Annotated in this window: 53 protein-coding genes; 20 read left to right on the top strand and 33 right to left on the bottom strand. The window is 61.6% G+C overall.

From position 1 onward, the window contains the following. Nucleotides 1-152: 152 nt before the first annotated feature. From KHO18_RS19720 to gspG, 7 genes are all read right to left on the bottom strand, one after another. Complete coding sequence (locus KHO18_RS19720; RefSeq protein WP_211943735.1) at nt 153-743, bottom strand: type II secretion system protein M; 591 nt, start codon at nt 741-743, stop codon at nt 153-155. Continuing rightward, entirely contained in the window at nt 740-2,233 is a 1,494-nt protein-coding gene (gene gspL, locus KHO18_RS19715; RefSeq protein WP_211943734.1) for a type II secretion system protein GspL, read from the bottom strand. The genes KHO18_RS19720 and gspL overlap by 4 nt, the downstream gene beginning before the upstream one ends. 189 nt (nt 2,234-2,422) lie before the next feature. Then, a complete protein-coding gene (gene gspK, locus KHO18_RS19710; RefSeq protein ID WP_211943733.1) occupies nt 2,423-3,436 on the bottom strand; it encodes a type II secretion system minor pseudopilin GspK in 1,014 nt (337 codons plus the stop codon). Further along, nucleotides 3,433-4,197 carry a PulJ/GspJ family protein gene (locus tag KHO18_RS19705; RefSeq protein ID WP_144201977.1) on the bottom strand — a complete coding sequence of 255 codons (765 nt, stop codon included), beginning with the start codon at nt 4,195-4,197 and terminating at the stop codon, nt 3,433-3,435. The genes gspK and KHO18_RS19705 overlap by 4 nt, the downstream gene beginning before the upstream one ends. After that, entirely contained in the window at nt 4,175-4,594 is a 420-nt protein-coding gene (gene gspI / locus KHO18_RS19700; protein ID WP_211943732.1) for a type II secretion system minor pseudopilin GspI, read from the bottom strand. Before gspI ends, KHO18_RS19705 begins: the two co-directional genes overlap by 23 nt. Continuing rightward, nucleotides 4,591-5,109, bottom strand: coding sequence for a prepilin-type N-terminal cleavage/methylation domain-containing protein (locus KHO18_RS19695; RefSeq protein ID WP_149137164.1), 519 nt, complete (start codon nt 5,107-5,109; stop codon nt 4,591-4,593). Before KHO18_RS19695 ends, gspI begins: the two co-directional genes overlap by 4 nt. A gap of 29 nt (nt 5,110-5,138) precedes the next feature. Beyond that, a complete protein-coding gene (gene gspG / locus KHO18_RS19690; protein ID WP_144201973.1) occupies nt 5,139-5,618 on the bottom strand; it encodes a type II secretion system major pseudopilin GspG in 480 nt (159 codons plus the stop codon). A gap of 176 nt (nt 5,619-5,794) precedes the next feature. Here gspG and KHO18_RS19685 point away from each other — a divergent pair, with 176 nt between their 5' ends. The 5 genes from KHO18_RS19685 to KHO18_RS19665 all read left to right on the top strand — a co-directional run bounded on the left by KHO18_RS19685 (nt 5,795) and on the right by KHO18_RS19665 (nt 9,883). Next, a complete protein-coding gene (locus tag KHO18_RS19685) occupies nt 5,795-6,247 on the top strand; it encodes an RrF2 family transcriptional regulator (RefSeq protein ID WP_144201971.1) in 453 nt (150 codons plus the stop codon). 100 nt (nt 6,248-6,347) lie between these two features. Next, nucleotides 6,348-7,568 carry a globin domain-containing protein gene (locus tag KHO18_RS19680; RefSeq protein ID WP_144201969.1) on the top strand — a complete coding sequence of 407 codons (1,221 nt, stop codon included), beginning with the start codon at nt 6,348-6,350 and terminating at the stop codon, nt 7,566-7,568. A gap of 102 nt (nt 7,569-7,670) precedes the next feature. Further along, the gene (locus tag KHO18_RS19675) at nt 7,671-8,375 is read left to right on the top strand and encodes a general secretion pathway protein (protein WP_244844920.1); all 705 of its coding nucleotides are present in this window, start codon (nt 7,671-7,673) and stop codon (nt 8,373-8,375) included. Between the two features lie 163 nt (nt 8,376-8,538). Next, nucleotides 8,539-9,162 carry an EF-hand domain-containing protein gene (locus tag KHO18_RS19670; RefSeq protein ID WP_144201967.1) on the top strand — a complete coding sequence of 208 codons (624 nt, stop codon included), beginning with the start codon at nt 8,539-8,541 and terminating at the stop codon, nt 9,160-9,162. Between the two features lie 229 nt (nt 9,163-9,391). Further along, nucleotides 9,392-9,883, top strand: a complete 492-nt coding sequence (locus KHO18_RS19665) for an Lrp/AsnC family transcriptional regulator (protein ID WP_144201965.1) — start codon at nt 9,392-9,394, stop codon at nt 9,881-9,883. Nucleotides 9,884-9,975: 92 nt separating this feature from the next. Here KHO18_RS19665 and KHO18_RS19660 read toward each other — a convergent pair whose 3' ends face one another. Further along, entirely contained in the window at nt 9,976-10,683 is a 708-nt protein-coding gene (locus KHO18_RS19660) for a GNAT family N-acetyltransferase (RefSeq protein ID WP_144201963.1), read from the bottom strand. 334 nt (nt 10,684-11,017) lie between these two features. On the opposite strand from KHO18_RS19660, the gene kefF reads away from it, so the two are divergent. Both kefF and kefC read left to right on the top strand, forming a co-directional pair. Next, nucleotides 11,018-11,614, top strand: a complete 597-nt coding sequence (gene kefF, locus KHO18_RS19655; protein WP_211943731.1) for a glutathione-regulated potassium-efflux system oxidoreductase KefF — start codon at nt 11,018-11,020, stop codon at nt 11,612-11,614. After that, nucleotides 11,611-13,425 (top strand): glutathione-regulated potassium-efflux system protein KefC, encoded by a 1,815-nt coding sequence (kefC, locus tag KHO18_RS19650; RefSeq protein WP_144201959.1) that lies wholly within the window; start codon nt 11,611-11,613, stop codon nt 13,423-13,425. The genes kefF and kefC overlap by 4 nt, the downstream gene beginning before the upstream one ends. Nucleotide 13,426: 1 nt before the next feature. Here the strand turns inward: kefC and KHO18_RS19645 are convergent, their stop codons facing one another. The 8 genes from KHO18_RS19645 to KHO18_RS19610 all read right to left on the bottom strand — a co-directional run bounded on the left by KHO18_RS19645 (nt 13,427) and on the right by KHO18_RS19610 (nt 20,376). After that, nucleotides 13,427-14,080: a TetR/AcrR family transcriptional regulator gene (locus tag KHO18_RS19645; RefSeq protein ID WP_244844918.1), complete on the bottom strand. Its 654-nt coding sequence runs from the start codon at nt 14,078-14,080 to the stop codon at nt 13,427-13,429. 7 nt (nt 14,081-14,087) lie between these two features. After that, nucleotides 14,088-14,885: a DUF1835 domain-containing protein gene (locus tag KHO18_RS19640; protein WP_144201957.1), complete on the bottom strand. Its 798-nt coding sequence runs from the start codon at nt 14,883-14,885 to the stop codon at nt 14,088-14,090. A gap of 150 nt (nt 14,886-15,035) precedes the next feature. Continuing rightward, a complete protein-coding gene (gene paaE, locus KHO18_RS19635; protein ID WP_144201955.1) occupies nt 15,036-16,127 on the bottom strand; it encodes a 1,2-phenylacetyl-CoA epoxidase subunit PaaE in 1,092 nt (363 codons plus the stop codon). A gap of 27 nt (nt 16,128-16,154) precedes the next feature. Further along, on the bottom strand, nt 16,155-16,760 hold the full coding sequence (paaD, locus tag KHO18_RS19630; RefSeq protein ID WP_144201953.1) for a 1,2-phenylacetyl-CoA epoxidase subunit PaaD: 606 nt from the start codon (nt 16,758-16,760) through the stop codon (nt 16,155-16,157). A gap of 14 nt (nt 16,761-16,774) precedes the next feature. After that, nucleotides 16,775-17,623 (bottom strand): 1,2-phenylacetyl-CoA epoxidase subunit PaaC, encoded by an 849-nt coding sequence (gene paaC, locus KHO18_RS19625; RefSeq protein WP_377732355.1) that lies wholly within the window; start codon nt 17,621-17,623, stop codon nt 16,775-16,777. Nucleotides 17,624-17,636: 13 nt separating this feature from the next. Continuing rightward, complete coding sequence (gene paaB, locus KHO18_RS19620; RefSeq protein WP_144202142.1) at nt 17,637-17,930, bottom strand: 1,2-phenylacetyl-CoA epoxidase subunit PaaB; 294 nt, start codon at nt 17,928-17,930, stop codon at nt 17,637-17,639. Nucleotides 17,931-17,972: 42 nt separating this feature from the next. Then, nucleotides 17,973-18,989, bottom strand: coding sequence for a 1,2-phenylacetyl-CoA epoxidase subunit PaaA (paaA, locus tag KHO18_RS19615; RefSeq protein ID WP_144201948.1), 1,017 nt, complete (start codon nt 18,987-18,989; stop codon nt 17,973-17,975). 496 nt (nt 18,990-19,485) lie between these two features. Beyond that, nucleotides 19,486-20,376 carry a serine hydrolase domain-containing protein gene (locus tag KHO18_RS19610; protein ID WP_211943729.1) on the bottom strand — a complete coding sequence of 297 codons (891 nt, stop codon included), beginning with the start codon at nt 20,374-20,376 and terminating at the stop codon, nt 19,486-19,488. A gap of 726 nt (nt 20,377-21,102) precedes the next feature. On the opposite strand from KHO18_RS19610, the gene KHO18_RS19605 reads away from it, so the two are divergent. Then, a complete protein-coding gene (locus KHO18_RS19605; RefSeq protein ID WP_211943736.1) occupies nt 21,103-21,540 on the top strand; it encodes a universal stress protein in 438 nt (145 codons plus the stop codon). A 189-nt stretch (nt 21,541-21,729) separates the two neighbouring features. On the opposite strand, the gene KHO18_RS19600 is transcribed toward KHO18_RS19605, so the two are convergent. From KHO18_RS19600 to KHO18_RS19590, 3 genes are all read right to left on the bottom strand, one after another. Next, nucleotides 21,730-22,056, bottom strand: coding sequence for a hypothetical protein (locus KHO18_RS19600; protein ID WP_211943728.1), 327 nt, complete (start codon nt 22,054-22,056; stop codon nt 21,730-21,732). A gap of 787 nt (nt 22,057-22,843) precedes the next feature. After that, nucleotides 22,844-23,071: a DUF3606 domain-containing protein gene (locus KHO18_RS19595; protein WP_211943727.1), complete on the bottom strand. Its 228-nt coding sequence runs from the start codon at nt 23,069-23,071 to the stop codon at nt 22,844-22,846. A 539-nt stretch (nt 23,072-23,610) separates the two neighbouring features. Continuing rightward, nucleotides 23,611-24,273, bottom strand: coding sequence for a hypothetical protein (locus tag KHO18_RS19590; protein ID WP_211943726.1), 663 nt, complete (start codon nt 24,271-24,273; stop codon nt 23,611-23,613). A gap of 144 nt (nt 24,274-24,417) precedes the next feature. Between KHO18_RS19590 and KHO18_RS19585 the strand changes: the two genes are divergently transcribed. The 4 genes from KHO18_RS19585 to KHO18_RS19575 all read left to right on the top strand — a co-directional run bounded on the left by KHO18_RS19585 (nt 24,418) and on the right by KHO18_RS19575 (nt 26,955). Next, complete coding sequence (locus KHO18_RS19585; protein WP_211943725.1) at nt 24,418-25,296, top strand: hypothetical protein; 879 nt, start codon at nt 24,418-24,420, stop codon at nt 25,294-25,296. A 354-nt stretch (nt 25,297-25,650) separates the two neighbouring features. Next, on the top strand, nt 25,651-26,070 hold the full coding sequence (locus KHO18_RS28760) for a DUF6869 domain-containing protein (protein ID WP_409365107.1): 420 nt from the start codon (nt 25,651-25,653) through the stop codon (nt 26,068-26,070). 59 nt (nt 26,071-26,129) lie between these two features. Beyond that, nucleotides 26,130-26,447, top strand: coding sequence for a hypothetical protein (locus KHO18_RS19580; RefSeq protein ID WP_211943724.1), 318 nt, complete (start codon nt 26,130-26,132; stop codon nt 26,445-26,447). After that, nucleotides 26,428-26,955 (top strand): hypothetical protein, encoded by a 528-nt coding sequence (locus KHO18_RS19575; RefSeq protein ID WP_211943723.1) that lies wholly within the window; start codon nt 26,428-26,430, stop codon nt 26,953-26,955. Before KHO18_RS19580 ends, KHO18_RS19575 begins: the two co-directional genes overlap by 20 nt. A 447-nt stretch (nt 26,956-27,402) precedes the next feature. Here the strand turns inward: KHO18_RS19575 and KHO18_RS19570 are convergent, their stop codons facing one another. The 3 genes from KHO18_RS19570 to pdxR all read right to left on the bottom strand — a co-directional run bounded on the left by KHO18_RS19570 (nt 27,403) and on the right by pdxR (nt 32,577). Further along, the gene (locus KHO18_RS19570; RefSeq protein WP_092295401.1) at nt 27,403-28,698 is read right to left on the bottom strand and encodes an McrC family protein; all 1,296 of its coding nucleotides are present in this window, start codon (nt 28,696-28,698) and stop codon (nt 27,403-27,405) included. After that, nucleotides 28,695-30,830: an AAA family ATPase gene (locus KHO18_RS19565; RefSeq protein ID WP_244844916.1), complete on the bottom strand. Its 2,136-nt coding sequence runs from the start codon at nt 30,828-30,830 to the stop codon at nt 28,695-28,697. The genes KHO18_RS19570 and KHO18_RS19565 overlap by 4 nt, the downstream gene beginning before the upstream one ends. Nucleotides 30,831-31,101: 271 nt before the next feature. After that, nucleotides 31,102-32,577, bottom strand: a complete 1,476-nt coding sequence (pdxR, locus tag KHO18_RS19560) for a MocR-like pyridoxine biosynthesis transcription factor PdxR (protein ID WP_092295398.1) — start codon at nt 32,575-32,577, stop codon at nt 31,102-31,104. A gap of 154 nt (nt 32,578-32,731) precedes the next feature. Here pdxR and KHO18_RS19555 point away from each other — a divergent pair, with 154 nt between their 5' ends. Next, nucleotides 32,732-33,178: a carboxymuconolactone decarboxylase family protein gene (locus KHO18_RS19555; RefSeq protein ID WP_092295395.1), complete on the top strand. Its 447-nt coding sequence runs from the start codon at nt 32,732-32,734 to the stop codon at nt 33,176-33,178. A 487-nt stretch (nt 33,179-33,665) separates the two neighbouring features. Here KHO18_RS19555 and KHO18_RS19550 read toward each other — a convergent pair whose 3' ends face one another. Continuing rightward, entirely contained in the window at nt 33,666-36,047 is a 2,382-nt protein-coding gene (locus KHO18_RS19550) for an AAA family ATPase (RefSeq protein ID WP_211943722.1), read from the bottom strand. Between the two features lie 369 nt (nt 36,048-36,416). Further along, nucleotides 36,417-37,115 (bottom strand): HAD family hydrolase, encoded by a 699-nt coding sequence (locus KHO18_RS19545; protein WP_211943721.1) that lies wholly within the window; start codon nt 37,113-37,115, stop codon nt 36,417-36,419. Between the two features lie 667 nt (nt 37,116-37,782). On the opposite strand from KHO18_RS19545, the gene KHO18_RS19540 reads away from it, so the two are divergent. From KHO18_RS19540 to KHO18_RS28755, 4 genes are all read left to right on the top strand, one after another. Then, nucleotides 37,783-38,571, top strand: a complete 789-nt coding sequence (locus tag KHO18_RS19540) for a hypothetical protein (RefSeq protein ID WP_211943720.1) — start codon at nt 37,783-37,785, stop codon at nt 38,569-38,571. Continuing rightward, nucleotides 38,568-40,547 (top strand): DDE-type integrase/transposase/recombinase, encoded by a 1,980-nt coding sequence (locus tag KHO18_RS19535; RefSeq protein ID WP_149137189.1) that lies wholly within the window; start codon nt 38,568-38,570, stop codon nt 40,545-40,547. Before KHO18_RS19540 ends, KHO18_RS19535 begins: the two co-directional genes overlap by 4 nt. 120 nt (nt 40,548-40,667) lie before the next feature. Continuing rightward, a complete protein-coding gene (locus tag KHO18_RS19530; protein WP_187645107.1) occupies nt 40,668-41,639 on the top strand; it encodes a TniB family NTP-binding protein in 972 nt (323 codons plus the stop codon). Continuing rightward, nucleotides 41,608-42,567, top strand: a complete 960-nt coding sequence (locus KHO18_RS28755) for a TniQ family protein (RefSeq protein WP_211943719.1) — start codon at nt 41,608-41,610, stop codon at nt 42,565-42,567. The genes KHO18_RS19530 and KHO18_RS28755 overlap by 32 nt, the downstream gene beginning before the upstream one ends. Nucleotides 42,568-42,586: 19 nt before the next feature. Here KHO18_RS28755 and KHO18_RS19520 read toward each other — a convergent pair whose 3' ends face one another. Further along, entirely contained in the window at nt 42,587-42,838 is a 252-nt protein-coding gene (locus tag KHO18_RS19520) for a hypothetical protein (RefSeq protein WP_149137192.1), read from the bottom strand. Between the two features lie 183 nt (nt 42,839-43,021). Between KHO18_RS19520 and KHO18_RS19515 the strand changes: the two genes are divergently transcribed. Beyond that, nucleotides 43,022-43,384, top strand: coding sequence for a hypothetical protein (locus KHO18_RS19515; RefSeq protein ID WP_149137193.1), 363 nt, complete (start codon nt 43,022-43,024; stop codon nt 43,382-43,384). Nucleotides 43,385-44,188: 804 nt separating this feature from the next. Here KHO18_RS19515 and KHO18_RS19510 read toward each other — a convergent pair. The 3 genes from KHO18_RS19510 to KHO18_RS19500 all read right to left on the bottom strand — a co-directional run bounded on the left by KHO18_RS19510 (nt 44,189) and on the right by KHO18_RS19500 (nt 46,948). Further along, nucleotides 44,189-44,851 (bottom strand): HNH endonuclease, encoded by a 663-nt coding sequence (locus KHO18_RS19510; RefSeq protein ID WP_149137194.1) that lies wholly within the window; start codon nt 44,849-44,851, stop codon nt 44,189-44,191. Beyond that, nucleotides 44,832-46,268 (bottom strand): AAA family ATPase, encoded by a 1,437-nt coding sequence (locus tag KHO18_RS19505; protein ID WP_211943718.1) that lies wholly within the window; start codon nt 46,266-46,268, stop codon nt 44,832-44,834. The genes KHO18_RS19510 and KHO18_RS19505 overlap by 20 nt, the downstream gene beginning before the upstream one ends. Nucleotides 46,269-46,540: 272 nt before the next feature. Then, nucleotides 46,541-46,948, bottom strand: a complete 408-nt coding sequence (locus KHO18_RS19500; RefSeq protein ID WP_149137196.1) for a hypothetical protein — start codon at nt 46,946-46,948, stop codon at nt 46,541-46,543. A 283-nt stretch (nt 46,949-47,231) separates the two neighbouring features. Here KHO18_RS19500 and KHO18_RS19495 point away from each other — a divergent pair, with 283 nt between their 5' ends. Then, nucleotides 47,232-48,026: a GIY-YIG nuclease family protein gene (locus KHO18_RS19495; protein ID WP_211943717.1), complete on the top strand. Its 795-nt coding sequence runs from the start codon at nt 47,232-47,234 to the stop codon at nt 48,024-48,026. Between the two features lie 275 nt (nt 48,027-48,301). Here the strand turns inward: KHO18_RS19495 and KHO18_RS19490 are convergent, their stop codons facing one another. Then, nucleotides 48,302-49,456: a phospholipase D-like domain-containing protein gene (locus KHO18_RS19490; RefSeq protein ID WP_211943716.1), complete on the bottom strand. Its 1,155-nt coding sequence runs from the start codon at nt 49,454-49,456 to the stop codon at nt 48,302-48,304. A 467-nt stretch (nt 49,457-49,923) separates the two neighbouring features. Between KHO18_RS19490 and KHO18_RS19485 the strand changes: the two genes are divergently transcribed. Then, entirely contained in the window at nt 49,924-50,391 is a 468-nt protein-coding gene (locus KHO18_RS19485) for a universal stress protein (RefSeq protein ID WP_211943715.1), read from the top strand. A gap of 18 nt (nt 50,392-50,409) precedes the next feature. Here KHO18_RS19485 and KHO18_RS19480 read toward each other — a convergent pair whose 3' ends face one another. From KHO18_RS19480 to KHO18_RS19465, 4 genes are all read right to left on the bottom strand, one after another. Next, complete coding sequence (locus KHO18_RS19480; RefSeq protein ID WP_144201944.1) at nt 50,410-50,688, bottom strand: DUF1488 family protein; 279 nt, start codon at nt 50,686-50,688, stop codon at nt 50,410-50,412. 111 nt (nt 50,689-50,799) lie between these two features. After that, on the bottom strand, nt 50,800-52,911 hold the full coding sequence (locus KHO18_RS19475; protein ID WP_211943714.1) for an FUSC family protein: 2,112 nt from the start codon (nt 52,909-52,911) through the stop codon (nt 50,800-50,802). Between the two features lie 382 nt (nt 52,912-53,293). Then, a complete protein-coding gene (locus KHO18_RS19470) occupies nt 53,294-54,538 on the bottom strand; it encodes a nucleoside recognition domain-containing protein (protein ID WP_144201940.1) in 1,245 nt (414 codons plus the stop codon). A gap of 84 nt (nt 54,539-54,622) precedes the next feature. Beyond that, on the bottom strand, nt 54,623-55,009 hold the full coding sequence (locus KHO18_RS19465) for a DUF488 domain-containing protein (RefSeq protein WP_144201938.1): 387 nt from the start codon (nt 55,007-55,009) through the stop codon (nt 54,623-54,625). Between the last annotated feature and the right edge of the window lie 210 nt (nt 55,010-55,219).

Below are 55,219 nucleotides of genomic sequence, written 5' to 3'. Positions count from 1 at the left end.
GGCCACGCTTTCGGCCAGCCACGCGGCGGGCGCGCAGGCCGCCACCGTCACGGCTACCGTGGCCACGCCCAGCAGGGCCCAGCGCACGCGCTTCCAGCCATGCGCCACGGGCGCGCGCCGGCGCGTCAGACGCAGCGATTCCAGCCGGACCATCAGTTGCGGCCGCCCGAGCCGGGGCCTTGGAGTGTGGCGGTCACGTTGACCAGCGCCGTGGCGCCCACGTAGGCGATGCGGGCATCGACCACCTTGAGCCGCTGCTGCGCGCGTACGTCCTGGAGCCAGCCGGCTACCGCGCCGAACGGCACTTTGTCGAGTTGGAGCTGCACGGCATTGTCGCCGGTCGGCGCCAGCCGGGTCGGTTTCAGGCCGTGCTGGCCCATGCTGTCCTGCAGCGCCTGGGTCAGCGCATCGCCGCGCAGCGTGGGCGCCGGGCTGGCGGCCAGGCCGCGTGCCTCGTGCGCCAGCGTTTCCATCTCGGCGAGGTCCGCGCGCATCTGCGGCAGGTTGCGGTTCAGGCGGGCACGGCCATCGGCGGCCGGTTCCCACAGCAGCAGGTAGCCGAAGACGAGCACCAGCAACACGGCGCCGCCGCCAAGGATGGCCTGCTCGCGCGGGTTGCGGGCGTTCCAGAAGGCATCGAAGCGTTCGCGCCAGCGTTCCGGCACGCGCGGCTTCAGGCGCGCGAAGCGGGCGGACAGGGCGGAAACGGTGCTGGGCCGGGTGGAAGGGCGCGAAATCTTCATGATGCAGCCTTCACGATCCAGCGCGTGGCGCCCTGCGGGGGCGAGCTGCCGCCGCGTGCGGCGTCCGGCGGATTCTTGTCTTCTTCCATCTGCAGGCCGGTCTGGCGCACCGCGTTGCGCAGCGCGCCGGTGTTGGTGCCGGGTTTCAGCGTCACATAGAGCGTGCCCGCACGGTACTCGAGCGCCAGCAGCGCATCAGGCGGCAACTGCTGGGCGCCGCGCGCGAAGCCATCGGCCAGCGGCAGGAAATCGCCCGGCACGCTGCGCCCGCTCGCCGTGCGCAGCTGTTCCACCTGGCGGCGCATCAGCAGCGGCGGCTCGGCGATCTGCGGCACATTGGGGAAGGCGGTGTGGAGCAGGTCCGCCTGCGCGGCCTCGACCCGCTTCGCCTCGTTGCGCAGCAGCAGCCACTGGATATTCGTGCCGATGATCTGCACCAGCAGCAGGCCGACGGCCAGCGCCACGGGCAGGCGCCACGCGCGCAGGTTCCAGCGATCCATGCGGCCCTGCGCGAACTCGAACTGGGCGAGGTCGAGCTGGGGATTCTGCAGGCATTCTTCGGCGCCGGTCAGCCAGATGCGCCAGGTTTCGGAAATCCGCGAGGCGCGGGTAACCGTGGGCTGCGCGCGGAGCGCCGGCACCGGGGCGTGGGCGCGCGCCGTGGCATCGCCATGCCATTGGCCGGCCGGGGCGAGCGCCTGCCAGGCCGCCAGCGCGGCATCGCCCAGCAACAGGCCGAAGCCTTCGTACTGGCCGGTGCGGGCGGTGAGCTGCCACATGCGCGTTGCTTCCGTCGTGGCGGTGGCCGTGACGTCGAGCAGCGAGGCGGATTGCGAAAGTGCCGTAGCAGCCGCTTCCACGATCAACGTGGCCGGTTGGACCGGGACGACAGGCTTCGATACCGGGACGGCCGGAGCCGGCTGGGCAGCGCCGGCGCCAGCTAACACCGGCTCGGGCGCCTCGGCGTCGGCGGGCACTGCCTCGACCGGTTCCGGCAGCGGCAGGCAAAGCTGCGCAGCCACTACGTGGCGGCGGCGGTGCTTGTGTTCGGCGAAATTGTCGAGCGCGGCGCGCAGCCAGGCGCGGTCCGTCACCATCAGCAGGCGGCGGCGCGCGCCACGGGCGGTGGCCGCTGGGTCCAGCGCCGGCCCGAGCGCGATATGGCACGGGGCGGCGTCCGTCGCCAGCATGTCCTCGACCAGGTTCGGCAGGGCCAGCCGCAGCCGCGCGGGGGGCAGCGGGGGCACCATCGCCGTGGTCAGCAGCACGTCGCTGGCGGCCACGATCAGCACCAGGCGGTCCGCCGCCGGCATGTCGGCGGCCAAGGCGTGGCCTTCGCGCAACAGTTCGGGGGCGTGCGGCAGGCCCGGACGGCGGCTCTTGTCCGCCACCGGCGTGCGGACCAAGGCAAACGCCATGGCGCCAAACTGCCACGGTTGCGGCTGGTCGTGCGGCCGTTGCGGCAGGCGGACGTAGAGGGTGGTGCTCAAGGGTTACCTAAATGGAATCGCTCGGTCTGGATGGGCGGCGCGGCAGGCCGCCCGGGTTCGGCGCAACAGCGTACCTTGCCTGTGTGACTAAAGCACGTCAATACAGTCCTGTCTGAATCTGGGGCCGACATTCGTCCGACATTCGTCCCACATCTATGGAGCATGCCGCACCCGGGGTGCCTGCGCGGCTCAGGGCGCCTCGGGGAGGCGGTCGGTGTCGCGTACCCAGAGTACACGGGTGGTGTTGCCGCTCCCGAGCGTGGGGGCGCGCTGCACCAACGACACCTGCAGCCGCCGCGCGCGCTCGTGCCGCACCAGACCATACACCAGGAAATAGTGGGTGCTTACCTCAAGGGCTCCGGCGGCGGTGGTGTCGGCCTGCGGCGCCACGGCGCGCAGCCGCTTGACGATGTCGCTGGCATCGAGGAAATAGGCGCTGTCGCGCTGGCGCACCAGCTCGCGGGCGCGATCCAGTGGGAGCTTGTCGATGGCGGCGGCCAGCACCTCGGGCTCGGCCGTGTTGGCGTTGATCTTGGTCGCTTCGGGCAGGAACACGATGAACGGCTCCAGCGTGGCCACCATCGCCGGGTTGTAGCCGGGAATGGCAAGCAGGTCGGCGGCGGTGTCGGGCGGGCGCGGCACGGGCTGGCCGTCGGGCGACGCCCCGCGCGCCGCGCGTACCAGATACTGCGCGGTGGGCTCCGCCAGCGACGGGTTCATGCCGAGCGTTTGAAGCAGGCGGCGGTAGACCAGCAGCGAGGGCAGGTCGATCTCCACCACGCGCCCGGTGCCCGAGGCGTTCCAGATATAGAGGTTGTTGAGGTTGAAGCGCGCCTGCGCATCGACGATGCGGCCGGACAGGAACGAGGTCTCCCCGGCCTGGTCCGTGCGCAGCCCGGCGCCGAGAAAGTCGGACAGCCGCGTCTCCGCCACCGGTACCGACCACGGCTCGCCGAGATAGTCGACCCGGGAGCGGCGCTGGTCGTCGCGCAGGATCAGCCGCGCCCAGTCCACGGCCGCGCGCTCGATCCACGCGGCCTGCGCGGTCAGGCGCTGGTTCTCGATCGACCGGATCTGTACCTGCTGGCGCCACAGCATGCCGGAGACGATGACCACGGCCAGCGTCACCATCAGCAGGGCCGTGACCACGGCGGCGCCGCGCTGGTGGGTACGGTGGCGAGGGAGGGCAGGGCGCGCGTTCATAGGCCGGTCATGCAGACTTTCTGGAACCGGCGTGGCGCGTCGCCATCGCCCATCTTTGCCAGCACGGTCAACTCCAGCGCGCGCAGCGTGGCGTTGCCGTTGATATTGGCGGCACTGGCGTCTGCGTCACTGGCGCCGGCAGCCGTGGCGGCGGTTGCGGCCTGTGCCGCCGCGCTGTCGATGGCGCTCTGCTGCATCAGCGCGGCCCGTACCCGGCCGTTCTCGGCCTGCCAGCCGGCTGGCTCCACCCAGACGCGCGCGGCCAGCTCGGCCGTATCGGGCAGCAGCGGCCGCACCTGGGCGCCGCCGGGCGCGCCCTGGCGCAGGTTCACCATCGCGCCCTGCACCGCGTTGCGGGAGAGCGCGGGGCGGCTGGCCATGCGGACCAGCGTGTTGTTATCCACACGGTAGACCACCACCTGCCAGGCGGTGGGCTGGCCTTCGTCGCGGCGGTCGCGCACCAGCATCAGCTGGTTGGCGCCGAGTTCCACGGGGCTGGCCTGGAGTTGGGTGGGGTTGGCCAGGTGCTCGCAATCGGACTGGAACTGGCCGTAGAGCACCTTCAGGGCGTCGAGGCGCGCGTCGTGGTCGGTCAGGCGTTCGCGGCTGCGCGTCAGGGAATCCAGCGCGCGCCAGCCAATCACGGCCATCACGGCCATCAGCGTGATGGCGACGAGCATCTCCAGCAGCGTGAAGCCACCTCGGCCATTCCGGCCATGGCTGCGGGGGGAGGGCCGCTCAGAGGACGCCGCGCGTTTCATTGGGAACCAGGGTGACGAGCCAGGCCAGCCTGACCGATTTGTCGGTGGCCGACGGGTACACGGCAATTTCCACGCGCCGGAACGACGGATTGGGGGTGCCCGAGACCGATTCCTCGCACCAGAGCGGCGTGCCGCCCTGCGGGCAGTCGTAGCCGCGCGTGCCGGCCTCGGGCCAGGTCTTGGAGAGGCGCAGTGTGGCGAAATGGTTCTCGGCGCTGAACTCGGCCAGCATGCGCGATTGCAGCGCGGCGCTCGACTCGGTCATCGATCCCATCGCCCGCATGGCGGCCGTGAGCGCCACGGCGAGGATGGTCAGCGCCACCAGCACCTCGATCAGCGTGAAGCCGGACCGGTGTTGCGGACGGAGGGTCGATCGGGGGAGCGTGCGGCGGCTCATTGCGGCACCGTGGCCTGGTAGCGGCCGCTGCCGTCGCCGGTGATGTCCACGCGGATGTCGCCGCGCGTGAGGACCAGCCGCTGCGGCTCGTCCACCAGTTCGCGGCCGAATACCAGCCGCTGCGGGCCAGTGCCCACGCGCCGGCCGCCTTCGACGATCATCACGCTGTCCAGCCCCAGCCGCCAGCGGCCGGGCGCGAAGACATCGGCGCGCATCGGCACCCAGCCCTGCGGGGTGGATTCCAGGAAGCGCCAGCCGCCGGCATCGCCCTCCCAGGCCAGCGGGCGGGCGCCCAGCTGGGCGTCTTCCTGGGCCAGTTCGAACAGCCGGGCGATGCGCTGGCCGTCATCGAGCACGCGGCCCCGCTCGTTGGGCGAGGCGTTGACGGCCACCAGGGAGATGACGATGCCGGCGATCACCATGACCACCAGCAATTCGAGCAGCGTGAAGCCGGCGGGCCGGCGGCGCTGCGGGCAAGGGCGGCGCGGTAGCAAGGCGGGCGTCGCCGGGACCATGTGGATGAAGGAGCGGGAGGCGGGAGGACTTATTCCCAGTTGCCGATATCGGCGTCGTTGGCGCTGCCGCCGGCCTGGCCGTCGGCGCCGAAGCTGAATACGTCGATCTCGCCGCGCACGCCGGGGTTCAGGTACTGGTAGGCATGGCCCCAGGGGTCTTTCGGCAGCCTTTCGAGGTAGCCGCCGCCCTTCCAGTTGTTCGGCACCGGCTCGGTGGTCGGCTTGCTGACCAGCGCCTGCACGCCTTGCTCGGTGGTCGGGTAGCGGCCGTTGTCGAGGCGGTACAGCTTGAGCGCCTGCATGATCGACGAGATATCCTGGCGCGCGGCCACGATACGGGCTTCGTCCGGGCGGCTCATGATCTTGGGTACCACCAGCGCTGCCAGCACCCCCAGGATGACGATCACCACCATGATCTCGATCAGGGTGAAGCCGCGGGCACGGCGCTGGCCATGCGGGCGGGCGGTGGCGGGCGTGCGGGCGGAGGAGAAGTTGGCGAATCTGCGCATCGTGTGTCTGGCCTTATCGGGATGGACATTCCGCGCCTGGCGGGCAGGCACGGCCGGGTATGGCCAGAAAGTATAACCCCCGCGGCGTGACTGTTTCGTGTGGGGTGTGGCGTACCCGGCAACCGCGCATTTATAACTTGCATCTTCAATGCATCTTATCTAGTATTTCATCCACGATGCAACTGACCCGTTTCTCCGACTATGCGCTGCGCCTGCTGATGTATGTATCGCGGGCGGATGGCAGCCGGCCGATCACGATTGCCGAGGTCGGCCAGCAATTCGACATCTCGCACAACCACCTCGTGAAGGTGGCTGCGCGGCTGTCGAAGCTCGGCTGGATCACGGCCACGCGCGGCCGCCATGGTGGCCTGCAGCTTGGGCCGGGTGCGGAACGGCTGTCGGTGGGCACGATCCTGCGCGAGCTGGAAGGGCACAAGTCGGTGGTCGACTGCGCCGATCCGCCGTGCGCGCTCAAGGGCAACTGCCGGCTGAAGCTGGCGCTGGACGAGGCCGAGGAGGCCTTCTACCGCGCGCTGGACGGCGTCACCCTGGGCGATGTCATCGGCAGCCGTACCGCCGAGTCGATCATCACCCTGCATCGTAATTTCCTGAGCCGGCGAGCAGCCTGACGGTTCCGGGACCACAGATCCCGGACCCTCGAGCCATGCGCCGGCTTTATTGTGCGATAAAACATGCATCCAACATGCATGATAATTCGGAGTTTTCCAGATGCTGTCGGCAGCTTCCCGCCCCTATATCGATGCCAGCGTTCCCGTGCTGCGTGAGCACGGCCTTGCCATCACGACGCACTTCTATCGCGAAATGTTCGCCGCGCGGCCGGAACTGACCCGGCTGTTCAACATGGGCAACCAGGCCAATGGCGCGCAGCAGCAGTCGCTCGCCTCGGCCGTGTTCGCCTACGCCGCCAATGTGGACCGCGCCGACGTGCTCGCGCCCGTGGTGGAGCGCATTGTCCACAAGCACGTGGCCGTGGGTTTGACCTCCGCGCACTACCCGATCGTCGGCAAGCATCTGCTCGAAGCGATTTCCGCCGTGCTGGGCGACGCCGCCACGCCGCCGCTGATGGCCGCCTGGGACGAAGCCTACTGGCTGCTGGCCGGCGAACTGATTGCCGCCGAGGCACGCCTCTACGACCGCCACAACGTGAAGGCGGGCGAGCTGCAGGCCGTGCGCGTGGTACGCCGCGAGAACGAGGGCGATGCCGTGGTGGCGCTGACCCTGGCCGCTGAGGATGGCACGCCGCTGCGCGACTTCGCGCCGGGCCAGTACATCAGCGTGGAAGCCAATTTTCCCGATGGCGGCCGTCAGCTGCGCCAGTATTCGCTTTCCGCCGAACGTGGCCTGCCGACGTGGCGCATCTCGGTCAAGCGCGAGGCCGGCAATGCCGAGACCCCGGCCGGCGCCGTCTCCAACTGGCTGCATGACACCGCCCATGTCGGCACGACGCTGAACGTGAGCACGCCGTGGGGCGACTTCGCGCCCGCGCTGGCCGGTACCAAGCCGATGGTGCTGATGTCGGCCGGCATCGGCATCACGCCGATGATTGCCGTGCTGCGCACGCTGGCGCTGGAGAACCCGAACCGCCCGGTGCTGTTCGCCCATGCGGCGCGCCATGGCCGTCACCACGCCCACCGCAAGGACCTGGCCTGGGCGCGTGAGCGCATGCCCAACCTGCGTACCCATATCAGCTACGAGACGCCCCAGGCGGGCGACGTGGCCGGGCACGACTACGATCACGTCGGCACGCTGCCGATCCACGCGCTGCTGACGGCCGAGGAAACCTCCGCGTTCCAGGACGGCCAGTTCTATATGTGCGGCCCGATCGGCTTCATGCAGGCCCAGCGCCTGGCGCTGATCTCGGCAGGGATTCCGGTGGGCCATATCCATCGCGAAGTGTTCGGTCCCGACCTGCTCGACGACCTGCTCTGACCGGCTGGCGGACCGCCGATTGACAGTCGACTGACAGCCGACACATGCGTCTGGTACGCTAGGCGATCTTCTTTGATCGTCGGCGTGCCGGCGTACTGTCTCGTGGCCACCCTTTCCCGGTCTCCGCTTCGCTTCGACCTCTCCGCTCCCTGGCTGCCCCGCGTCGCGGGGCTGCTGCTATTTGTGGCACTGTGCGCGCTGGTGACGCACTGGGTGCTCGCGTTCAGCGCGATGCGCACGATCCCGGTGCCCAAGAGCGCGCGCGTGGCGCAGACGGAGGCGGTGGAGACAGGCGCCGTGGCCACGCTGTTCGGCGGCAGCGCCCAGGCGGGCGTGCGTGACGTGCAGCTGATCGGCGTGGTGGCGGACCTCGACGGCGTGGGTCCGGCCGCCGCCATCCTCTCGCTCGACGGCGGGCCGGCCAAGTCCGTGCGCGCCGGGACGTCGCTGTCGCCGCAGATCAAGCTGACCGAGATCCACGGCCGCAACATCGTGATCGAACGCAACGGCGTGCGGCAGGAAATCGCGCTGCCGCTCCAGACCGGCGTGAGCGCCGGCAGCCGTGGCCCCGCGCCGGCGGCACCGCCATCGGGCGCCGCCGCGCCGCTCTCCACGCCGTTGCAACCGCCGGGCAACCTCGCACCGCCGCCTTCCGTAACGGCTGGTGCGATGGCGCAACCGGCCCAGCAGCCCCAGCAGCCTTATCAGCCTTATCAGCCACCACCGCAGCAGACCATGCAGCCGCAGCCCCAGGTGGCGCCGCCGCAGATGCCTCCAGGCATGCCTGACGCCCCCGGGGGCGGCTGACGCAACCGTTTCAAACGGTTGCGCAATATTGGGCTGTCTTTCGCATGTTTACGCGAGTCGTCCATTCTGTGAGGCCCGTAACATCGTATTAAAAGTGCCAACTTTGCGAGATCGTCTGCGTTCTAATCCGTACATGCCCAACATGACGAAAAGGAGCACAGACATGCAACGGACTCACAAGACCCACATCCTGAAGAAGTTCGCGGCCGCTTCGGCCATGGTCGTGGTGGCGGGCGCCGCTTTCGCCCAGGCCACCACCCCGGCCCCGGCACCGACCACCCCCCCGGCGGCGCAAGGCCCCCAAGGCGGCCCGCGCGGCGACATGGCAGGTCGCCACGGCGGCCCCGGCCACCACCATGGCGGCATGTGGCTGAAGTCGGTGGATACCGACGGCGACGGCGCCATCTCGAAGGCCGAGGCCGACGCGATGTTCGCCAAGATCGATACCAACAAGGACGGCAAGCTCGACAAGTCGGAACTGGCGGCCTACCGCAAGACCGCCATGGAAGAGCATCGCGCCAAGATGAAGGCCGAGTTCGAAGCCAAATTCAAGGCAGCGGACAAGAACAACGACGGCGCGCTGACCCGTGACGAGTTCAAGGCCGCGTTCCCGCGCATGGCCAACCGCTTCGATGCGATCGATGCCAACCGCGACGGCAAGGTGACCACCGCCGAAGTGGAGTCGAGCATGAAGAAGATGCGCGACGAACACATGAAGCGCCACGGCGGCCCCGGCCGCGGCCCAGGCGCCTCGGCCCCGGCGGTGCCGTCGAGCAGCGGCGGCTAAGTCTTCGCCACCCCGCTGGAAAGCGCGACCTTCGGGTCGCGCTTTTTTTTGTCTGGGTACCCCGGAAAGTGCCGAAGTTGGCACCATCCTTGCCTCTCCGGGGCGCACCGCCGGCGCACGTCGAGGGCGGTTCAGGCGGATATCTCATCAAATAAATTGCGTACTTGTGCCTGACTTGCTAAATTTGCGCAAAAAAATTGCCGACAAATATACTGCGGAGCAACAAAACGTGAGCAAGGTGGAGCTGGACAAGATCGACCGCAAGATTCTGGAGGTCCTGCAGACCAACGGGAGGCTGACCAACCTGGAAGTGGCCGAGCGCGTGAACCTGTCGCCGAGCCCATGCCTGCGCCGGATCCGCCGGCTCGAGGAAATCGGGGTGATCCGCCAGTACGCGGCGCTGCTCGAGCCCTACAAGATCGGGCTGGGGCTGCTCGCCTATATCAATGTGCGGCTGGAGAAGCAGGGCGGTACGCCCAAGGGCAAGGCGCCGCTGGACCAGTTCCGCGCGGCCATCCAGAACTGGCCCGAGGTGGCCGCCTGCCACGCCATGACCGGCGAGATGGACCTGCTGCTCAAGGTCTATGTGCAGGACATGGAGCACTTCGCCCGCTTCATGCAGGAGCAATTGCTGGCGCATCCGTCGGTGATCGATGTGCGGTCCAGCTTCGCGCTGGAGTCGATCAAGGACACCACGGCGCTGCCGGTGGCCGGGGGCTGATCGGGGGAAGTCGGCCTGGTAAGTGGTTCGTTAAACGCAATCGGCGCACCACCAGGGTGCGCCGATTCGGTCATGCCGTTGCGGGCGAGCCGTCAGACCACGCGCTTCTGCGGCAGCAGCGAGCGCCAGAAGCGCAGGCCGAAGCGCCGTGCGTCGCGCAGGTTGCGGCGGACCATGTAGTCGAGGTCGGCCACCTGTTCGTCGAGCGCCTCGGTCAGGCGGCTCACGGTGTCGGCGGGCGGCAGTTCCAGATAGGCATCGGCCTCGCCATAGGCATATTGCACCTTCATGCCGGCCTTCTTGGCAATGTGCATCATCGCGGCATTGCGCGACAGGCAGTGCATATAGAGCGTGCGGACATTGGTATTGCGGCCATGCATTGCGGCGCGTTCGAACAGCGCGCTGCCGATACCCCGGCCGCGCGCGCTCTGCGAGACCGACACGCCGAACTCGGCCACGCGGCCCTGGGCGTTGTCGCGCAGGTTGGCAAAGTGCCCCACGCCAATCAGCACGAGGTCTTCGTCATAGACGCCGAATACGGTGTCGTGGTCGAAGTCGATGCTGTCCACGTAGGCTTCGATCACGTGGTCGCCAACGGACTGGCCAAAACGGAGCAGGCGATCTTCCTCGCCCAGGGCGAGAAAATGCTTGAGCAGGCGCGAGCGGTGATGCGCGGCCAACTCCCGCACCAGGACGGTGGAGCGTTGTCCGGCCCGGCTGGCGGCACTGGCCTCGGCGGCACGGCGAAGATCTTCATCGGTTACGGCACCGACGGCCTTGCTCAGTTCGAGCGGGTTCACTTTGGTTTCCTCTTGCGACAATCAGTATGAAAATAGCACCCACGCCATGAATGCCCAGTCACTTTCAGCGATACTCGGGGCAAACACTAGGTTGCTGCAATGCGAAAAGTATTGTAGTGGATTTGTCAGGGTCGCGTAAGCTTTCGGGCGCAACAGTCGCCGCAGGAAATTGCATCAGACTGTGACAGCTCAGAAAATCCCGTAAAATCAAGCGGTTGCCGGAGAGACTACAACGTCATATGGGTGACGGCTGTGGATTTGCTGCAACGCCGCACACTTCCAGCGGTCTGTGGCTATCAGACGCTAACTCGGAATCTTCGCCTTGCCACCCTCCATGCACGAGCCCCCCATCGTTGTGATCTATGCGCATCCCGCGCCCCGCCGTTCCCGCGTCAACCGTCCACTCGCCGAGGCGCTGGCCGCCTTGCCGCACGTGGCCGTGCGCGAGCTTTACCGGCTTTATGTGGATTACGACATCGACGTCGTGGCCGAGCAGCGGCTGCTTTCCACCACCGAGACGGTGGTCCTGCAATTCCCGGTGCGCTGGTACAGCGTGCCTGCGCTGCTGAAGCTCTGGATCGACGAAGTCCTCGAATCCGGCTGGGCCTACGGGCCGGGCGGCACCGCGCTGCGCGGCAAGTCGATGCTGGTGGTGGTCAGCACCGGCGGCCACGCCGACGCTTACGGGCCGGACGGCTCCCACGGCCATCCGATTGCCGATTTCCTGCTGCCGCTGGAGCAGACCGCCTTGCTGTGCGGCATGACCTGGCTGCCGCCGGTGGTGCTGCACGATGCCGGCAATGCCGATCCGGAGGCCATTGCCCAGCATGTCGAACACGTGGCCCGGCACCTGACGCCGCCCCTGCCGGTACCGCCCGAGGTGTCCTCGGCCGATGAAGTGCCGTCCGAGGAGCCGGAGGACGCGCCATGAACCAGCATGACTTCCTGATCGCGCTGCTGGTGTTCCTGGTGGCGGCCGTGGTGGCCGTGCCGCTGGCGCGGCGGCTGGGCCTGGGCGCGGTGCTCGGCTACCTGATTGCGGGCGCCGCCATCGGCCCGTTTGCGCTGCGGCTGGTCACCAATGTCGAGTCGATCCTGCATTTCTCGGAATTCGGCGTCGTGATGATGATGTTCGTCATCGGCCTGGAGTTGGAGCCGCGCAAGCTCAAGAACCTCAAGAAATCAATTTTCGGCTACGGATCGACCCAGCTTGCGGCCTGCGCGCTGGTGCTGGGCGTCCTGGCCGCGCTATTGGGGGCGCCATGGCAGGTGGCGCTGGTGGCGGGGCTTGGCCTGGCGCTGTCTTCCACCGCCATCGCGTTCGCCACGCTGGCCGAGCGGAACCTGATGAGCACCCCGGCCGGCGCGGCCAGCTTCGGCATTCTGCTATTCCAGGATATCGCCGCGATCCCGATGATCGCCTTGCTGCCGCTGCTGGCCGCCGACGCCGTTGGCGCGGTGCCGCACGGCCCCCCCGCGTGGCAGACCGCCGGCAAGGCGGTGGCCGTGATGGCGCTGCTGGTGGTGGTGGGCCGCTACCTGGTGCGCCCGGTGCTGCGCTTTATCGCCCGCACGGACATGCGCGAGATGTTCACCGCGTTTGCGCTGCTGCTGGTGGTGGGCATCGCGCTGATGATGGACGCGGTGGGCGTTTCCATGGCGCTCGGCACCTTCGTGGCCGGCGTGCTGCTGGCGGATTCGGAGTACCGCCATGCGCTCGAGGCCGATATCGAGCCGTTCAAGGGCCTGCTGCTCGGCCTGTTCTTCATGGCCGTGGGCATGTCGATCGACTTCGGCGTGCTCGCGCAGGCGCCAGGGCAGGTGCTGGGCCTCGTGGCGGGCTTCGTGGTGGTCAAGACGCTGATCCTGGCGCTGCTGGCGCGCCGCTTCGGCATCGCGCGTGGCCAGTGGCTGCTGTTCGGGCTGCTGATCTCGCAAGGCGGCGAGTTCGCCTTCGTGGTATTCGGCGTGGCCGCCCATGCGGGCCTGCTGCCGCCGCATATGGAGGCGCTGCTGGTGTTGGTGGTGGCCTTGTCGATGGTGGCGACGCCCTTGCTGCTGCTGGTTTTCGACCGCCTGATCGCGCCGCGCCTGCATGCGCTGTCGCGCCGCAAGGATGACGCGATCCCGCCGCAGCACAACCCGGTGCTGATTGCCGGCTTCGGGCGCTTTGGCCAGATCGTCGGCCGCCTGCTGTACTCGCAGGGCATTACGGCGACGATTCTCGACCACGACCCGGACCAGATCGAGTTCCTCAAAGGCTTCGGCTTCAAGGTGTTCTATGGCGATGCCACCCGCGTGGACCTGCTCGAGGCGGCGGGCGCCGGCACGGCCAAGATCCTCGTGGTGGCCATCGAGGGTATGGAAGACAGCCTGGCGCTGATCGACCGCGTGCGGGCGCGCTTTCCGCACCTGAAGATCTACGCGCGGGCGCGCCACGTCTCGCACGTGTACCAGCTCAAGGACCGTGGCGTGGAGATCTTCGAGCGCGAGATGTTCGAGGGTTCGCTGATGATGGGGCGCCGCGTGCTGGAAGGGCTGGGAATCGATCCGGCCGATGCGCGCAGCGTGGCATTGCGCTTCCGGCGTCACAATATCCAGGCGATCGACCGCTTCTATCCGCACTACCGCGACCAGACCAAGCTGGTGTCGCTGGCGCGGCAGGCGCGCGACGAACTCGAGGAAATGTTCCGCCAGGACCGCGAGCAGCGGCAGAAGCAGGAAGACGCGGAGTGGTCCTGATTCAGGGCTGGGCCGGCGCGCTGCGCGCCAGCCCGCTGGCCAGCCCGGTTGCCAACCCAGTTGCCAACCCATTGTCGAGCAGGTCCACGACCATCTCGGCGAACTGGGCGTAAGACAGCTTGCCGCCCGGCTTGAGCCAGGTGAAGGTCCAGTTGATCATGCCGAACACGGTCATCGCCAGCGCGGTCTGGTTGTCGCGCGTGACGCGCGCCGGGTAGGCCAGCCGCAGCTTGCGGGAGAAGGCGGCCACCACGTCGCGCTCGCGCTTCAGGATCAGGTCGCGCTGCTCTTCGGCCAGGAACTTGACGTCGTTGATCAGCGCGATGTGTCGGGTTTGAGACGTTTCGTACTCGGCGAGGAAGGCGCGCAGCAGATCGCCGAAACTCTCGGCGTCCGTACGGCCCTGGCGCTCGCTTTCGGCCTCCACCTCGGTGACGATCAGCATCAGCCGGCGCGTGTAGCGGTCCAGCAGGTCGAACAGGATCGCTTCCTTGCTCTCGTAGTAGTGATAGAGCCGCGCCTTGGACGTGCCGCAGGCCGCTGCCAGGTCGGCCATCGAGGTGCTCGGGTAGCTGCTCGCCGCGAAGGCGGCGGCGGCCAGGTCCAGGATCTGCTCGCGCTGTGCCTCGAAATCGGGCGCCTTGGTTCTTGCCATGGGCCGCTTATTCCGCGCTCGCGTTGAGTTGGTTGCGGCGCAGTTCGCAGGTCTGGAGCGAATCGGCGTTGCCGCGCAGTACGAGCTGGCCCGTGCCGATCAGCTCCCGGCAGCGCCAGAACACGAACCAGTCGCTGGCCAGCAGGCCCTCGATGGCGCCCATGACGCTGGCCACCACCTCGGCGGCCGGCTTCCAGTCCTCGGGGGCGCGCTCCAGGATCACGTCGTCGACGTTATGGTAGGCGGCCGGCACGAGCGTGTTGCCCTTCCAGAGCCGCACGTCGGCGTTCTCCTTCACGTTCTGCTGCCATTCGTAGCCCAGCCGGCCCAGCCGCAGCACCGAGACCGGGGCGATGGTCGAGAACCGCCGCGCCAGCCGTGCGGCCGGGTACATGCCGATGGCGGCGAGGTTGCCCTGGGCGGGCACCTCCAGTTCGCGCAGGTCCATCGACACTTCATTGATCCGCTGGGGCGCCTGGTACAGGTGGAAGACCACCCGGCGCAGCATCAGCTGGTCGGAGGCGCTCTGGCCGTGCCAGATGGCGACCTCCATGTCGGCGCGGCGCAGCGACTGGAGCTGGTCCAGCGCCTGGCGCATCTCGGCCGCGAAGTCGATATCGGTATGGGGCGCCACCCGCTGCCAGAAGCCGGAGCGGATCAGGCCGGTGCTGTCCACGTCCGCGATGGGGCCGACGGCCAGGTCGTCGCGCAGGACGACCACCGGGTCGGGACGGGCCGCCTGGGCCAGGGCCTGGCGCAGCGTGTTGCCCGCAACATCGCCGTTGACGACATGGATATATTGCATGACCGTGATTGTATAGGGTGCGACGTGTCCCGGAGGAATCCCGGCCGCCATCGGCCCCGCCGTCGGCGGACGGCCCTGTGGCGGACGATGCGACGCATGGAGCGTGTCCCGCCATTGTAATCACGGCAACAGTCGTGCCACCAGCAACAACTAGCGTTCGTCGTAGCTGACCACCACCCGGGGCGTGAGCGCGCGCGCCTGGCAGGTGAGCACGAACCCCTTTTCCATCTCCCACGGCTCCAGCGTGTAGTTCTTCTCCATTTCGACCTGGCCCTCGAGCACCTTGGCGCGGCAGGTGCAGCAGACCCCGCCCTTGCAGGCGTAGGGCAGGTCCAGCCCGGCCGCCAGCGCGGTGTCCAGCACATTGGCGTCTTCCAGCGGCAGGCGCATCTTGTGCTGCTTGCCGTCCAGCACGACCACGAGTTCGGCCGTGCCGGCGTGGCTGGCGTGGTGTTCCGTCGACGTTTTGCGCGGCGCGGACGCCAGCGGCACCCCAAAGCGTTCAGCGTGGATCTGGTGGGGGTCCAGCCCCGCCGCCTTCAGTGCTGCCTCCACTTCGTCGATCATGGAGGCCGGGCCGCAGACAAAGGCGGCGTCGATATCGTCGACGGGAATCAGCGTTTCCAGGAAGGCGGCCACGCGGGCGCGGTCGAGCCGGCCGTGCAGCAGGTCCACCTCCTGTGGCTGGCGGGACAGCACGTGATAGAGCGTGAAACGGGACAGATACTGGTTTTTCAGATCCTCCAGCGCCTCGGAGAAGATGATGCTGTCCACGCTGCGGTTGCCGTAGACCAGCGTGAAGCGGCTGCGCGGCTCGCGCGCCAGCGTGGTGCGGATCAGCGACAGCACCGGCGTGATGCCGCTGCCGGCGGCAAAGGCCACGTAGTGGCGCGCCGCGGCGGCGTCCAGCGGCACGTGGAAGCGGCCATCGGGGGTCATTACCTCGAAAACCTGCCCGGGCGCCACGGTGTCGTGCAGCCAGGTGGAGAACAGGCCGTCGTCCACCAGCTTCACGGCCACGCGCAGCTCGCCGCGCTCGTCGTAGTCCTGCACCCCGCAACAGATCGAATAGGAGCGACGCACGTCCTTGCCATCGACGGCAGCCCTCAGCGTGAGGAACTGGCCCTGCGTGAAGCGGTAGGCGTCGCGCAGCGGCTCGGGCACCTCGAAGGCGATCGACACCGTGTCGGACGTTTCCGGGCGTACCTGCGCCACGCGCAGCGGGTGGAACTGTGGGGTCATCGCGTGTCTGCCTCTGGCTTTCTGGGCTTAGTAGGGCTTGAAGTAGTCGAACGGCTCGCGGCAGTCCAGGCAACGGTGGAGCGCCTTGCACGCCGTGGAGGCGAAGCGCGACAGCTCCTCGGTATGCGTGCTGCCGCAATGGGGGCAGGCGATGACCTGGGTTGCGCGCGGTACAAAGCGCAGCGGCCGGACCGCGGCGCCCGCGCCCATCTCGCTGTCTTGCGATCCGCAACGCCCCGGCGGGGCGATGCCGTACGCGCGCAGGCTGGCGCGGCCGGCCTCGGTGATCCAGTCGGTGGTCCAGGCCGGTGCCAGCACCGTGCGCACGCGCCACGGCGCCAGTCCGGCGGCTTCGAGCGCGCGGCCTACGTCTTCCTCGATCTGTGACATGGCCGGGCAGCCGGAGTAGGTCGGCGTGATGATCGCCTCGACCGTCGCGCCGTCGTCGGACAGCCGTATGTCTCGCAAAATGCCGAGATCGCGGATCGACACGACCGGGATTTCGGGGTCTGGCACGGCCTCCAGCGCGGCCCAGGCGGCGGCGAGCCGGTCGTCGGCCGAGCGCGGGCCAGCCGGGGCGGCGGCAGGGAAGGCCGGCGCGAAGGGGGAGGGGATCGTCGACGCAATCCGCATGACCGGACCCCCGCCTACCACTGCGCGCCGGGGTGGGCGCGCGCCAGCCCCTGCATTTCGGCCAGCAGGTAGCTCATGTGTTCCGAATGGACGCCGAGCTTGCCCGTGGAGACAAACGCCGAGGGCGCCGGCAGGCGCAGCGTGGCGTCCTCCAGGGTGGCGTGGACGATGGCCTCCCAGTCGTCGCGCAGGCTCGCCGTCGGCACGGCCACGCCCTGGTCAGCGGCGGCCTGCTCGACCGGATCGGGCGCGAAGCATTCGTTCATATAGGGCAGCAGGTGGTCCAGCGCGCGCTGCATGCGGACGTGGGACGCATCGGTGCCATCGCCCAGCCGCACCACCCATCCCGCCGCATGCTGCAGGTGGTAGCGCGCCTCCTTGGCCGATTTGGCGGCGATGGCGGCCAGCCCCGCGTCCTGGCTGGTCTCCAGCGCGGGCCAGAGTGCGGCCATCAGCGCCCCGTATAGGAAATTTCGCATGATGGTGACCGCGTAGTCGCGCTCGGTCCGGGCGGTGCCGGCCAGCGGGCCGGTGTGCGGCAGTTCCAGCAGGGTCCAGTTGCGGAATTCGCGTTCCTCCCGCCAGTACGCGTACTCGTCCTCCTGGCGCGCGCGGCCGGTCAGCCGGCCCTCGAGTTCGCCGGCATGGGTGTACAGCAGCCGCGCCTGGCCGATCAGGTCCAGGCTGATATTGGCCAGCGCGATGTCTTCTTCCAGCGCCGGGCCATGGCCGCACCATTCGGCGTTGCGCTGGCCCAGGATCAGCGCGTTGTCGGCCAGCCGCAGCACGTACTGCAACGGCGCGGTGCGGGCGAGGTCTGCGGTGCGGTCGAGGGAGCGGTCGTCGGCGATGGGGGTCTGCATCATGGGGCCGGCCTTACATATGGTTGACTTCGTCGGGGAGCTGGTAGAACGTCGGGTGCCGGTAGATCTTGTCGGCGGCCGGGTCGAACAACTCGGCCTTCTCCGCCGGCGCGCTGGCCGTGATGGCGGACGAGGGCACCACCCAGATCGACACGCCTTCCTGCCGGCGCGTGTAGACATCGCGGGCCATGTGCAGCGCCTGCTCGGCGTCCGCGGCGTGCAGGCTGCCGCAATGCTTGTGCTCCAGCCCTTGCTTGCTGCGGACAAACACCTCCCACAGCGGCCATTCCTTCTTGTTCGGGTGCATCTCGGGTGTCGATTGCGCCATTTCTGTCTCCTTGGGCCGCGTTCAGGCGGCTTCGCGCTGGGGTCGTTCCGCGCGGCGGCGGGCGTGGGCCAGCGCGGCCTCGCGCACCCAGGCCCCGTCTTCGTGCGCCTTCACGCGCGTGGCCAGGCGCTCCTTGTTGCAGGGGCCGTCGCCGTTGATCACACGCCAGAATTCGTCCCAGTCGAGCGGGCTGTAGTCGTGGTGGCCGCGCTCGGCATTCCACTTCAGGCCGGGGTCGGGCAGCGTCACGCCCAGCACCTTGGCCTGCTCGACGGTCGCATCGACAAACTTCTGGCGCAGGTCGTCATTCGAGATGCGCTTGATGCCCCAGGCCATGGTCTGGCTGCTGTTGGTGGAGGCGGCGTCCGGCGGGCCGAACATCATCAGCACCGGGAACCACCAGCGGTTCACTGCGTCCTGGACCATCTCGCGCTGGGCGTCGGTGCCGCGCATCATGGCCAGCAGGGCGTCGAAGCCCTGGCGCTGGTGGAACGACTCCTCCTTGCAGATGCGGATCATCGCGCGCGCGTACGGGCCGTACGAGCAGCGGCACAACGGAATCTGGTTCATGATCGCCGCGCCATCCACCAGCCAGCCGATCACGCCGACGTCCGCCCAGGTCAGCGTCGGGTAGTTGAAGATCGACGAATACTTGGCGCGGCCGGTGTGCAGGGCATCGACCAGATCGTCGCGCGAGGCATTGAGTGTTTCGGCTGCGCTATATAGATAGAGGCCGTGGCCGCCTTCGTCCTGCACCTTGGCCAGCAGGATGGCCTTGCGCTTGAGCGACGGCGCGCGGCTGATCCAGTTGCCTTCCGGCAGCATGCCGACGATCTCCGAGTGCGCGTGCTGCGAGATCTGGCGCACCAGCGTCTTGCGGTAGGCGTCGGGCATCCAGTCCATCGGCTCGATCTTGCCGTCTTCCGCCATGCGCGCGTCGAACGCGGCCTGGCGCGTGGCGAGGCCGGCGTCCTGCGGCCCGCCATGCGACGCGGCTGCGCTGGGCTGGCCGGGCAGGTCGAGACTCTGCGTGTACATAACGTCTCCTTCTGGTGGGTGGCCGCGCGGGGGGTGTTCTTGTCGAGGGCTGGACGGCGGCGGCGGGTCTGCTCACTATATATATAAACCGACCGGTCGGTCAATTTAATGGCGTATGGACGGGGCCACGTGATGGGTGATCCGCCTATCCCATTGTCGTTTGCCAGTTACCTCCAGAGCTTTGCCATGAACTTCAGAGCCTGAACTCTTTAGGATCAGGTACTTACATGGAACGGCGTAACTTCCCTCGTGTCCGAGCACACCACGTCACAATTCCGTGTTGTTCAGCGAAATTGTTAGACAGAGACATCCGGGTTCGTGTGGTGGGGGGGTTCCAATTGGCGGCATCAGCAAATTCATCAATGTGACGTTGATGGCTCCTGCCAAAGAGTGGCGCGGCGAACGGCGTGGACGGGCAGTTCTCGACCCAAAGCGGACATCAGGGTGGGCCAGCGACCGATATCCACTAGACGCCAGGCATGACCGGAGAATGCCCTCAGCGCCTTGCCTTCAGCGCCTCATGTATTTGCTGGACAACGTGTGCTTCGATCTCCCCCTCATTTGAACCCGGCGAGAAAACGGCGCAGCACGCCGTTGCTTCACCAACGGAGCCACGATAAACCGCCACAACACTTCCGGGCCCACGTCCAGTATGTCCAGCCAGGGTCAAGCCGCCTTCGATAGAGCCTCGCATAAGACCAAGAGCATATCCTGGCGAAATCCAGGGACGCCCGGCAATCGGGCCACCTAGTACCCGTGTCGCCTGCATATCCTGGCGCAATTTGCCAGGAAGAAGCTCTCCGGCGAGCAGACGATCCAGAAGAAGAGCGGCTTGCGAAATGGGGCCGATCAGCAATCCGTGGTAGACCCAGGCGGGGTCGTAGTTCAACGAACTGGGGAGGCAATCTCGGTGTAGATCTGCGCGCTCCGTTGCGAAACGAGCCGTCGAGATATCGAGGGGATCCAATACCTGCCGCCTGACGGCTTCTTGAAGCGGCAGGTCTGCCGCACGTTCGATAAGCTTCGCTACGAGCATGTAGCCAACATTCGAGTAGCGCCAACCGGCTCCGGGGCTGTATCGAAGCTGGTGACCATCGAGACGGCGCATCATCTCGTCCGGCGACCATGCCGCTTCATGGTTCGCAACGGCGGCGTGGTACTCGGGAAGCTCGCCATAGTCTGCGAGTCCAGCCTCGTGCCGCAGGAGTTGGCGCAAGGTGAATGCGTTTTCAGGAAGTGCGGCATCTAGGTCGAGCAACCTGTCACGCACCAGTGTCAGAGCTGTCGCGGCCAATACTGTTTTAGTAAAACTCCACCATGGCACGGCGGGTTCCGATTGCTCAAGCGAAGTTGGTGATTGGCCGTTGGAGATGACGGAAATGAGCATTGGGCACTCAAGCGGTAGTGGATGGTATTAAACCGTGGAGCAGGCAAGATACTCCATTAACCGGCAGCGCTGTTCTCAAGGGCTACACAAACGTTCCGCCATGGGTTGGGGAAGGTCCGCTTCTGGCCGAACTCTGCCTTTAGCCCTCCCTTCGTCTCATTCAAGGTCAAGTGTTGGGGCTGCAATGCCGACATAGCTGGATGGCACAGCTGTGCCAGTATGTGTCACGCACCAGTCCCCACGATGAGTCAACCCAAGCAAGCCCGCCTCGTTGCAGTCATACCGGTCAATCAAAACTGGCACGCAACGCCCCTGGGCGAGCGCGGCAAGCGCGTGAAGGGCGTGATCGGTTTCCATGTTTTGACTAAATTCCGAGCATGGAATTTGTGGAGGCGGAAAATGTGTGACGCCGGCAGCCCCTACTTAATCAGACGAAGTGTGCCGGGAGAGGCGTAGTTTTTGCGCGCCAACGTGCAGTTGCCAGCCTCCACGGTTCGCCGGGCGTGGATCACCGAGAGAGAAGTGCATACATTAAGGTAATCACCCAGGCGCACAGTTGACTCTATTGTGTGCCGATCGTTCTATAGTTGAGGTGGAGCGTTGACGTGTTAGGAGAACTCCGAAAACCACGCTTCTATCGTGTTCTGGCGCAGTATCGGCCAACCTCTATTGACAGCAGTGGTGATCGATCCTTCGCGCCAGCAACTTTCTGACGAGGAGGACATCATGTTCAAGCATCTTCTTCTGGCGGTTGACGGCTCGGCCCTCGCGGAGTCTGCATTCGACAAGGCGATTGGACTTGCCAGCGAGATGGATGCTCGGGTGACTGCAGTTCGCGTCTGCCCGGACTACCACGTGCTTGCCTACCATACGGAAATGCTGACCGATACCCGAGAGCAGTACAAGGAAGCGGCTCAGCAGGATGCCACAAGGTATTTGACCGAGCTAACCGGCAAGGCGGCCAGCCTCGGTGTTAGCTGTCAACCGCTCTACACGGTGAGCGACCACCCCTACGAAGCGATAATCAAGGCTGCTGAAGACAAGCAGTGTGACCTGATCGTCATGGCATCTCATGGCCGCCGCGGCTTGCAGGGTGTTCTGATCGGAAGCGAGACGCAGAAAGTTCTCACACACAGCAAGATCCCCGTGCTTGTGTACCGATAACCTTACCAAGTAGCAGATTCCATCAAGGCTGCCCTCCTCTTTTCGGAGTGCAGTCTTTTGTTTCATCGATGAATCCACAACCCATTTCCGCTTGTCAGTTACGTTGAAACGGATGACCGTTGTTCGCTCGATTCCCGACAAACACGCACATCAGACCATAGAGCATGCGGCGCCGTTTGGTATGCGGCGTTAGCTACAAATCCGGCCAATGATGGACGGTGAGAAGTAAGCCTCACTTTGGCTTAACCATGCGGCTTGGCGGGCGATGCCCCCGATGGCGGGCCCCTGGAAGTGCACCACCCCATAGACGTCCATGGCACAGAAGCCCTGTCGCAGGAGTTCGGGCAGCACCGTGGCCGGATGAATGCCGGGCATCGGCGTGCTCAGGCGCATCTCGGCCACCATTTCGGAGACGGGGTGCCCAGCCAATGCGGACGAGCAAAGGCCATCGAGGAGATTTTTGCCGGCAGGCATAAACAGGGCGCGGCTGCCGTTGCGGAACAGGATGATGTGCATGCCGGAGTCGGATCTGGCGGCGTCTAGACCACAGAGAGCTGGCAACAGCGAGCAGGCAGCAGGATGCCCGCAGCGGAAGGCGACGCAGCCCGCCGCTCCCTACAGCCGGCCCTTCCGTCGCTGGCGCTCCTGCTCAAAAAAAATGGGACAACGCAGGCGCGCGATCAACCCCCTAACGGGCGTTGCAAGTGGCGTTGAATGGTCCCCCAGTCGTGAAGGGTTCCGGCATTCCATCCCGGCGACCGCACCGGACGTCGGGCGCTCCGGCACCGGTGCGCCGTGGATCTGCAACGCCACGTTTTAGTGCATCGCCTGATGCACGGCGGCCGCGATGGCCGCCCGGCGAGACGGCCAGACGACGGGGTGGTGACCTTCGCGCACCACATGCCAGCGCCCGTCTGCGGCCGGCATGACGTGGATCTCCGGGGTGCTAGCCACGCTCGCCAGGACTGACGACCGGACCTTGCGCCGGACTTCCCGGTAGCCTCGGACACTGCCGCGCTGCGTACCCGTGACGGCTTCGAGGCAGGACGGCCGCCGATGATCCGGCGCAGCGCACGTGAGCCGGATTCTCAAACTCTTGGGCGCACGGTTTTCCTACAGTCGTGGTGCCCCACATGCTCTTCATTGACGAGATCAAACGCGCGCGTGGCCAAGATCTTCGGCGAGCTCATCTCGCTGCACAAACCTAGCAAGAGTGAGAGGCAGTTGCCGACCCTTAGAGGAAACGGCCCACCGGCTCCGCAGTTATCAATTTCGATATTGGTGCTAGTGCTAGACGTATGGGTTAAATGGTCTCACCGCCTTTTTCAGCATCGCTATGTTGATTGCGTGGCTGGCTCGCTTCCAAATGGTTTCGCACGGCCGCAATGTGATAACCGGCCGCGTTTACGGCGTTCTCCAGATCGCGCTCGGTGCAGCCAAACTCGCGACACCAGTACTGAACTTCAAGAGGATCCGTAAGGTTGATGCGGCCTGGGTCCAACGGCCTAAATTGGCTAGTGCTATCCATCATGCTTTCCTCTTGTCCGTGTCTTGGCATGACATATGCCGTTGCAAAATATAAGCGGCCTTGGCTGGATGGCGGTGCTTAGTTCCAAGATAGTGGCGGGTCTGATCGTCATCAAGGAGAGCCACGGACTGCCCAAGTGCTTCCTCATGCGTATCCGTGGTCTTCAGGTCTCCTGCATGCATAGTCATTGTTCGACCAATCCGACCCGCATCCATCTAATGTTAGCAACTAATGCACGAATGCCTGAACAATACCTGCCTGCGCACAGCATGTAACGACGACGAATGGCGCAACCGTCGAGGGTAGAGCACGGCGCCCTTTTTGCCGCCCGCTGATCGCATTTCCCGAGCACAAGGTCTGAAGTTCAATGCACTTCGGCCGGTCGAACGCAATTGGTGTCGGGCCGTTACTGGCCGGACTCGGCCGCCGGGCTAGCTGGGACGGGGCTCGCCGGCGCCAGCGGCGACTTCCGACCCCAAGCGGACAATTGCAGACCGGAGTTCGGCGTCTGCTTTGGTGAAAGCTCCGGCCCTTGCGGCTAGTCAGTTCCAAAGAATATCAACAGTTCGTCCCAGGATATTCAAGTTGCGCGGGGACATGTTGATTCTAAGGCGCAAGAAAAAGGATATGAACTCTACAGTGGAAACGTTGACCCAAATTTTTCGAACGGGGATTGGTTGACTGGAGTCCTCGATAAGCGCTCTCACTTCGTCTTCGTTATTAGCCTCTACAACCAGCGCGAAGATTAACGGTTCTGTAGGGCTAACTGAATCTACACCGATTTGGATGCCAACAACGATCTGATTTTCTGAAATGAGATTTTGATCCCTCAGAAATGAGCGAATTTCACTGAAATCCATATCGTCCGCTGCAACCTGGCCGATCCAACCTTCATACGTTGGTGGAGTTTGAAAGACTTCCATCGTGTCTCTCTCGGTAAGATCATCCGTCATGGGATAATATTTCCCCCAACCCATATAGTCGTTCCGCATTTGAGAGGCTTCATCCACGTCTTCTGTCTCAAAGACCTTGAGGAGTACGGGTGCCTTAAATTGCGGGTTCAGGTTGACAAATTTCCCCTCCTCACACAATTCAATCGATTCTGAGCTACCATCTTCACCAAAGGTCTCCCAAAGTTCAAACTTGCTTGGCATATCTTTCATCCCGTACGTTGAAAACGCATACCGTCGAGTCGAGGTCATCATGACACCCTACGTCGGGCCGCTTGTGATAGCGAGGCGCGAATGGCACCGCCTCCCCGAATTCGCGAGCGATTGTGGAGCTGTGCTGGCTTTACCGAACTGTGCGGCAGTTTTCGCGCTCTTCCCCGGTGTCAGGGGTGCACTGCTATGAGTCATAACACAAACAAAACGGTTCGGGAACGTTGTCGCGGCATCTTTGGAAATCCTGCCCCACCTGATCGTGTATGGGAGGGGGAGTTTGACCACAACGATGCCGCTCTGCAGGAGCTTGGCAGGAGGGACTGGCGGTACATCGAGGCCGGCAGCCTCGACAGCTATTACATTCTCAACCTTGAATATGTTGAGCCGTTGCAGCCAGAGTTGTTTCGCTACCTATTTCCGATGTGTCTGGCGGAGTGGCATAGATTATTGATGAGCAATAACGAGTTCGTCAATTCCGACAACTGGTACCGGGCGTTACGGAGGCCTTGCCTTTTTGAAACCATGATGACACCAGACCAGGGAAATGGTGTAAGGGCGTTTCTGGTGGAAGGCATGCTCGAGAAGCTCAATCAGGAACGTGGCTTTGAATATGGAGTATCGAGAGCGCCTGCTTATGTCTGGATGAGAGCGCTTAACGAACTTGGCGGAAGCGTTCGGCTGATGGAGCAACTATGGAGTCGCTGGTGGTCTGTTGATAGCCCGGGAAAGGCAGTCTCAAGCCTAATGTACTTGTCAGGCTTGATCTACGCGAAGGGCGAGAATCCAATATTCGGAAAGTGGACGCCTGAACGTGGTGGCGGTGGCCCCTATTTGTCCGAGATGGTTCTTGAAGGCTGGCTGCCAGAGAATCTGGAGGTCTTACGTCGCTATCTCACGCCAGAGCGAGTCTTGACGAGCGTTGAACTCTCTGCCCAAAGATTGCGCGATGAGCCGGAGGCCTCGTTGGCAGCGCGTATTGCGGTGGACGCTCGGACGCGACGCGACATCATTACGATCCAAATTGACGATCTGATTGAGGAGCTTGCGAGCCGATATCAGTCTTAAGATAGCCATTCGCCGCGATCTCTCGAGACGATCTGCCTGCGTTGGCCACCGGCAAGTGCGTGTGTCGCTTCAACGACTTCTCTCTTGCAGCGATCCGTCGATCGAGCGGAGAATCCGGGTTCGATGTCGCTTAAGCCTGGCGAACGTTGGGATGCGGCACACGATTCCTGCTAGCTGCCAGGCGGACAACAGCAGCTTTCGCGGCAATACCTTGTCTCCAGCGACAAGGGTGCGAATGGCAAATAGTTGCTCGGTGTACCGAGAGCATATTGGCATGGCCGCTACTGAACATCTCAGCCGCTCAGATCATACTATCTGACATAATTTGCCTTCGCCTGTTTGCTCCGCCAACGAATGCGCACAATGATGACGCCGAGCCTCAGTGACATTTCCGACGCGTGGTTTGCCTTTCACCGCGCTCATGATGAGAGTGGGGACTATGCACACCGAACCAACGCTGGCGAGGAGTTCTTTTGGGTAATCGAATACCTGGGGGACGTTGCGAGGCATGAGCCTCAGGCATGTTGGGACGCAATCTCGTTTATCTGGGCCCGTACCGACGAGAATGACATGGCGAGGCTGGCAAGCTTGGCTGCTGGACCGCTAGAGGATTTGCTGGCGTCTCATGGCGAAATTATCCTGCCATGGATTGAGCAAATGTGCCTTACGAAACCGCGGTTCAAAATCTTACTCCGAGGGGTCTGGCAGAACGCTATCGCAGCCAATGTCTGGGATAGAATCAACCAACTCAGTAGCCCCACAGATCACGCATAGCCAGCGCGATGCGTGCCGCCATACCAGAGCATTCACAGTATTCCGCGAGTTTGTAGGGGATGTCCAAGCCGGTCTCGGCTCCCGGTCATCGCTGGCGGGGATGCATTCGAAATGTCAGATTGCTATCGCAAGAGGCCAAGATGGGGAAAATAAGCCTTGAGAGGAAAATCAAAGGGCATCGCATCGTTGTCACGCTTCATCAGTCGGAACTACGGGCAATCACGCGTGTAGTTCCGCCTGCCCCCGAGCCGGAGCAACAGGAAGCCATGGACATCCGGCCTCTGATTGCCGGTGGCGTGACAAGGGCAGAAGCGTTGGAGCACGTTATGGACCTGGTCACGGCATGGATCAAAGGTCGTGACGTCAAAGAAACGTGATACGAGATTTATGGTGTCCAGATCAAGCGGTCAATCTCCGATTGCACCTGAGAAGTTAAAGGCAGTTATTCGCGCTGCATTTGCGGTCTTTCCAATTCCTGCGGATCATAGGAGGAATGATGGTATTGCAAACTACGAGGTGGACGATGATGTACTGAAATTCCATGGGCGCATGTGGACGGAGATCTCACTTGACCACTGGATTCGCAGCATAAGTCCATCTGCCATCCGTCGCGCTACGAATAGTGATTTCTTCAAATACTATTTACCTTCGCTCCTAGTCGGGGTTATACAGTACAGGGACTATTCATACTTGGCACTGGAAGCTCTACTTCCTGATAATCCCAAGTACGAGCCTCGTTCTGACTGGAAGGAGTGCCGAATGAACTTTTCCGCAGAACAGGCCGAGGCGGTTGTTTCATTCCTTGAATTGATAAAGGAAAGCAGTACCCCCGACAGCGCTGAATGGCATGCTGCGGACGCTGGGCTAGGCGGTTTGTGGGATTAGTTGCCTGCCTAAAGGAGATTTTTCGATTACTCAGCCAATTCATCGGAATGCGCAGATCGTGCTCAGGCCGAGACGCTTAAATCGGCGAGTGTAGCCTTCGTCAACGTCGCTTCGAGATTGCACAACAGATGCTCGCGAATCCATAGGCAATGGCCGAGACTGGCCGAATCCGGAAGTCCGCCGGCCACCAGGCGTCACTGCAGGGCCGGACTTCCGTAGCCGACACGTTGCCGTCCTTCACGTTAGTACACTAGGAACGGCTGTTCCCTAGCGCATAACGGCCCCCAAGCCTACTTCGCTACTGCTACTAGCGTGCTCTGCCTTGAAGTGACGTTTTTCATGTGGCGGAGAACGCGACGGCAACGGAACGCCAGAAGATGACGGTCTGACTTCGCGTGTATCGAATCGCCAGTAAGCAGACCCCACAGGCGGTGAGGCTCGCAAGATCTAAAGATCTGGGGAAAATTCAGAGTCCGACGCAAGCCAATTCAGGCCATGTAATGTTGTAGTGTCTAGGTCAAACGGCAATACTCGCAAGCGCAACTCGGGAGTGAAATAGAACGGCTTGAGCGCCGCCTCGAACTGCCGCGTGCGTGGATAGATCAAAGTCAATTCGCCAGCGCCACCGAGATACTTTTGGCCGTAGGCATAGAGTTGATAGAAATCGGCCTGTTTGAGCCCATAGTTGTTGGTACGGTCCGCACCATCAATCAGTTTCCACTTGGCGTCGAGGATCCTGGCAGCGTCTGGGCCCTCGATCAAAAAATCCGGTTCGAGCTTGAAGATGCCAGTGCTGTCATGGTTGCAAAGCCAGTGCCGCGATCCTTGCTCCGTCAGTCGGTAGCGCACAGGCAAACGCATACGCAACGCGTGGCCTACGTAACGTTCGAAAAGCTTCTCCATGGGGAACAGCAGACTGATCCCTTGCGTCTCACCGGCTAGCGCCAGCGGTACCTGGTCGCCCAACACGATCTGACACCAGGGCCTGGCCTGGACATAATGCGCCATCAGGCGGTCCGTGCGCCACGCCCGGAAATCCGCAGACGCGTTTCGACTGGCGGGGACCTCGTGAAGGAGGTGCAGCAGTTCATTGGCAAGGCGCCAGTTGTCGGCATCCCGGGTGCTTTTGCTCACACGTAGCAACCCGGACTTGAGTAGCCGGTTTTCGGCACGGTCTGGCGAAAACACGTCATGCCGGATGTTCAGCAGATCGGCGCGAGCAGGCGACGCGCGCATTTGTTTTGCGACATTCAGTTGGCCGCGCAAATAGCGCTGTTCTTCTTCGATACGAAGATAGTCGTGTCTCACGCCTCGCTTGATCACATGCTCGAGCGCCTGTAGAAACCGTCGCATCACCCACTCGGTGATGGGGTGATCAAAGCATTGAAGGGCAGCCTCATCGCCTTCGCGCGGCGTAATTTCCATTGCCACTTCAAGCATGCGGCGCAGTAACGCTCGGGCTGGCTCGACAGTCTGGGCGTCGGCGCGGCTTACATGCTTGGGCAGGACCTCGAGACGCAGGCCGCCAGGCGATTCAAGCACTCCGACATAATTGTCCAGACGTAACCACCGCCGGCTTTCGACATGCAGGACTTGTGCGCCAGTTTGCCCGCGCATACGCGCCGAAATCTCGCATAGCCATTCGAAGTCGGCGCTCGTAACTTGGGCCTGATCTAGCGACGTGGGCACTTCGCCCGTCGTTAAACGAGCGAATTCGCGGACAGTAAGCGTGCGCGCGCTCATGCTTCGGTCGACAGGATGCCCGCATAGCTTTCAACGATGTCGAAGGCTTTTGTGTTCACTTCCCAACGTTTTTCGCGCAGCATGCCGACCTGCTCCGCACCAAAAAGTTGTGCCAGTGGCGCGCCACGCTGTCGTATGAAGCGCAATTCATCTGCCTTGCGATGATCGTTCAACACCCAGATGATTCGCTCCCAGTCCTCGAAGAAATATTCCTGGAGCAGCGGGAATACCTGATGCCTGAAGATTCGAGCCAGCGTCTCCAGTGTGTTGCCCCCTTCGGCTGTCAGCGGCATGAAGTACGCGTGGCCCAGCATGTGGTCGCGATCAAGTAATAGCTCAATGCGCTCATTCATCACCGCAAGCATTCGGCCGATGTTGATGCCAGCAACGTGTACGCTATCGAGAAAATCTGGCCGAGGCGCCATTTCCCTGAAGGTGAAACGTCGGCGCAAAGCGATATCCAGGCCCGTTAGGGAACGGTCAGCCGTGTTCATCGTACCGAGCAGATGGACATTGTCCGGCACAGTGAATGGCGTCTGCGAGTACGGCAACGTAACCGTCAACGCTTCTGGATTGCCGGCTCGCTTGCTGGGCTCGATGAGCGTAATCAGTTCACCAAAGATGCGCGAAACATTTCCCCGATTGATCTCGTCAATGATCAACACATAAGGCGTCGCGTCGGCTCCCGTCGGTGGAGGCGCCGGTGCCAGCAAGGCGTCAAGTTTCGTCATGTCGATTGAGCCGTCGCGCAGTTCATAAAGCGTCATCTGGCTGAAGCGATTGTTCATCAATTCGCCGAAGGCCAGGGACGGCTCATAGGACCGTAGCCAACGTACAGCACGGCTCTGCCTGTAATCGTCGCCTTCCTCGCGTTCGATATGTCGGTAGGGTCCTGTGATCTCGCCAAGTGCCCGGAACTTCAGATTCCCGTCCGTCACGACTATCAGGTCGCCGGTCTTCATTACGTTTATGAAGGTGTTGACCGCCGTTGCGGCGTAGTCGTTGACATCGGGTTGATGCCCGTGTTCGCGCATCCGTGCAGAGACGTCCGCTCGTGAAGCGCAGCCAGTGTAGTCGAGCGCGTAACCGTAGCCCAGCAGCGCCATCCCTTGCCTGATGCAGTCATCGTAGACGTATGCGTCGTCGCCTTCAGCTGCACCTAAAGACATCTTCCAGATGCGGCGTCCGGAGAGTTTAATGGGCGGCTCGGTCTCGACGGATGTGTTGGTTGCGGCGGACCCCCGTGCACGATCGCACAGCGCCTTGAACACCCCGTCAACGACTTGATAGCTGATTTGTCCATTGCTGTGGCTGACCGCACGTATTCCCTCCACGAAGTCCTCGTAGCTGAAGCTTTGGTGGAAGGTGACGAAGCGCACGCGCCCGGCCTGAGCCAGCTCGTCGAATCTTGTCTTCAATGCAGAACGCCGATTCAGCCTGTCGGCCGCAGCGTTGCCGACAGGCTCCGGATACTGCGCCAGCAACTCGGGATCCAGGACGCGCAATGTCTCGTCAATGGTGGCATACGTCTTGCCGGTTCCCGGGGGGCCGTACAGAATGGTGTTCATTAGGCGGGCATCTGGAGGTATGCCGCGCGGTGTCCGCTCGATTGGATCGGACTCGTCTGGGTCGACGTCAGGAGACGCTGAAGCGCCGTAGTCCGACGGCCGGTAGCCTTGCCCTATCAAGTCGCTCGCATAGGGAGCGACGCGCGGCGCCCACTCGTCGAGCCAGCCATTCATGGCGGTCGAGTCAGGATGCGTCACGGGCGACATCGCCGGGCGGTCTGCCGAACCCTTGCAGAGCCATTTGGCAAGCTCACAAGCAGGTCGCCCCGCCCTCAGCCGAATTCGAAAACTGACGCGCCATGCTGAGTGGCCGAGCTTGCGTCGCCCGAATCGCAAGTCGGTGTACTTGTAGTTTGGCCCACCTGTCGTCCACTGGTCGGCATCGGGATAACGTTCGCGTAAGCACTCAATCACCTGCCAGGTCCATTCACGATCCGCATCAGACTTGAATGAGGCGAAGAGGTCCTCACCGTCCTTGTTCAGGTAGTTTTTGAGCAATTCCAGTCTCCGGGCAGCTATGGTCGTAATCACGACGCAAATCATACCGCGTGGCTCGGCGATCACGTCGCATCTGCTTTATGACGGCCCGGTTCGGTGGGGGCGGTTGCTTGGAGAACGACGCAAGATTCGCGGGTCGTGCATACCCTTAGCCAGATGACCTGTAAGGTGTCATCCTCCAACGAAGGGTCGCTATCAGTGGTGTCGCCGACGATCAAATGCACGCGCGATGGGATGGACGAGCGTCTCTTGATGGCCGAACGCGGAAGTTCCGCGGTCGCCAGGCCCGCCGCAGCTACGGATCCTCGGTTCCGACCCTTAGCCGTCGTCGATATCTCTAGAAAGTGGACGCTCCGACGTCGCCTTCGCGACCATTGGACTCATGTGGGCTACGACTCGATGAAGCAACGATACCCGCAAGCGTCGCGCACACGGCCTCGATGTTGTCAGGGCGCAGGTTTGTCGCACTGAGTAGTAAGCCGCCTTGCGCGTGATTGCGGCGAAGGTACCATGCGGAGAGTGCCGAAGGTGCGAGGCCGCGTGCGCGGGCAATGCCGACAACCACGCGGTCGTCGGCGGTTTGTGGCAGCGGTGCGATCACACCCAGACCCGCCATCAGCGTGCCCGGCAGAAACTCGCTGACATGCGCCAGCGTCAGGCGGCGCCGTTCGCCATAGAGTGCCTTCATCTGGCGTAAATGCCGCAGGTAGTGCCCATCCCGCAGAAACTCCGTCACCGCCAATTGGGTGGTCCGGTTCGGCGCCGGGGCCAACACGGCGCAGACCTCCACCAGACGCTCCGCCACTGCGCGCGGGGCAACGACGAAACCGAGGCCCAGCGCCGGGCTGATCGTTTTGCTGAACGCGCCGATATGAACGACACGCTCGGCGCCCTCGCCGGCGGCAAGCGCCGGTGCGGCCCGGCCGTCGAGCTGTAGTTCTCCGAGATAGTCGTCTTCGATGATCCAGCCCCCCCTTGTCGCCGCCCATTCGAGCAGCGCGCGCCTGCGTGCCGGCGACATCGTGACGCCCAGCGGTGCATGCTGGCCGGGCGTGACCAGCGCCAGCAAAGCGTCTGGCGCGCTGGCGACGCCGGCTTCGACGCGCAGCCCCTCGGCATCAATGGGTACGGGTACGACCTCGGCTCCGGTCACTTCCAGTGCTCGCCTTCCGAGCGGATACCCTGGCTCCTCGAGCCACGCCTTGCGGCCGTGCGCGCGCAGGGCGGTCAGTGCCAGCATCAGACCCTGCCGGTATCCACTGGTAACGATGATTTGATCCGGATGACATTGCATCTGCCTGCTTACGGCCAGGTGGCTCGCGATCTGGGCTCGCAGGGCAGGCTCGCCGCGCGGATCAGCATAGGCCGTGTAAGCGAAGGCATCGGCGCGTACGGCACGCGTCCGCATGCGGGCCCAGAGCTTGGCGGGAAACGCGTCGTGGGCAGGTACGCCCATTTGGAACGGAAGCGGGACGCTCGAGAACGGGCGGGTGAAATCCGCCAGAGGCCCATCGAGTGCGGCTTCGCCGCCGGCTCGCCCGACAGGTAGCCGCGCGCATACGTGTGTGCCCGCGGAGCCCGCGCCGAACACCAGATTCTCGGCGATCAGACGGTCGTAGGCGACACGGATGGTGCCGCGGGCGACGCCAAGCTGCGCAGCGAGGTCCCGGCCGGAAGGAAGACGCTGTCCAGGTAGGAGCCGACCCTCGACGATCGCCTGTCGCAGGCTCGCATGGATCTGGTCGCCGATCGGCACGGCGGTGGCGCGGTCCACCAGAACGGACAGCACGGCGGGCGAATTCGGGTGATTCATTTTGGGCCAGTCGTTTCTCCACTTTTTGGGCCTGTATCTTCAATGCCTGGCGGAGTAACTTTGCGTTATGACATGAATCGCGGCCCAAGTCGATAGGCGGCTCGGGCGCGCGGACCGCGACGCTAGACCCCATCACCAACAGAAAAGGACCGAGATGACCCGCTTGAATTGGCAAGAGATAGCGCCTGACGGCGCGAAGGCGCTTTTTGGTATCCACCACTATGTCACGAAGAAGACGGATCTCCCCGAGGAGCTTGTCCACCTCGTGTTCCTCCGCGTCTCCCAGATCAACGGATGCGCGCATTGCATTGACATGCATAGCCGCGATCTCAGAAAGACCATGTCGGTCGACAAGATCACGCTGGTTCCGGTGTGGGATGAAGTACCGCACCTATTCGCCGAGCAAGAGCGGGCCGCGTTGGCCTGGGCGGAGGAAGTGACGCGCGTCAGTGAGACGCATGCCTCAGACGAAGCCTATGCGGCCGCATCGGCAGCATTTTCGCCCAAGGACCTCGTTGATCTCACTATTACGATTGCCGCCATGAACGCATTCAATCGTCTCGGCGCCCCGTTTCGGCTTCCAGTTGCGGCAGCGGCGTAATGCGGGAACGCAGACCGCCCTCATGCATTCAGTCGGGTAGCCCACACAGTTGAACACTGATCCTTCAACACTCCTTTATCGACCGAGGGGTGCTCGAAGGGCATTCAGCCATTTTCCGTTTCCGGTATCAGCCGATCCTCCGAATAGAGCCAGATCTTCGGAGAAAAATCGGGCTAATTGAGCGGGAATCTGGTGCAAGTAAGTGGTTTGGAAGCTGCAGAGTCGCGCTAATGGAAATCAAGCCAGCAAGGAATCAAGTCTCGACTGCTGCCTGTGCCAAAGCAGCCATTCGTTCAGCGATGGGCAATGACGGTTACTGGCCGCACTGCGACATTGCCACTGCACGGGGCGCAGGGGAGCAAGGCACGAGCGGCCAGGCGGCCGGTCGCTTCTCGTTTGCGGTAGAAGCGGGGCTCTAGCACCACATGCCAATTGTTGTCAGCAGCAAGAGCAAGGCAGGTTAAAAAGAGCTCACGCGGTGCCGTATTTATGGAATGTCTGCGGCAGCAGTTCGAGCCGCGGACGGCGTTATCAAATCGGTCATGGACCTGAAATGCTCCGGGTCGCATTTGCGAATCAGGGCGAGGACTTCCTGAAGGATTGCCGGTGTTTCCGACAATAAGGACAGGTCGTGATCTGGCTCCGCCACTTGATCGAAGTGGGAATAGGTGTGAAGGAACCGAAGAATGCGTGTTTTCTTGGCCGTATCGTACTGAACAGCTTCCAGCTTCTGGAATAGCTCACCCGGCTTATCTGGCACGCGAAACGCCAGAAACGATTCCAATAGTCGCCGGGCAATATTTGGAATGGCGTAGTAGGTCTCAATGCCTTGAGCGACGGGCTTGTGCGCCTCTTCGTGGAGCCTTTTGAATAGGTAGTGATACTCCGATTCGTACTGATGCAGAAAGGGGTCGAGAGCTCGTAACGAAGCCCCGCGTTGTCCATTCGTGAATTCTGTCATCAGCATGTAAAAGCGGGCTGGTTGTAAGTTCGCGTCCTTTTTTCTTTGGCCTGGCAGGTTGTAGTACCAATTCCTCACCTGTCGGAAGAACGCAAAGTTGTGTGTCAGTACAAATAGCTGCCCTGCGTCTGCTGTCCGTTGCTTCATGAAGCCAAAGGCGCTGAATAGCGAGTTGGCATCCAAACTTGATACGGGGTCATCAATGACAACGATGCCAGTCTTCAGGTCAAAGTCTGTTCCCTGAAGGGATTTCAAGAAGTACAAAAACGCAATCGCCGTACGTTCGCCATCGCTTAAATGCATGGCAGGTTGCCCGCCACGCATGATTCGATAGCCATTCTGCTCGACCTCGAACCGAAGTTCATCGCGTCCCAGATAAGACGCCACCTCCTGATTGAGTTCCTCCGCAGGGCGACGGTGTTGCCGAACTTGAACTTCAAGTTCCTCAATCTCCTTCCGGAGCTTTGTGGCTTCATCCCGCGCAGTAGCCGCTTTATCTTTTGCATCTGTCACTGCTTGTGACCTTTTGGTCCATTCAGGCAGTGCCTTGAGTATTTCGTTTTTGGCCAGCCCTGCGCGTGCATCCTTAACGGATGCATCAAAAGTGTCGGTGCGGTCGTTGTGTTGATCGATGATTGATCTTAGTTTGTCGAACGCCGTTTGACCCATAGCCGCACTCAGTGCAACTAATCCGGTCATCGCGACTTGAAAGAAGGCCTCGATTCGACTGGCCGGCTCATCCGAGGCACTATGGCCTGTGATGAACGCGCGCAACTCGAAGTCCTTGAATGGTTCGCTCCTCTTTGCCTCAAGCGCACGCAGTAAGACCTCCAAGGACATCTGAACGGTGGTCGCCTGCTGTCTTAAAGCCTTCAGAGTCTTTTCATACTCTGTGCGCAGATCGCTATACAGAGCTTCTTTGGGCGGAACGCGGAGCGCCTGCTCGAACCCCCGTGCTGAGCGAATGTCGGCAACAAGTGCGTCGATGTTCGACTGAAACTTGTTGAATTCGTCGTTGAAGTGCGCTTCAAGTTGTCGGATCCGCCGCTCTGGCAATGGTTGATCACAGAACTTGCAGTTACTAGACGCAACTTCACCAGCGCCAGCGTGCAATGAGAGACCGGCGTGAACCCACCCGGCGACAGCAGGATTCTCGGCCAATTCGGCGATAACTGAAGAAACGACGGAGTGACCTAACAAGGCCTGGGTACGAGCCGTCAAGCCAGCGAAGTCCGGAAAGCTAACGGAAGGCTCTGAGGCCTTAGACAATGCCTTCCCATCCTTCGTCGCTAGGTGTTGCTGGCGCAACTCATCCGACAACAGAGCAGGCGCCGGCGTGATGGCTGCCAACCGCTGCACATCGGCTTTGAAATTGGCGGCGTTGTAGTTGTTGTATGGGCCGCCGCCCGCTACGGTCAGTAAGTTCTTGACCCCTTTAGCCTCTTCGGCACAGAAGTTGTCAAACGCGCTGGTTGCATCAGATTTCTTGCGATCCCAGCGAGACTCGCTTTGGACTTTGATTTCGAGCTGCTTTTTTTTGTCTTCAATCTTTTGCTGCTTCTGAACGCTGTCTTCCCCCAGGAAGAACACTGGGGGGAACTGCTGGTTTGCCAGTTCAAAGATGTTGCGATCAATCGCATCACGGTTGAATACACGCAGTGTCGGCAAGGCTGCCGTGCCGAAATCCGTTCCCGCTACTCGTGTCTGGTCTACAAGGATCTCAATCTGTCCATCTGTCAACGCTTGCCGTCGCTGAATATGTCGAAAGAGGTTCGATAGCGAAGTTTTCCCTGAGCCGTTCCACCCGTAAACGACGTTAAATCGAGCAAAGTCAGGAAGGTCGGTGGGCCAACTGAAATTTCGAAAGATTCGGTAGTTGTTGGCCTTCTGAATCCTACTGATCTTCATGCACCCTCCGTTCCTCGGCATGGCCGTGCACTTCGATGTCCATCTCGACTGTCGGCCAAAGTAGTTGTGAAATACGCAGACGCCTGAGTTTCAAGGGGCCACGACACACGGATAGCACGATCGCCTGGCCTGGAAGCAGGTAGTTACCACGTCTAACTTGAAAACGCGCACTTCCCAGGCAGGGCGGGCACATACCATAGGCGGATTATGGCCCCCTGTCGACGGGCATTCTACCCGGCGACAGGGTGAGGCCCGTGGCATTCGGATCGTGCGCGACAGCGCAGCTTACCCGTCAGCGAGACAGCGTTGTTTTGACACACTGGTGATGAAGGCAAACACGAAACGCGAATGCACGAGCTCGCTGCTCTACTATGCCTGTTCAGCCAAGTGAAGATCCAAAATCTCAGTCAACGACTGAATCATGGTCCCGCCGGACGGCGAATTGGGCGGACGAACCAAGTGCCTCGCCTGGAGACCTGCATTGAGCGCGCCGACGTAGTCCGCTTTATAGGTGTCTCCAACCATCAGCGTGGCTGCTGCGGGCACGCCGATTCTTGAAGTCACCCACTCAAAGATTTCTGCTTGTGGCTTGAGGTACCCAATCTCGAACGACCATGCATACGCGTCAAGTTGGAAAGGAAGTAGCTCAAGGAGCGGGAGTGCGTAGGGCGCTGCTAGGTTCGAAGCGATGGCCAGTTTGATACCACGCCGCTTCAGCTCCGTGAGCGTCGGAATCGTGTCATCAAATAACCGGATGCTCGCAAGCTCAATCTGCAGCCGCTGTTCGAGCTCTGCTATATCAATCCCGCTAGAGTCCAAATGCTCCGCGGCCTGGCGGATACCAAGAGGGCGCGTCATTAGCGCAGTGCGGGCATCGACTTGCCTACTGCTCGCGCGAGCAAGCTCAGCGAACGGATGGTGCGGATCACCGATCTCGCACAGGGTATCGAACGCGTCAAACACTACGGCAAAAATCGGAGTCACTTGAGCAACTGACATTGCGCTTGCACCTTGCACGAGAAATCTTCTCTCTGGGCCTTCCTCCACGGCCAGCATGGTAAACATCATACAGAACGATCAGTCACTCGGTGCTCAGTTGCGGCAACGGGACTGAGCAGGTCTTCGAGCTTGACTCCCCCCTTCCGTGTTACCGGCTTGGATCGCCGCAAGCCGACCGAAGCACACAAAGATGCTTCAGCGGAAGATCGGCTGAAAATCTACCAGGCAGCATGCGCAGAACGGGTCGGGCGTGAGATTGAGTTGATCTTCCCAGCGACCATCAGGTCTGACACGCTTGAGTTGCTTTCAACCGTCGCGAGACTATCCCGTTGGGAAATCCGGGCCCTTTGCCAGTTGGCCAAGACATTCGAGAACCGTCCTGTTGAGGAGGCCCTATAGGAAAGAAAACGGCGAGAACACCGTAGAAGCATTCCCGCCGCTTGGCCAGTGGGACACTGACCGGATAGCACCTTCAGTATTGTCTCCCCGGCTAAGCATGTCAAGCCGCCTCGTCCGGCAAGGCGGCACGTATGCCTTTGTCTTGACCATTGAGTCAAGACAAAGGCAGGGAGACGTCATGCCTTCACAAACGCAGCGAGGGCTCGCCCTCGGCCCAGCAGTCCTGTCGCCGCCGACCCAGCCGGCGAGGTTGATACGTCGATCCAGACCAACACGGATCACGGGCGAGTTTCGCCTTCCGGCACTCTGTCCGTATCCAATGGAGTGGGAATCCAAGTTGGAGAGAAACATTCTCCTCACCTTGTTCCTTTGTCACGACGTACACGCCCTGTACACCCAGCCGTACCGATTGCCAGTATTCAAAGTTCAAGGCCATCGTACCTATACACCGGATGTCTACGTCGTATCGGCTTCAACGCAGTGCTTGCTGGAAATCAAGCCCTACGACATCCTGCAACGAAAGGCCGACGAGTACCTGCAGATCGCACGTTCACTTCACGCTCAGGCACTGCGATTGGAGTTTGCCACCGAAGCTGAAATCGGCAGCGATGACAAACGACGAAATGTGGCACTACTTCAGCGATACCTCGGCCACGAGGTCGCAGCCGATAGAACAATCGAACTCATCCAGGCCACGCCGATTGACGGATGCACCGTGGAGGATCTGATGTGTGCATCAGGCGCGGAAGCGTACGAGATCCTCTGCCTCATCGCACATCGAAGGCTCTTCCTGGAAATGGATGTCCCGTACAGCAGATCTTCCGTCCTTGTTTCGCAGCCGCGCCCCGGCTTTGGGATCACGTATGAAGCAACTTTCGCTGCAAGCCGGTGCAATGCTGCTCTGGAGGAGGCACTTCTGGGAAGTGGACCGGCTGGTAAATGGCCACCTCCGCCTCAGGCGTCTGTACGACCGGTCGATATGGTTCGGTCCGGCTTCGACTTTGTTGGAGGATTCCCTGACAAAACCGCTCGTCGTCAATCGAGAGGTGCCGGCGGAGATCGGCAGGCTCAACGCCGGCGCATTGATGCGATTGGCTCACGACATGCACTGGAGGATGTGCGATGAGTATGCTTCCAATCCTGGGGAAAGGACTTCTTGTCCGTATTAATGGAGACGATGTCTACCAATTTCTATCGTGCGCCGGTGACGATGTTCATTTTGAGAGCATCGCTAGCGGGAGAATCTACACGACTACCGTGCAGAAGTTCTTTGAGGCATATGCGAGCGGTGAAGTGGATATCGTTCCAGCATTCGTTAGTGAATCGGAGATTCGGTACGAGACGAAGTCTGACACCAAATCGTTTCCGGCTCCATTGAGCGATCTCCCTGAGCGCTGGCAAAGAGATCTTCAGCGGAAGTTGGCATATGTGCGGGCGTCCGTGCGGCATGGCGCTACGCGAGGTCAGCTCCGAATGTTGGAGCACGTGATCTACCTCACTGCAAAGGACATTGGAGACCGAAGACCGCCGGGCGCATCGACCGTGAGTTATTGGATGAAGCAATACCAAGAGGCCGACAACGAACCCGCGGTGCTGGCGTCAAAATCTGCCTGGCCGCGAAAGCGGCCACCGCGGAGTGCAGCAGCGCTCGAAATGGCCGATCAGGCACTGCGGGAGATCTATCTTAGGCGGGAGGGAGGATCCGTCAGAGGGTCGTACCGAACCTATCGACTTCTCACTGCCAACGAAAATAAGGAACGCGCTGCCCTGCATATGCCGATCCATCCAGTGATGTCGGAGAGGACGTTTTACAGGCACACCAGCAATTTGAACGCATACGACGTCGCGGTTGCTAGGCGCGGATACAACGCTGCACGGGCCGAGTTTCATATGGTCAGAGGAAAGATGGAGGCCGATCGCCTCATGGATTACGCTGAGATTGATCACTCAGAGATCAATCTATTTGTTATTGATGACCGCGCGATGCTGCCTCTGGGGCGACCGAAGATTACGGCAATCAAAGAGAGAAAGAGCTCCATCGGGCTTGGCTTCTACGTCAGTTTCGCCCCTTCAGGCCTCGAGTGCATATCAGGTGCACTTGCACACTCCCTCCTTGACCATAAGAAGGCCTACGAAATATGGCCCGAGCTGGAGAATCCTTGGCCTTCGCATGGTCGTGCGCGGACCTATGTCATGGATCGCGGTGCCGATTTCGCCAGTGACCGTTGTGCGACGATGCTTAACGATCTAAACGCTTATCCGGAGTGGTGCGAGCGGCGGACTCCATGGCACAAGCCATCCATTGAGCGCTTCTTTGCCACGATGGAGCAGTCACTGTTTGAGGCGATGCCAGGCCGGACGTTCGGTTCCATTCAGCGGAGAGGGGACTACGATCCGTACAAGCACGCGGCGATTCGGTTCAGTACCTTTGTCTTCTTGTTGCACAAATGGGTGGTCGATGAACACAACGCGACACCCAATTCACGGACCGGCCTTTCACCCTTGGAGGCGTGGACCGAGCTCGAGAGAGACATACCTCCGCGGTTTCCGATTGATCCAGCCGAGATCCGAATCAAGCTTGGCCTCCCGTTTGACGGGACGTTAAGCAACGAGGGTATCCGCAGGGACAGACTCTGCTTCGGGAGTCGAGAGCTCAACGCAATGTTTAAGCGATACGGAAGCAGGAGCGTGCAGTGTCGAATGTCGTTCAATGACATTGGTTCGGTCTACGTGCTACATCCGGACGAAAGACGGTACATACAAGTCCCGTGCACAGACCAGCAGTATGCATCTGGACTCACCGTCTACCAGCATAAGCTCATTCGACAGTTGGCAAAGGAGAAGGCGGGGAGCGACGCTGGTCGTCCCAAGGTATTGCGCAAGTTTAAGGAAGTATTGCAGTACGAAATCCGAGAAGCGCTCGCAGTCAAAGAAACCAAGACAAAAGTGAGATTGGCGAGGGCTGCAAACATAACATCTATGCGAACGTTGGACGCGGAGCACAACTCGATCGCGCCGTTGCCGCATGGGCAGCTTTCTACCCCGGTGTCTAACATGTTGCTGCCGGAGGCAGTTTTGCCTGAGCTGGACTGGGAGATATGACGACGCCGGCGAGGAGCTACAACCCGCCATCAGCGGCCCGCCAGGTGTTCGTCGATGAAGGGATTCCAGAGCTCGATTGGAAGCTATGACGTAGTTCGAAAACTACCAAAGGTTAGCCGCATGATGAAGGAACTCGGTTCGGGACTATTGGATCTTCGATTGAACAATAACACTCGCAAGATTTCAACGGCGCGCGAAAGGGAGTTGGCGCTGAACGGTAGTGCGTCGGACCGTGAGGAGTTCGTATTTAAGGTAGTCGTGCGCACACCGCAGGTAAAAATGATTGATGAGTGCGTGACACTCCTTGTCGACGCGGCGGGACGTGTGCCGTTCCCTGGTGGATTTTGTGTGACAGGAGAAGGTGGGACTGGCAAGAGCGCCTTGTTGGAATACATCAAGCGCCGATTTCCGGAGGAAGATTCGTACTTCGTGTCAAAGCGAACCGTTGTTGAGATCAAGCTGCCGGAGCGTCCGACGCCCAGAGGCATTGCGCAAATGATTATGAGGGCGCTTGGCAATGATCTTTGGATGCCAAGTCTTGATCAGCTAGATGCAAGGTCAACCATCGTGCGAGCGCTTGCAGCCTGCGAGACACGGCTGTTGCTCATAGACGAGGCGCATCATCTGACGCTCACGTCTGGTCCTCGCAAGAACGAGGCAAGATTGATGGGGGTGGCGGGAGATTTCCTGAAGATTCTCCATGACGTCACGCGCATACCAATGGGCTTCTTCGCCCTCCCCGTACTGGATGCCGCATTCGATCGCGACTCGCAGCTTCGTAGTCGCTTTCCCGGTAGATTGCACCTATACGAGTACAAGTTGGATGCCACGTGGCGACAGCTTCTTGTCGCGTTGGACAAGGCATTGCCCCTGCCAGAAACGAGTGATCTTGCTCAGCCGCACACCGCATCAATGCTGCACAGGATTACGTCAGGTAACCTCAGGGAGCTTAAGCGAGTTTTGGGAAGGGCAGTCTACGTGACAACCTTGGAGGGCGGGTCTCGGATCAGCAACAAGACATTGCAGCGTCTCGCCAAACTCGTAAACATGGAGAGCAACGATGAGAGTGTTGATCCGTGTGAAGCCAATTGAGGAAGAGTGGATTTATGGCTACGTCAGTCGAGTCGCCACGGAGAATGGGATAGACGAGCGGGTTTTGTTGGCCGCTACCGGCATCAACCATCGTCCCATGCAAGCAGACGTTGGACGATTGTCCGAGCATTTCAGAATCCTGCCCGATGAGGCGACCCAACTCAGCGGCTTATGGAAGGTTGATTACTTGGGACGCTACTTTTGTCATGTTGGCCGCTTGATGCTTCCCGAGCATCTACTGGTGTCTCGGCAACGCTTCCCCAAGTGCATGAGATGTATGCAGGAAGACGGATATCAAAAGGGGATCTGGGCATGCCAACTTTTTACCTGCTGCCCTAAGCATCGAATTCGACTCTACTGTGCATGTCCCGCTTGCGGGCGTCCAGTCGATACGGATCCATGCGCACGGGTGGTGCATTGCATATGTGGCACAGACTTGCTTTCGTCAAAGGAGGCCAGTGCCGGCGAGGTCGCGTTGGCGTCGATCCTCGACGGAGGAAGGCTCCGGGATGTGCCGGAAAATTTGGCAGTTGGACTCAGGTTATTGGCAAACGAACCTGTGGAGAGGATGCTCCGTACGCTGTACTTCTTGGGGGACATCTTTTACCCGCAATTTGGGCGGATGAGCCTTCAGGGTGCGCGGCGTTTGTCCAGAGGCTTTATTACGGGGGAAATCCTTTCTCTTCTCTCCGATTGGCCGAGAGGCTTCATCCAAGAGATCGAAGTGGCGGTCGTTCGAGCTAGTAAACCAGACGCAACATCTGACGCTATACGAATAAGGCGGATGATGCGCCGGTGTTTTGCAGAGTTCCTGCCCGATTGCAGCCCGTTTGTCCGCTCTGCATTTGAGGTGGCATTTAGGGAGAACAGTGCGAGAACATCGAGGAAAAGCCCCTCCCTTCAAATTCAAGAGTGCTTGGACTTCTGAGGCATGTGCTTAAAGGGCCCTATTGACTTCGCTTCTCTCGTCGGGCCTTGAGCCATTGCTCTAGATTTTCCCCTTCGATGACGGTAACTTTCAGAGGCGGACCTTCGATTGTTGTCACTTTAGTGAGCCGGAAAGATCCCTTTGCTCCGGCGGTGCCAGCCGGTTCTAAACCTGCTGCTCGCGTGCGTGCAACGGCCTCACGAACTCCTTCGCATGCCGCGCGGTGGAATTTTTCGCTGAGAATGTATTTGGCAAGGAGACTGGTGGCCATAGCGAGTACTCTTGAGGGTATTCATACAGAGTACCCGAGCGCTGGCCACATCGCCAGCACAACATCGAGTTGAGTGGCACCAGCTATGCCCTACTATCGCAGGGTTAATTTGTTGCTAGAAAGCGCCGTATTACCGTTCTTACCTGAAGTTCGCGTTATAGCTAAACCTTCTGTTGAGGACACATGCACCCGGCACTCGTAAAATCGTTCGGCGGACTTTCTCTGAAAACTTACATCCGCCACTTTCTTTTTTCCCTCATCTTCCCCGCCATCTTTCTCTTTGCATGGAGTCATAGCAGCAGCCCAATGCCGCTTCTGATGGCGATGTTTATGGCGATTAGCTCGTTGCTATACCCATACTCGAGGTTCGTCTACGAAAGCGTCATCGGATATGTCCTTGGCGAGAATGTATTCTTTGTGAACGCCATCTTGATGCTCATCACCAAGTACATGACCATGGCGATTTGTTGGGGATTCGCCATCTTCATTGCACCCGTTGGTCTACTCTATTTTTATTTCACGGCCCACAAGCGAGCGTCTCGGTAAGGCACCAGCATCCAGCCCAAACCAGTCGCACGGGCCTGTCGCCCAGTCGTGACGGAGATTCGTTTTGCACATGCAAGTGCCGCAACACACTGTCTTTTGAGGCACAAGGAGATTGCACAAACTGCTCCTGCAATCTCTGGTGTGTCGCGTCGGCTGGTTGATGCAGCCTCGAAGCGGGAGGGCCAATCCAGCGACGTCAAAGGCTGAGCATTCCGGTATCGTAGATTGTGGCAGACACTCCGCCCACATGGCCTGGTGCGCACCAGAGCAGTAGAATTGGACAAGGCACCTCTCGCCGGCTGGGCTGTGCCGCGGCTGGACCGACGGTGCGCGATGTCGCTGACAGGCAGAATCCCCAAGGATTCATGATCCAGTACCTCTGCGTCGGCCCGACGGTTTGCTGTTTGGCATCCGCGCCCATCCTTTTTGTTAGTGCCTTGGTCTAGCTCTAGTCCAAACGGATAGCGATAGGCATGACGCTTCCCCCGTTTCAAATCTTCAACGTGTTAGCAACTATTGTCAGGTGTCCCCTCGCTTGCACGGACCAATGCTGAGGGCAAGACACTGGAACCCGCTTTGGGTCGGAAAGCGATGGCCGCACAAATGCTACTGGCGGCCGAGATTGGCGAAAAGACACCTTAGGCCTCTGGAGTCTTCATCGCTCGATATCGCCTGGGCCCATCGCAAAAAGCGTCACGAAGGTGAGCGCCCCCTCCTGTTCCTCATAGGAATACGCATCTATTGATGACAACCTTGCGCTCGTCCTGGGTGATCAACATAGGCGCCCGAGACGGGGCAGGTATCTCACTGTAGCTGGATCATCAGTCTCATCAGTCGATTCAGAACAGAGGTCTGTACCGCTGGATCGGCAAGGTTTAAGTACTCGTTCATAAGCTCACGGATTGCCGCATCATCGATGATTGCGGGCTCCCAGCCGAACTGGCGAAGTTGCCGGTTCAAGATACAGGCACCAATGGTGAAATGTCCTTTCGCAGATTTATCACAGTAGTACTTGCCGAAGCGCTCGATGTGATCATCCCATCGATCAAAATGCGGATGGACGATGCGGAATGCCGCCGATGAGCGCGGATACTGCCGCCTCCTGCTACCGTTTTGCACGGTATCAGGCTCATCATTGTGCACCTCCTGATCGCGTTTGATCGTGTTGCAGTCCGCGCAAACGACGCATAAGTTCTTCGGCTCGAACATGAAGCCAAGATACTTTGACTTCGGAGCGATGTGCTCCACATGACAATTCTGTGGACTTTGCAGCGAGACGGGATTGCGGCAGTATGCACACAACCCCCGCTGTTCATTTCGATAGTGGGCTCTGATGGCAGAGCGAACAGTCTCGAGCTCATCAACAGACCAAGAATGATGAGAATAATCGACGAAGCTCTGAATTTGCTCAATCGACTGCCGTTCCGCCTCGCCGAAAACCATTGCGTTAGCGATCTCGGCGGTCATATGTCTCCTTCATTTCCGAAATCGCCGCAATCAAGTCACGAAGTGGATCATCGAGGCGCAAGTTGTCGTGTATGCCCTCTAGCATCGTGATGTCATGCAAATCTGATGCTTGGAATCGCTTGTTGCTCGCCACACGGGAGAACAAGTTCAGCGCGGTTCTGTTGAGGTATTCGTTGTTGTGACCCGGAGCACCGAACACATTGGCCAATTGAAAATCGATGGATCGATGCGAGAGCGACTCAGTCCCTATCACCTGGCCATCGGCCATGTCCATTACGAAGCAGTTTGCCTGCGGCAGCTCGGCAACAACCTGAGGTGAGTGCGTGGCGACGAGGAACTGGCAATCTTTCCGACTAGCAAAAGTTTCGAGTAGAAGATGAACGTAGCGCTCTTGCCACGCAGGATGGAGGCAGACTTCCGGTTCATCAATGCAGATCAGCGAGCCGTCCTCAATTTCGCTCGCGATGCCAAGCAGTCCCATGATGACCGACTGCTCGCCCGAACTCGCTTCAGTTAGCCTAAAGACGCCCCCGTGCTCATCAGCCTTGCGAAGCGCAACGTCGCGCAGGCGCGCCAACCCAGTCTGCACGAGCATCATCAATTCATGGACGCTAACGCTCTCGCAGTGCACGCCGCGGCGGTCCATGAGCACTTCCACTCTGGGCTTGCGTGCGCTTGCCTTCCACCTCTGCAATATGCCGAGGGCTTCCCGAACTGAATTAGGGTCGGCGTCTCTGAGCTGGCGGTTGGCGTTCATTCCATCGAACGATAGGGACGGGGAAAGGTTCTGCAGGGTATGCGCGAGATCCGTCGATGAGACAAGCTCGTTGTACACTCGCGTCGAAAGGCCAACAGACAAGGTGCAAAGCATCGACCCGTCGTAGCCGAGATAACTTAACACCTCGTGAATGCTCCGCGCCCGTTCCCGCGAGCTCGACATGGAACGAATTAGTGCCCCAATAATGCGCGATATATATGCCGTGCTGAGATGTTGGCTGGGCAACCCCCGCAGCCCAAGATAGCTGTAGTAGGGCGAAGTTGCGCTGCGTCGAATGAGGGGAAATTTGTCGAAAGGGCTGGTTGAGACGCAGATCACCTTTTGGGGCAGCGCATCGCATTCGACTTCGCGACGGGTGCTATGAAAGCCAATGCTGCGCTCTTCCCTGTCAAAGAGATCTGGATGCACCCGATCCTTAAGAATCTCCGCCACTACGCCCTGCAGCAGGCGACTCTTTCCAGTACCGTTTTTTCCGACAATTACTGTAAAAGTGTTTGCGCCTGGAAATGCTGCAAACCATGGAGGGACGATTTCATAGCGCTGCCCCCTGGTGTAATAACCACGAATCATCTTGTCTTTTATAGAGTTTTTGATCAATTGAACTGCGCAATCGCTACGGGGGAAATGATCCCACGACATGATCTGCTTGTCTGCCCAACGAACCGGCGGGTTGCGAAAGCTAGCACAGCAGTCCAAGGGTAGCGGCTTCGAGGCATATCGACGGAACGGGGACGGAGCATTCCCTCCGTGCATCAAGCGACAGAGGACATCATCTAGGTGAATGTCTCTTCGTACTTCGACAGCGGCCCTTGCAGGCGCCGAGACCGCGATGACGGTAACGGGTCATTCTGAGCCCCTTACCCCCATCCCGTAAATCGGCGATGAGCTTTTTTGCGCAGTTATGATTTGATTCAACCATATGCATCGGCCACTCCACGACGGTGCTCGTCTGGCATCCCCGCGGTTTGTTCATCGCACCATGCTTCGAGGGCGTCGAACTCTCCCACACTGTAGACTTTTGTGCCATATCGCGTTTCAAGCGCCACAGTAGGCTGTCTGACGATATCGGCCATCGGACCGTCGACGGTAATGGCGATGCAGTAGGGGCCGTATGGCTTGAGGCTCGCCAATAGGTCAATCACTTCATCGTCGCCATAGCTCCCGCTGCGCATACCCGCGGCGAGCGCTTCCAGGCCAGCACATTGCAAGGCGGGGAGTCCGTCTGTAAGTGGGGCCGTCAACCTCAGCGGGACCGGCAAACCATTTGCGGGCTCGTCCCAAGCCAACCAGCCAGCCGGCACGCCCAACGTGGCGGACATTTCCCTCAGGGATGCGCCCTGATAGAGGCTCGCTGCAAAGCGAATGCAAGTCGCTCCCCAAAAAACTCGAAGTGTGGCAGTTCGGTGCTGTCTGCGGGTGCCATAAGGGGGGCTTTGCTAAACCGCTTCAATTTTGCTGCCTTGCGTTTAGTCTTGCAACGACCGCCTGAATGTGGCATTCCCCTACTTGTAATTCAGATAGGCGTATCCATGTGCGCCCAGCGAGGGATTGGGGGCGAACTTTCCGTCGTGTTTTTCGAAACCGACTACATAGGGAACCACCATGACGGCACTCGCAGACGACACGCATTACCTTTACCAGATCCGGAGCCGCCAGTGCTCCAGCGGCCTGGGTTTCGACGGGTACCACGGCATTACGGACAACGTTAAGAGGCGCAAGTCCGAGCATTTTGACGATCTCAAGCGCGGCAAGCACAAGAGCGAGAAGATCCAGGCCGCCCATGACGTCGGTCCCAGTGATCTCGAGTTCTGGATCCACACATCTGGGACGCGAGAGGAAATGGAAGCCCGCGAGCGCCTTCTTGTTTCTCAACCGAACATGCACTGGAACAAGCAGGTTGGCGGCGGCCCGCGGCGCGGGATGACAGCGGAGGCGGCCATGGAGTGCCTTCGGCCGAAGGATAAGCCGGCGCCGGCCGCCAGCATGCCGCCGATCGGCGCTGCTGCCGCGCCTGCTCTCCCCGTTTCGGGCGCCGCCGCCGTGCTGCTCGCGACGGCAGGTAGCGGTGTCCTGGCGTCCTACACGCTAAACAAGACGGTGTTTGCTGAAGATCCCGGAGTCTCGGACGACGAGCGGGACGCGCGTTCAGCCGGACGCGCGGGCACTCGCCTCGGCGCCGGTGTCGGAGTGGCTGGCATGCTCGCTGCAGTTGGCCTCGCCGGCGAGGTAGGCTTGTCCGGAGCCGCCGTCGTTTCTGGCGTGTCGGCAATCGGTGGCGCGGTCGGTGGCGGTGCCATAGTGGGCGCGTCGATTGTCATTGCTGCTCCGGCTGTGGCAGCGCTCGCCATTGGTACTGGCGTCTACTGGCTGAGGAAGCGAAGGTGGGGCAGGAAGTAGCGCTAGCTAGCGTATCTGATTGAAAGGGCGGCCAATGAGATTCCGGCACTGTTTCAATGCTCGGTCCTGATGCCAGCACACAGATGCGTCGCAAGGGCTGTACTGCCGTTCCTCGGACCGCACCACAGCTTGTTTACCCCGAAAATCAGCAAAGCCTTGGGATCAAGAGATCTCGGGACTTTGCCCGGTGAGAGGTGCATTGTCGAAGCGCTACTTTGCTGACGGTACTCGAAAAGTGGACAGAGCCTGCCGTGCGTGTCTGGCGACGTCGCGTTTCAAGCATTGGGGTTGTAGTCGGATGACGCCCAGATCAAGAGATCGAGCTCTGCGAGATTTTTTGCCGGATAGTCGGGATTGGCTCGCAATGCCATACGCAACTTCTTTGCAAGGTCGATATACCTTGCGCCCTCGCTGGATCCGCGCGACGCGGTGAAGCGGTTCTTTACAAGGAATCGGTGAACAGGGTCATTCAGCACCGGATATTCGTTGGGGAAGCGCAGGCACAGCATTTCCGATAGGAACGCCTTGCGTGCCGAATTTCCTCGGGAGTCGAGACGATCTAGTTCAGCCCTTACCACGTCATCCCGATCGCGCTTGTTGGCGTCAAGAATGGAGACGAATGACGCAGCGAGTTCCTGGAAATTGGCGTGTTTGCCTTTCCGTTCCCATCCTTTGCCTTGCAGCCGGTTCCCTTTCTCCATGCTCCAATGCTGCGGCAGTTCCTCGAAGAACTGCAAACTGGAAATACTTCCGCTGGCTGCACGCCGAAAGAGTCGCATGAGTCCGTTGCGTTGCTTGGTGTAGGCCGCGAGTTGCTTCCTCCGAACGCGGAGTCGATCCGCAGTCTTTGAAGGTCGGGGCAGCTTGAACGTGATGACGGGCGATTTCTCCTGGTTCGCGGGTACGCGCTTGCCGGAGGATCCTGCAGGATTGCGTACGGCCTCTACATACTGATCCAGCCAGTCCTCGGAAACGGGAACCGAACGTTCCTCGATCCACTCAATCCACGTCTTAGCTTCCTCGAAGGCCTTTTCCGAAATCGGAACCAGAACATTGGCTTCGACGTTACCCTCAAAGGCGGCCCTGCTCAGATTGGACGACCCAACTAGCATGAAGGCCTGTCCCTTGGCAGTGCGCCAGATAACGGCCTTCGGGTGGAAGCCAGTAATATTGTCGGCCACTAGGAAGTTTGCCTTGCGTGAAGCCGGGAGCCATTTCAGGACATCGATGCAGGCGTTCTTGCGGGTGATGCCAAAGTCCTTTCCGATGATAAAGCGGAACCGCTTACAGGCTGGTGTCAGCTTGATTGCTCCATCCCACTCCGTCAAATAAGCCGACACAACATAGAGTTCCACGGCATCCTTGAATGCCGTCAGATAGTGCTTACCGAGCACGCTGCGCGATTGGCTCGCGTGCAGAATGATTTCCATGTTTTTTTTAGGTGGTTGTGAAGTGCAATCGTGATCCCTCAGGCCGTCGAGTGCATGATACATAACGTTGCTGCCTGCCTCGCGTAAGTAGCTCGAATGATTTTGGGAGAGCCTCAGAGGAGAGTCTGTAGCTGGAGGCGAAACTGGCATTTGAGTGTTGGCGCCAAGCGCAGCCGAGCGACCGTTGATGGGCCCGGAAAAGTCATGGGCGTTCCCTATGGACTCTGGACTGGTTTGGCAAAATGCCCGAAAACTCTGGGATGAGGTGGCAAACTTGGACGGCCCCTATTGTGGCGAGAGCCTTGTAACCATCTGATTTGCAGGAGTCTTCCCTCCGAAGTCTCGTGGCAAACGACACCCATTTTCAGAATTGGCTCATCACGTGGGTTTGGCGCCACGTGTAGTATCGGATGTAGCGGTCGCGGCACGGCTGCGGCGCTTCTCTCTTCTTACCGGAGGACAAGGCAATGACTAGCACGGCTTACAACAGGATCGTGGTGGCGGTGGACGGCAGCAGCACGTCCGACCTGGCCCTGCGCGAGGCCCTACGCGTGGCCGGCGGCGGTGCGACGATCCTGGCGCTCTATGTGGTGGACAACGGTGTGATGCTGTTCGACGCGGGCTACTACGACCCCACGCAGATCGAGCGCGCCTTCGCAGACAGCGGCAAACGCGCGCTGGAGGCGGCCGGCAAGGTGCTGGCCGATGCCGGCGCGACGTTCGAGACCAAGCTGGTGACGGAGCCCGCCGTGGCCGGCGACATCGCCGGGTCGATCAATGAAGCCGCGCGCGAGTGGGGCGGGGACTTGCTGGTCATCGGCACCCATGGCCGGCGCGGCGTGCGGCGTATCGTGCTCGGCAGCGTGGCCGAGGCGGTGATCCGTCAGGCGACGATGCCGGTGCTGCTGGTACGCGGGCAGGCGGCCGAAGGGTAACCGCTCAGTCGTAATCGCTCAGTCCGCGAAGCGGAAATGCCCGCTGCGCAGGACAATCTCGCGCGCCTTGGTCAGCTCGAACATGGTTTCCGCCAGATGCTCGATGCGCTGGCGGTGACTCGTGAACGCGGCGCGCAGGTCGTCCTCGCGCGGCGACTGGGCGCCGCAATGGTTCTCGAGCGCCTCGGCCGTGACGGAATACTGCGATGAATTGCCATTGACCGTGGCGGGGCACGATAGCGTCAGACTGGCGGCGCAGTAAGACGGAACGCTGGTCGGGAAGGAGATTTGAGCCATGGCGCACCTCGGACTTGTCGGGAACGGGGAAACGGCGGGTATCCAATCATTCTAGGATAGTTGCCGGTGTCTGCCTGATCGCCTGCCCGAACCCCAAAACGCCGGGCTATCTCATCCCGCCTTGACCCCGCGCAAGCGCGGGCGCGTCGCCAGCGCCTGTTCCGCCACCAGGGTGCGCAGCCGGGCCACCGTGTGATGCGCGGCATCGATATGGTTGTCCGCGTAGCCGGCCTGTTCGGCCAGAAAGCGGTCGAAGGGCGGATCGGTGGGTGTCAGCGGTGCCAGGCGGGCCGGCGCCACCGCGTCCGTCACGCCGGTGTGACCCGGCCGGACGGCCACCTCGGCCAACCGCGCCTCCAGGTCGCCCAGCAGCGCCTGCACGGCCGGCACGGGCCGTGTGTAGATCTCCCCCGATTCGGTGCCGGCGCGCAGCAGCCCCGCCAGCGCGGCCATGCGCCGTGCCGTGGCGTGCAGGGCGCGATGGGTGGCCGCCAGAGCCGGGTCCAGCTCGGCAGCACATTGGGAGAGCGTGTCCTCGGCCCGGGTGGAAGCACGGCCTGCGGCCACGCGCAGCGCCTCGAGCCGAGCCGGCGCTGCGGACAGCGCGCGCGCCGCGCTGATCGATGCACGGAGGTAGACGGCGTTGACCGCGAGCGCATCCAGGCTGTGGCGGAAAGCGCGCGACAGCTCCGCGCGCGGCGCCAACACCACATAGCTGGCCAGCGCGATCAGGCAGCCGATGGCCGTATCGGCACCGCGCAGCGCCGCCACGTGGCTGCTGCTGGCGGCGGGCTCGCCCAGCCACGAGAACAGGATGACCGCCGGCGTCAGGCAGAACGCGAAGGCTCCGGCATTGCCGGCCAGTCGCGTGGCATAGGCGGCGGCAAGGAACGCGGCGCTGATGCCGAGCGCCAGCGCCGGCGTGGGATGCATCAGGCTGATGCCGCAGGCTAGCAGCGCACCGCCCAGCGAACCGGCAAAGCGCAGAAATGAGATCTGCCGCGTGGTTTGCAGGCGCGGGCTCAGCACCATGATCACAGTGACGGCGACCCAGTAGCTGTGATGGACCTGCCAGATCTGCGACGGCAACAGGCTCAGTCCGCCCGCCAGCGCCAGCCGGACCGCGTGGCGCGACACCCGGGCATCGCGCGCGGCGAGGTCGGCCAGCGTATGGGCCAGACGGTCGAGCATGGCCGTGACGCCGGTATTCGGCCAGACGAAGCGCTCGCGCCAGCGGTCGAAAGCGGGGTGCTGGGCCAGCGCGGCCAGGGCGGACTGGTAGGGGGGCGGCGCGGACGCATTGGGGCGCTGCGCCACGAGGCTGCGCAGGTCGCGGGTCAGCATCGCGCTGAGAGCCGGCAGGTCCGGGGCATGGCGGGCGAGGGCCTGGCGAACCTGCTCCTGCGTATCGGCAAGGCAGCGCGCGGCATAGGCCAGCGGCAGGCCGTGGGTGTCGCCGGCGCGCTCGCGCAGTTCGCCAGCAACGATCAACAGGGCGAAGATCGCGTCGGCTACCGCCACGGCGTAGGCGTAGTGGAGCAGGCCCAGCGGGTCACGCAGGCCGCGCCGGGCGGTCACGGCGGCGCGCGCGGCCTCGATGCGAAGGCGGATTTCCTGCTTGTGCGGCGTGCTGTCGTGCGCGGGCGAGGTTGTCGCCAGAAAATCGGCAAAGCGCAGCAGGGCGTCGTAGACGGCAACCACCTCGGTACGTGGCCGGGTGTCACGCTGGGAGGGAATCAACAGCAGGCAAGTCAGGCAGGCAAAGACGCCGCCCAGCAGGTAGTCGACACTGCTAGTCCACGCGTAGGTGCCGATCGGCAAGCCTTCGGCCGGCTGCAGGCAGGCGGCAATCAGCACGACATAGAGCAGCTTGAAGCACAAAGCGGCTGCGGGGCCGCGCAACTCGACCAAACCGGCCGCCAGCCCTGCGGCGAGCACCACGAGCAGCGCCAGCAGCGGCGACCCGGAAAGGCTCGCGCCCAGGCCGCTGGCCAGCGCGCCGCCAATGCCCACCGTGCCCAGCGCGCGCATGCGGGCTGCCGCCGTGCCTTGGCGGTCGGCCAGGCAGGTCCAGATCGACGCCGTCGCGGACCAGAGATAACCGTGTTCGCCGGTCAGCCAGCCAGTGCCCGCCAGCGCGAGGAAAGACAACGCGTAGACGATGCCTCGCCGCAGGTAAGCGGCATCGGGCCAGTAGCGGAGAAGGCGCGCAGCGGTAGGCATCGCAGGCAAATAAAGGAGAGCGGCGGGGATCAGGGTTATTGCTGATGCCACTCTACGATGCCGATTGGTGCGTCGCAACAAAGCTGTGGGTTTTCTGCGATTTGCGCGGCAACTGTGCGCGTTTGCACCACGGTGGGGAAATGTGACGCTGACCGGTGCAGATGTCAGATTCATGACGTAGACCGATCAAAAACTACCTATCGATCTGAGGATTCCGCGGATTTTAGGCAAAAAAAACCCGCGCAGGTGATGCGCGGGTTGGAATCCACCGAGGTGGTGGAGGAGACAGACTTCACTATACACAAGTTGTTGCGACGCACCAAGTCCTGCGCTCGAGAATGACTTCAAAAGCGCACAATCACGTTGCATTTGGACAACAGTCTTATCGAAAGAGGTAGGCGATCCACACGGCGGCGGTCATGCCGACGATGTCGGCGAACAGCGCGCAGCCCAACGCGTGACGGGTATTGCGCACATTGACGCTGCCGAAATAGACGGCCATCACATAGAAGGTGGTCTCGGTCGATCCCTGGATGATTGCCGCGAGGCGCCCCTGGAAGGAGTCGACGCCGTAGGTGCTCATCACATCGACCATCAACCCGCGTGCGCCGGCGCCGGACAGGATCTTCATCAGGCCAACCGGCAGGGCGGGCACGAAGTCGGTATCGAGTCCCAGCCATGCGAATCCGGCCGACAGACCTTGCATGAGCACATCCATGCACCCCGAGGCGCGGAACAGCCCAATCGCCACGAGGATTGCCACTAGATAAGGAATGATCTGAACCGCGACGCCGAAGCCTTCCTTCGCGCCATCGATAAAGGCGTCGTAGACATTGACCCGCCGCACCGCGCCGCAAACCAGGAACAGGGTGATCAGTGACAAGATGAAGGCGCTGCCGACGAGCGCCGCCAACTGGCTGACCTGGTCCGGCGGCGCGTGCCGCAGCCAGACGAACAGGCCGCCGACAGCGGCCGCTGCGATCGCGAACGCGGCCAGCACAGCGGGTTTGAGCAGGTTCAGCCGCTGCACCCAGGCCACGGCCAGCAGGCCGGCCAGGCAGGAAACGCCGGTGGCGAGCAGCGTCGGCAGGAAGATATCGGCCGCATTGAAGCCGGTGAGCCCCTGCTTGACCGCCATCGCCTGCCGGATGGCGATGACGGACGTGGGAATCAGCGTCAGCCCGGCCGTGTTCAGGACGATGAACATGATCTGGGCGTTGCTGGCAGTGTCGGCCTTGGGGTTCAGCGCCTGGAGCTCGCGCATCGCGTTGAGCCCGAGCGGCGTGGCGGCGTTGTCCAGGCCAAGCAGGTTGGCCGACACATTCATCATCATCGCGCCCTGTGCCGGATGGCCCTGCGGCACGCCCGGGAAGAAATGACGCAGTAGTGGGTTCATCGCCCGGGCGAAGAGATCGACGACGCCGGCCCGCTCGCCAATCCGCATGATGCCAATCCAGAGGCACATGACGCCGGCCAGCCCAAGAGAAATCTCAAAAGCGGTGCGCGCGTTGTCGAACAGGCTGGCGAGCATGGCGGGGAAGACCGCGGTGTCGCCGTGGGCTAGCCGCACGCAGGCGGCCAGGAAGGAAATCAGAAAGAATCCAAGCCAGACGAGGTTCAGTGCCATCGACGTATGAGAGGCCAGTGAGAAGCTTCGCCTCGCCTTCTTACTAATAAGGAGGCGGCGAAGCTTCGCATCATAGCGTGCGGATTACGCCAGGTCGGCGCCCCGCTTGGCCAGCAGGTCGCGCAGGATGGCGCGATGACAGTGAGATTCGTCTTCGCAATAGCAACCGAGCGAGAAGTTTGTCTGATGAGACAAGGCCGCAAGCAGATCGAGCGTGCGGCTGGCATCGGGCTCGGCCATCTCGGCGCGGTACTTTTTTTCGAAGACGCGCCACGCCTTGTCGTCCGTGGCCGTCTGGGCCAGCGCGACGAGGTCTGTGGACGGCGCAAGTGCCGGATACCAGACATCGTAATAGTTCCGGCTGGCAAACTTGGCCTTGGGCACGCCCCGCGGCGGCCGCCGGACGGTGCCCATGCGCAGCCCTTCGTCCTCGACGCGCGGTGATCCCAATCTCACGATGCGGATGGTCATGGCTTCCTTATATTTGTGCCCTAAACAGCATCTGCGATGAACTTTAGAATTATTTTGCGAAATCGCTTGCCAGCCCGCCATCAGTCGCCTACTATTCGTCCCCTCGCAACACAAACCGCGCTGCAAACGCAGCAGCGACAAGGGTTGCGGGGTTGATGGGTGGTCGGGCTGAGCAGTTTTGCAGCGCTGACTGCAGCGAAAAAAACTTCG

Origin of the sequence: Cupriavidus campinensis (genome assembly GCF_905397395.1) — a bacterium.
Classification (GTDB): domain Bacteria; phylum Pseudomonadota; class Gammaproteobacteria; order Burkholderiales; family Burkholderiaceae; genus Cupriavidus; species Cupriavidus campinensis.
Note: the sequence above shows the minus strand (reverse complement) of the source record. Positions and strands in the feature narration are given on the sequence as shown.

Coding starts and splice junctions, on each gene's coding strand:
- KHO18_RS19720 (WP_211943735.1), bottom strand. CDS start 743: ATGAAGATTTCGCGCCCTTCCACCCGGCCCAGCACCGTTTCCGCCCTG.
- gspK (WP_211943733.1), bottom strand. CDS start 3,436: ATGAACGCGCGCCCTGCCCTCCCTCGCCACCGTACCCACCAGCGCGGC.
- KHO18_RS19705 (WP_144201977.1), bottom strand. CDS start 4,197: ATGAAACGCGCGGCGTCCTCTGAGCGGCCCTCCCCCCGCAGCCATGGC.
- gspI (WP_211943732.1), bottom strand. CDS start 4,594: ATGAGCCGCCGCACGCTCCCCCGATCGACCCTCCGTCCGCAACACCGG.
- KHO18_RS19695 (WP_149137164.1), bottom strand. CDS start 5,109: ATGGTCCCGGCGACGCCCGCCTTGCTACCGCGCCGCCCTTGCCCGCAG.
- gspG (WP_144201973.1), bottom strand. CDS start 5,618: ATGCGCAGATTCGCCAACTTCTCCTCCGCCCGCACGCCCGCCACCGCC.
- KHO18_RS19685 (WP_144201971.1), top strand. CDS start 5,795: ATGCAACTGACCCGTTTCTCCGACTATGCGCTGCGCCTGCTGATGTAT.
- KHO18_RS19680 (WP_144201969.1), top strand. CDS start 6,348: ATGCTGTCGGCAGCTTCCCGCCCCTATATCGATGCCAGCGTTCCCGTG.
- KHO18_RS19670 (WP_144201967.1), top strand. CDS start 8,539: ATGCAACGGACTCACAAGACCCACATCCTGAAGAAGTTCGCGGCCGCT.
- kefF (WP_211943731.1), top strand. CDS start 11,018: ATGCACGAGCCCCCCATCGTTGTGATCTATGCGCATCCCGCGCCCCGC.
- kefC (WP_144201959.1), top strand. CDS start 11,611: ATGAACCAGCATGACTTCCTGATCGCGCTGCTGGTGTTCCTGGTGGCG.
- KHO18_RS19645 (WP_244844918.1), bottom strand. CDS start 14,080: ATGGCAAGAACCAAGGCGCCCGATTTCGAGGCACAGCGCGAGCAGATC.
- KHO18_RS19640 (WP_144201957.1), bottom strand. CDS start 14,885: ATGCAATATATCCATGTCGTCAACGGCGATGTTGCGGGCAACACGCTG.
- paaE (WP_144201955.1), bottom strand. CDS start 16,127: ATGACCCCACAGTTCCACCCGCTGCGCGTGGCGCAGGTACGCCCGGAA.
- paaD (WP_144201953.1), bottom strand. CDS start 16,760: ATGCGGATTGCGTCGACGATCCCCTCCCCCTTCGCGCCGGCCTTCCCT.
- paaC (WP_377732355.1), bottom strand. CDS start 17,623: ATGCAGACCCCCATCGCCGACGACCGCTCCCTCGACCGCACCGCAGAC.
- paaB (WP_144202142.1), bottom strand. CDS start 17,930: ATGCACCCGAACAAGAAGGAATGGCCGCTGTGGGAGGTGTTTGTCCGC.
- paaA (WP_144201948.1), bottom strand. CDS start 18,989: ATGTACACGCAGAGTCTCGACCTGCCCGGCCAGCCCAGCGCAGCCGCG.
- KHO18_RS19610 (WP_211943729.1), bottom strand. CDS start 20,376: ATGCTCATTTCCGTCATCTCCAACGGCCAATCACCAACTTCGCTTGAG.
- KHO18_RS19605 (WP_211943736.1), top strand. CDS start 21,103: ATGTTCAAGCATCTTCTTCTGGCGGTTGACGGCTCGGCCCTCGCGGAG.
- KHO18_RS19600 (WP_211943728.1), bottom strand. CDS start 22,056: ATGCACATCATCCTGTTCCGCAACGGCAGCCGCGCCCTGTTTATGCCT.
- KHO18_RS19595 (WP_211943727.1), bottom strand. CDS start 23,071: ATGATGGATAGCACTAGCCAATTTAGGCCGTTGGACCCAGGCCGCATC.
- KHO18_RS19590 (WP_211943726.1), bottom strand. CDS start 24,273: ATGATGACCTCGACTCGACGGTATGCGTTTTCAACGTACGGGATGAAA.
- KHO18_RS19585 (WP_211943725.1), top strand. CDS start 24,418: ATGAGTCATAACACAAACAAAACGGTTCGGGAACGTTGTCGCGGCATC.
- KHO18_RS28760 (WP_409365107.1), top strand. CDS start 25,651: ATGCGCACAATGATGACGCCGAGCCTCAGTGACATTTCCGACGCGTGG.
- KHO18_RS19580 (WP_211943724.1), top strand. CDS start 26,130: ATGTCCAAGCCGGTCTCGGCTCCCGGTCATCGCTGGCGGGGATGCATT.
- KHO18_RS19570 (WP_092295401.1), bottom strand. CDS start 28,698: ATGAGCGCGCGCACGCTTACTGTCCGCGAATTCGCTCGTTTAACGACG.
- pdxR (WP_092295398.1), bottom strand. CDS start 32,577: ATGAATCACCCGAATTCGCCCGCCGTGCTGTCCGTTCTGGTGGACCGC.
- KHO18_RS19555 (WP_092295395.1), top strand. CDS start 32,732: ATGACCCGCTTGAATTGGCAAGAGATAGCGCCTGACGGCGCGAAGGCG.
- KHO18_RS19550 (WP_211943722.1), bottom strand. CDS start 36,047: ATGAAGATCAGTAGGATTCAGAAGGCCAACAACTACCGAATCTTTCGA.
- KHO18_RS19545 (WP_211943721.1), bottom strand. CDS start 37,115: ATGATGTTTACCATGCTGGCCGTGGAGGAAGGCCCAGAGAGAAGATTT.
- KHO18_RS19535 (WP_149137189.1), top strand. CDS start 38,568: ATGAGTATGCTTCCAATCCTGGGGAAAGGACTTCTTGTCCGTATTAAT.
- KHO18_RS19530 (WP_187645107.1), top strand. CDS start 40,668: ATGATGAAGGAACTCGGTTCGGGACTATTGGATCTTCGATTGAACAAT.
- KHO18_RS28755 (WP_211943719.1), top strand. CDS start 41,608: ATGAGAGTGTTGATCCGTGTGAAGCCAATTGAGGAAGAGTGGATTTAT.
- KHO18_RS19520 (WP_149137192.1), bottom strand. CDS start 42,838: ATGGCCACCAGTCTCCTTGCCAAATACATTCTCAGCGAAAAATTCCAC.
- KHO18_RS19515 (WP_149137193.1), top strand. CDS start 43,022: ATGCACCCGGCACTCGTAAAATCGTTCGGCGGACTTTCTCTGAAAACT.
- KHO18_RS19510 (WP_149137194.1), bottom strand. CDS start 44,851: ATGACCGCCGAGATCGCTAACGCAATGGTTTTCGGCGAGGCGGAACGG.
- KHO18_RS19505 (WP_211943718.1), bottom strand. CDS start 46,268: ATGTCGTGGGATCATTTCCCCCGTAGCGATTGCGCAGTTCAATTGATC.
- KHO18_RS19500 (WP_149137196.1), bottom strand. CDS start 46,948: ATGTCCGCCACGTTGGGCGTGCCGGCTGGCTGGTTGGCTTGGGACGAG.
- KHO18_RS19495 (WP_211943717.1), top strand. CDS start 47,232: ATGACGGCACTCGCAGACGACACGCATTACCTTTACCAGATCCGGAGC.
- KHO18_RS19490 (WP_211943716.1), bottom strand. CDS start 49,456: ATGGAAATCATTCTGCACGCGAGCCAATCGCGCAGCGTGCTCGGTAAG.
- KHO18_RS19485 (WP_211943715.1), top strand. CDS start 49,924: ATGACTAGCACGGCTTACAACAGGATCGTGGTGGCGGTGGACGGCAGC.
- KHO18_RS19480 (WP_144201944.1), bottom strand. CDS start 50,688: ATGGCTCAAATCTCCTTCCCGACCAGCGTTCCGTCTTACTGCGCCGCC.
- KHO18_RS19475 (WP_211943714.1), bottom strand. CDS start 52,911: ATGCCTACCGCTGCGCGCCTTCTCCGCTACTGGCCCGATGCCGCTTAC.
- KHO18_RS19470 (WP_144201940.1), bottom strand. CDS start 54,538: ATGGCACTGAACCTCGTCTGGCTTGGATTCTTTCTGATTTCCTTCCTG.
- KHO18_RS19465 (WP_144201938.1), bottom strand. CDS start 55,009: ATGACCATCCGCATCGTGAGATTGGGATCACCGCGCGTCGAGGACGAA.